The 56,312-nt window shown below is 64.5% G+C and carries 56 protein-coding genes (2 of these 56 only partly in view); 40 read left to right on the top strand and 16 right to left on the bottom strand.

Annotated features, from left to right (window positions below; genetic code table 11):
• Window positions 1-343: the beginning of a 2-methylaconitate cis-trans isomerase PrpF gene (gene prpF / locus AWB70_RS10215; protein ID WP_053571826.1), read on the bottom strand. It extends 824 nt beyond the left edge of the window; the window shows 343 of its 1,167 coding nt (coding positions 1-343); the start codon lies at window positions 341-343; the stop codon falls past the left edge of the window.
• Between the two features lie 27 nt (window positions 344-370).
• Window positions 371-1,021, bottom strand: coding sequence for a TetR/AcrR family transcriptional regulator (locus tag AWB70_RS10210; protein WP_014253016.1), 651 nt, complete (start codon window positions 1,019-1,021; stop codon window positions 371-373).
• 213 nt (window positions 1,022-1,234) lie between these two features.
• On the opposite strand from AWB70_RS10210, the gene AWB70_RS10205 reads away from it, so the two are divergent.
• The 4 genes from AWB70_RS10205 to AWB70_RS10190 all read left to right on the top strand — a co-directional run bounded on the left by AWB70_RS10205 (window position 1,235) and on the right by AWB70_RS10190 (window position 5,205).
• Window positions 1,235-1,489 carry a hypothetical protein gene (locus AWB70_RS10205; RefSeq protein WP_014253017.1) on the top strand — a complete coding sequence of 85 codons (255 nt, stop codon included), beginning with the start codon at window positions 1,235-1,237 and terminating at the stop codon, window positions 1,487-1,489.
• A gap of 338 nt (window positions 1,490-1,827) precedes the next feature.
• Window positions 1,828-3,198: an MFS transporter gene (locus AWB70_RS10200; RefSeq protein WP_053571827.1), complete on the top strand. Its 1,371-nt coding sequence runs from the start codon at window positions 1,828-1,830 to the stop codon at window positions 3,196-3,198.
• Between the two features lie 46 nt (window positions 3,199-3,244).
• A complete protein-coding gene (locus AWB70_RS10195) occupies window positions 3,245-4,447 on the top strand; it encodes a cytochrome P450 (RefSeq protein ID WP_053572135.1) in 1,203 nt (400 codons plus the stop codon).
• A gap of 11 nt (window positions 4,448-4,458) precedes the next feature.
• On the top strand, window positions 4,459-5,205 hold the full coding sequence (locus AWB70_RS10190; RefSeq protein WP_053572136.1) for a glucose 1-dehydrogenase: 747 nt from the start codon (window positions 4,459-4,461) through the stop codon (window positions 5,203-5,205).
• Window positions 5,206-5,230: 25 nt separating this feature from the next.
• On the opposite strand, the gene AWB70_RS10185 is transcribed toward AWB70_RS10190, so the two are convergent.
• Genes AWB70_RS10185 through AWB70_RS10170 form a run of 4 tightly spaced genes read right to left on the bottom strand, consistent with a single transcriptional unit; the run spans window position 5,231 to window position 10,123 of the window.
• Window positions 5,231-6,703 (bottom strand): MmgE/PrpD family protein, encoded by a 1,473-nt coding sequence (locus AWB70_RS10185; RefSeq protein WP_053571828.1) that lies wholly within the window; start codon window positions 6,701-6,703, stop codon window positions 5,231-5,233.
• A 37-nt stretch (window positions 6,704-6,740) separates the two neighbouring features.
• Window positions 6,741-7,670 (bottom strand): electron transfer flavoprotein subunit alpha/FixB family protein, encoded by a 930-nt coding sequence (locus AWB70_RS10180; protein WP_053571829.1) that lies wholly within the window; start codon window positions 7,668-7,670, stop codon window positions 6,741-6,743.
• Window positions 7,670-8,425, bottom strand: a complete 756-nt coding sequence (locus tag AWB70_RS10175) for an electron transfer flavoprotein subunit beta/FixA family protein (protein WP_053571830.1) — start codon at window positions 8,423-8,425, stop codon at window positions 7,670-7,672. The genes AWB70_RS10180 and AWB70_RS10175 overlap by 1 nt, the downstream gene beginning before the upstream one ends.
• A gap of 42 nt (window positions 8,426-8,467) precedes the next feature.
• Entirely contained in the window at window positions 8,468-10,123 is a 1,656-nt protein-coding gene (locus tag AWB70_RS10170) for an MFS transporter (protein ID WP_053571831.1), read from the bottom strand.
• Window positions 10,124-10,557: 434 nt separating this feature from the next.
• On the opposite strand from AWB70_RS10170, the gene AWB70_RS10165 reads away from it, so the two are divergent.
• The 16 genes from AWB70_RS10165 (at window position 10,558) to AWB70_RS10090 (ending at window position 27,882) form a co-directional block, all read left to right on the top strand.
• On the top strand, window positions 10,558-12,237 hold the full coding sequence (locus AWB70_RS10165; protein ID WP_053571832.1) for an FAD-dependent oxidoreductase: 1,680 nt from the start codon (window positions 10,558-10,560) through the stop codon (window positions 12,235-12,237).
• Window positions 12,234-13,139: a fumarylacetoacetate hydrolase family protein gene (locus tag AWB70_RS10160; RefSeq protein ID WP_053571833.1), complete on the top strand. Its 906-nt coding sequence runs from the start codon at window positions 12,234-12,236 to the stop codon at window positions 13,137-13,139. Before AWB70_RS10165 ends, AWB70_RS10160 begins: the two co-directional genes overlap by 4 nt.
• A 42-nt stretch (window positions 13,140-13,181) precedes the next feature.
• On the top strand, window positions 13,182-14,120 hold the full coding sequence (locus AWB70_RS10155; RefSeq protein ID WP_053571834.1) for a cupin domain-containing protein: 939 nt from the start codon (window positions 13,182-13,184) through the stop codon (window positions 14,118-14,120).
• A 24-nt stretch (window positions 14,121-14,144) separates the two neighbouring features.
• Window positions 14,145-15,287, top strand: coding sequence for an acyl-CoA dehydrogenase family protein (locus AWB70_RS10150; RefSeq protein ID WP_053571835.1), 1,143 nt, complete (start codon window positions 14,145-14,147; stop codon window positions 15,285-15,287).
• Window positions 15,288-15,323: 36 nt separating this feature from the next.
• Window positions 15,324-16,823: an aldehyde dehydrogenase family protein gene (locus AWB70_RS10145; RefSeq protein WP_053571836.1), complete on the top strand. Its 1,500-nt coding sequence runs from the start codon at window positions 15,324-15,326 to the stop codon at window positions 16,821-16,823.
• A 29-nt stretch (window positions 16,824-16,852) separates the two neighbouring features.
• Window positions 16,853-17,719, top strand: a complete 867-nt coding sequence (locus tag AWB70_RS10140; RefSeq protein WP_053571837.1) for an enoyl-CoA hydratase-related protein — start codon at window positions 16,853-16,855, stop codon at window positions 17,717-17,719.
• Window positions 17,716-18,879, top strand: a complete 1,164-nt coding sequence (locus tag AWB70_RS10135; protein ID WP_053571838.1) for a CaiB/BaiF CoA transferase family protein — start codon at window positions 17,716-17,718, stop codon at window positions 18,877-18,879. The genes AWB70_RS10140 and AWB70_RS10135 overlap by 4 nt, the downstream gene beginning before the upstream one ends.
• A gap of 30 nt (window positions 18,880-18,909) precedes the next feature.
• Window positions 18,910-20,148, top strand: coding sequence for an NAD(P)/FAD-dependent oxidoreductase (locus tag AWB70_RS10130; RefSeq protein WP_374730231.1), 1,239 nt, complete (start codon window positions 18,910-18,912; stop codon window positions 20,146-20,148).
• 22 nt (window positions 20,149-20,170) lie between these two features.
• Window positions 20,171-20,482 (top strand): 2Fe-2S iron-sulfur cluster-binding protein, encoded by a 312-nt coding sequence (locus AWB70_RS10125; protein ID WP_045459565.1) that lies wholly within the window; start codon window positions 20,171-20,173, stop codon window positions 20,480-20,482.
• Between the two features lie 12 nt (window positions 20,483-20,494).
• Window positions 20,495-21,355, top strand: coding sequence for an acyl-CoA thioesterase (locus AWB70_RS10120; RefSeq protein ID WP_235024196.1), 861 nt, complete (start codon window positions 20,495-20,497; stop codon window positions 21,353-21,355).
• The gene (locus AWB70_RS10115) at window positions 21,352-23,052 is read left to right on the top strand and encodes an ATP-dependent acyl-CoA ligase (protein ID WP_235024195.1); all 1,701 of its coding nucleotides are present in this window, start codon (window positions 21,352-21,354) and stop codon (window positions 23,050-23,052) included. Before AWB70_RS10120 ends, AWB70_RS10115 begins: the two co-directional genes overlap by 4 nt.
• Before the next feature lie 166 nt (window positions 23,053-23,218).
• Complete coding sequence (locus AWB70_RS10110) at window positions 23,219-23,914, top strand: SDR family NAD(P)-dependent oxidoreductase (RefSeq protein WP_053571842.1); 696 nt, start codon at window positions 23,219-23,221, stop codon at window positions 23,912-23,914.
• Window positions 23,915-24,001: 87 nt separating this feature from the next.
• Entirely contained in the window at window positions 24,002-25,177 is a 1,176-nt protein-coding gene (locus AWB70_RS10105) for a cytochrome P450 (protein ID WP_235024194.1), read from the top strand.
• 44 nt (window positions 25,178-25,221) lie between these two features.
• Entirely contained in the window at window positions 25,222-25,473 is a 252-nt protein-coding gene (locus AWB70_RS10100; protein ID WP_045459573.1) for a ferredoxin, read from the top strand.
• Window positions 25,470-26,717 carry an NAD(P)/FAD-dependent oxidoreductase gene (locus AWB70_RS10095; RefSeq protein WP_053571844.1) on the top strand — a complete coding sequence of 416 codons (1,248 nt, stop codon included), beginning with the start codon at window positions 25,470-25,472 and terminating at the stop codon, window positions 26,715-26,717. Before AWB70_RS10100 ends, AWB70_RS10095 begins: the two co-directional genes overlap by 4 nt.
• A gap of 1 nt (window position 26,718) precedes the next feature.
• Window positions 26,719-27,882, top strand: coding sequence for a CaiB/BaiF CoA transferase family protein (locus AWB70_RS10090; protein ID WP_053571845.1), 1,164 nt, complete (start codon window positions 26,719-26,721; stop codon window positions 27,880-27,882).
• On the opposite strand, the gene AWB70_RS10085 is transcribed toward AWB70_RS10090, so the two are convergent.
• Genes AWB70_RS10085 through AWB70_RS10080 form a run of 3 tightly spaced genes read right to left on the bottom strand, consistent with a single transcriptional unit; the run spans window position 27,879 to window position 29,863 of the window.
• A complete protein-coding gene (locus AWB70_RS10085) occupies window positions 27,879-28,838 on the bottom strand; it encodes a LysR substrate-binding domain-containing protein (RefSeq protein WP_045459578.1) in 960 nt (319 codons plus the stop codon). The genes AWB70_RS10090 and AWB70_RS10085 overlap by 4 nt on opposite strands.
• A gap of 1 nt (window position 28,839) precedes the next feature.
• Window positions 28,840-29,046, bottom strand: a complete 207-nt coding sequence (locus AWB70_RS38225; RefSeq protein ID WP_053571846.1) for a hypothetical protein — start codon at window positions 29,044-29,046, stop codon at window positions 28,840-28,842.
• 19 nt (window positions 29,047-29,065) lie between these two features.
• Window positions 29,066-29,863: an SDR family NAD(P)-dependent oxidoreductase gene (locus AWB70_RS10080; RefSeq protein ID WP_053571847.1), complete on the bottom strand. Its 798-nt coding sequence runs from the start codon at window positions 29,861-29,863 to the stop codon at window positions 29,066-29,068.
• A gap of 106 nt (window positions 29,864-29,969) precedes the next feature.
• Between AWB70_RS10080 and AWB70_RS10075 the strand changes: the two genes are divergently transcribed.
• The 9 genes from AWB70_RS10075 (at window position 29,970) to AWB70_RS10035 (ending at window position 39,153) form a co-directional block, all read left to right on the top strand.
• Entirely contained in the window at window positions 29,970-30,902 is a 933-nt protein-coding gene (locus tag AWB70_RS10075) for an AraC family transcriptional regulator (RefSeq protein ID WP_063786754.1), read from the top strand.
• Window positions 30,903-31,063: 161 nt separating this feature from the next.
• Window positions 31,064-32,071, top strand: coding sequence for a ketopantoate reductase family protein (locus AWB70_RS10070; RefSeq protein ID WP_053571848.1), 1,008 nt, complete (start codon window positions 31,064-31,066; stop codon window positions 32,069-32,071).
• Window positions 32,068-33,216: a CaiB/BaiF CoA transferase family protein gene (locus AWB70_RS10065; protein ID WP_053571849.1), complete on the top strand. Its 1,149-nt coding sequence runs from the start codon at window positions 32,068-32,070 to the stop codon at window positions 33,214-33,216. Before AWB70_RS10070 ends, AWB70_RS10065 begins: the two co-directional genes overlap by 4 nt.
• A gap of 40 nt (window positions 33,217-33,256) precedes the next feature.
• Window positions 33,257-33,733 carry a hotdog family protein gene (locus AWB70_RS10060; protein WP_053571850.1) on the top strand — a complete coding sequence of 159 codons (477 nt, stop codon included), beginning with the start codon at window positions 33,257-33,259 and terminating at the stop codon, window positions 33,731-33,733.
• An 85-nt stretch (window positions 33,734-33,818) separates the two neighbouring features.
• A complete protein-coding gene (locus tag AWB70_RS10055) occupies window positions 33,819-35,036 on the top strand; it encodes a porin (protein WP_050878638.1) in 1,218 nt (405 codons plus the stop codon).
• A 31-nt stretch (window positions 35,037-35,067) separates the two neighbouring features.
• On the top strand, window positions 35,068-36,309 hold the full coding sequence (locus AWB70_RS10050; protein ID WP_053571851.1) for a cytochrome P450: 1,242 nt from the start codon (window positions 35,068-35,070) through the stop codon (window positions 36,307-36,309).
• Between the two features lie 116 nt (window positions 36,310-36,425).
• On the top strand, window positions 36,426-37,184 hold the full coding sequence (locus AWB70_RS10045) for a glucose 1-dehydrogenase (RefSeq protein WP_053571852.1): 759 nt from the start codon (window positions 36,426-36,428) through the stop codon (window positions 37,182-37,184).
• 36 nt (window positions 37,185-37,220) lie between these two features.
• The gene (locus AWB70_RS10040; RefSeq protein WP_053571853.1) at window positions 37,221-38,462 is read left to right on the top strand and encodes a cytochrome P450; all 1,242 of its coding nucleotides are present in this window, start codon (window positions 37,221-37,223) and stop codon (window positions 38,460-38,462) included.
• A 19-nt stretch (window positions 38,463-38,481) separates the two neighbouring features.
• The gene (locus AWB70_RS10035) at window positions 38,482-39,153 is read left to right on the top strand and encodes a DUF4286 family protein (RefSeq protein WP_053571854.1); all 672 of its coding nucleotides are present in this window, start codon (window positions 38,482-38,484) and stop codon (window positions 39,151-39,153) included.
• A gap of 48 nt (window positions 39,154-39,201) precedes the next feature.
• Here AWB70_RS10035 and AWB70_RS10030 read toward each other — a convergent pair whose 3' ends face one another.
• The 4 genes from AWB70_RS10030 to fae form a co-directional block, all read right to left on the bottom strand.
• Window positions 39,202-40,572 carry an MFS transporter gene (locus AWB70_RS10030; protein WP_053572138.1) on the bottom strand — a complete coding sequence of 457 codons (1,371 nt, stop codon included), beginning with the start codon at window positions 40,570-40,572 and terminating at the stop codon, window positions 39,202-39,204.
• A 108-nt stretch (window positions 40,573-40,680) separates the two neighbouring features.
• Window positions 40,681-42,120, bottom strand: coding sequence for an NAD-dependent succinate-semialdehyde dehydrogenase (locus tag AWB70_RS10025; protein ID WP_053571855.1), 1,440 nt, complete (start codon window positions 42,118-42,120; stop codon window positions 40,681-40,683).
• Complete coding sequence (locus AWB70_RS10020) at window positions 42,117-43,154, bottom strand: aldo/keto reductase (protein WP_053571856.1); 1,038 nt, start codon at window positions 43,152-43,154, stop codon at window positions 42,117-42,119. Before AWB70_RS10020 ends, AWB70_RS10025 begins: the two co-directional genes overlap by 4 nt.
• A gap of 12 nt (window positions 43,155-43,166) precedes the next feature.
• Window positions 43,167-43,676: a formaldehyde-activating enzyme gene (gene fae / locus AWB70_RS10015; protein WP_045459597.1), complete on the bottom strand. Its 510-nt coding sequence runs from the start codon at window positions 43,674-43,676 to the stop codon at window positions 43,167-43,169.
• A 275-nt stretch (window positions 43,677-43,951) separates the two neighbouring features.
• On the opposite strand from fae, the gene AWB70_RS10010 reads away from it, so the two are divergent.
• The 3 genes from AWB70_RS10010 to AWB70_RS10000 are packed head-to-tail and all read left to right on the top strand — an operon-like array spanning window position 43,952 to window position 45,832.
• Window positions 43,952-44,644 carry a 4'-phosphopantetheinyl transferase family protein gene (locus AWB70_RS10010; protein ID WP_235024193.1) on the top strand — a complete coding sequence of 231 codons (693 nt, stop codon included), beginning with the start codon at window positions 43,952-43,954 and terminating at the stop codon, window positions 44,642-44,644.
• Between the two features lie 39 nt (window positions 44,645-44,683).
• Entirely contained in the window at window positions 44,684-45,448 is a 765-nt protein-coding gene (locus AWB70_RS10005; RefSeq protein WP_053571858.1) for a phosphatase PAP2 family protein, read from the top strand.
• 60 nt (window positions 45,449-45,508) lie between these two features.
• Entirely contained in the window at window positions 45,509-45,832 is a 324-nt protein-coding gene (locus tag AWB70_RS10000; RefSeq protein ID WP_041733594.1) for an outer membrane protein assembly factor BamE, read from the top strand.
• A gap of 62 nt (window positions 45,833-45,894) precedes the next feature.
• On the opposite strand, the gene AWB70_RS09995 is transcribed toward AWB70_RS10000, so the two are convergent.
• From AWB70_RS09995 to AWB70_RS09985, 3 genes are read right to left on the bottom strand one after another with little or no spacing between them, the layout of a single operon-like run.
• Window positions 45,895-46,755: an ABC transporter permease gene (locus AWB70_RS09995; protein ID WP_045459602.1), complete on the bottom strand. Its 861-nt coding sequence runs from the start codon at window positions 46,753-46,755 to the stop codon at window positions 45,895-45,897.
• A gap of 24 nt (window positions 46,756-46,779) precedes the next feature.
• Entirely contained in the window at window positions 46,780-47,568 is a 789-nt protein-coding gene (locus AWB70_RS09990) for an ABC transporter ATP-binding protein (RefSeq protein WP_014253059.1), read from the bottom strand.
• 10 nt (window positions 47,569-47,578) lie between these two features.
• Window positions 47,579-48,595 carry an ABC transporter substrate-binding protein gene (locus AWB70_RS09985; protein WP_053571859.1) on the bottom strand — a complete coding sequence of 339 codons (1,017 nt, stop codon included), beginning with the start codon at window positions 48,593-48,595 and terminating at the stop codon, window positions 47,579-47,581.
• 168 nt (window positions 48,596-48,763) lie between these two features.
• Between AWB70_RS09985 and AWB70_RS09980 the strand changes: the two genes are divergently transcribed.
• From AWB70_RS09980 to AWB70_RS09945, 8 genes are all read left to right on the top strand, one after another.
• The gene (locus AWB70_RS09980) at window positions 48,764-49,441 is read left to right on the top strand and encodes a response regulator transcription factor (protein ID WP_045459606.1); all 678 of its coding nucleotides are present in this window, start codon (window positions 48,764-48,766) and stop codon (window positions 49,439-49,441) included.
• The gene (locus AWB70_RS09975) at window positions 49,442-50,827 is read left to right on the top strand and encodes a sensor histidine kinase (protein ID WP_053571860.1); all 1,386 of its coding nucleotides are present in this window, start codon (window positions 49,442-49,444) and stop codon (window positions 50,825-50,827) included.
• A 71-nt stretch (window positions 50,828-50,898) separates the two neighbouring features.
• On the top strand, window positions 50,899-51,618 hold the full coding sequence (locus AWB70_RS09970) for a M12 family metallopeptidase (RefSeq protein WP_235024192.1): 720 nt from the start codon (window positions 50,899-50,901) through the stop codon (window positions 51,616-51,618).
• A 128-nt stretch (window positions 51,619-51,746) separates the two neighbouring features.
• Window positions 51,747-53,057, top strand: a complete 1,311-nt coding sequence (locus tag AWB70_RS09965) for an MFS transporter (protein WP_053571861.1) — start codon at window positions 51,747-51,749, stop codon at window positions 53,055-53,057.
• Window positions 53,054-54,310: an NAD(P)/FAD-dependent oxidoreductase gene (locus AWB70_RS09960; protein ID WP_082378207.1), complete on the top strand. Its 1,257-nt coding sequence runs from the start codon at window positions 53,054-53,056 to the stop codon at window positions 54,308-54,310. Before AWB70_RS09965 ends, AWB70_RS09960 begins: the two co-directional genes overlap by 4 nt.
• A 10-nt stretch (window positions 54,311-54,320) precedes the next feature.
• Entirely contained in the window at window positions 54,321-55,223 is a 903-nt protein-coding gene (locus AWB70_RS09955) for a dihydrodipicolinate synthase family protein (RefSeq protein ID WP_053571862.1), read from the top strand.
• On the top strand, window positions 55,220-56,218 hold the full coding sequence (locus AWB70_RS09950) for a 4-hydroxyproline epimerase (RefSeq protein WP_053571863.1): 999 nt from the start codon (window positions 55,220-55,222) through the stop codon (window positions 56,216-56,218). The genes AWB70_RS09955 and AWB70_RS09950 overlap by 4 nt, the downstream gene beginning before the upstream one ends.
• A 15-nt stretch (window positions 56,219-56,233) precedes the next feature.
• Window positions 56,234-56,312, top strand: partial view of a metal-dependent hydrolase family protein gene (locus tag AWB70_RS09945; RefSeq protein ID WP_053571864.1) — the beginning only. The gene runs 1,157 nt beyond the window's last position; 79 of the gene's 1,236 nt are visible here — the first part of the coding sequence; the start codon lies at window positions 56,234-56,236; its stop codon lies beyond the right edge, outside the window.

The raw sequence follows: 56,312 nt of genomic DNA, 5'->3' as shown, positions 1-56,312 counted from the left end.
CGACGAGCCCTTGCGCGATGGCGAACGGTCCAACAGCCGCCGTCAGATTGCCGCAGTTGCCGGACCAGTCGACCACGGGCTTGTCGATGGCGACCTGCCCGAAGCGATAGTCCACATCGCAATCCTCACGCGACGAAGGCCCGACGATCACCACCTTGCTCGTGCTCGACGTCGCGCCGCCCATGCCGTCGATCTGCTGGCCGTACGGATCGGGACTGCCAATCACGCGCATCAGAATGCGATCGCGCACGGCGGAATCGGCGGGCAGCCAGTCATCGCGAAAGAACACGCCTTTGCTGGTGCCGCCGCGCATATAGACGGCCTGAATTTTCGATTGACTCACACGACTCTCCGATGATGTCCCGATTCACTACGACGTTTTGCCGAGCGCCGTCCACAAGACGACTGTCGCCTTGCGAAACGCGGCGAGGTCGGGCGCGTTCCTTCCCGAGCGCCGCAGAAATACGATCAGCCCCTGCCAATGCGAATAAATCAGCGCGCCCCTGATGCGGCATTCGTCCGCAGCCAGATGCGGATTGATTTGCGCGACGAGTCCGCTGAATAGCGTCTGATATTTCGCGCTCACTTCTTCCATCACTTCGCGCACCGAAGGGTGATGTTCGGCCAGGCACCAGCATTCGAGCGCGAACGGACTGATGAGATTGCCTGGCTGAGTCAGCGTGTTGAAAGTCTCATCGAGCACGGCGTGAAGGCGCGATTCAGGTGTCAGACGGGCATCGTCTCCCAGTTCATGAAAGCGGCGCAGATAGCGTTGCGCCAGTTCCTCGATGGTCGCCTTGAGAAGTGAATCGCGGGTTCCGAAATAGTGCTGAAGCGTGGCGAGCCTGATATTCGCCGCCGCCGCGACGCCTCGCTGCGTGAATCCGCCGTTTCCCTCGGCCGCGAACACGCTGATTGCCGCCTCGAGAATTTCCGGCACGCGCGTTTCGCGTCGCCCGCGTAGCGATGCCTTTTTCTCCGTGGTCGCCACGTCGGAAAGTGCGATCGTCAGATTTTTCATGGCTCGGTCTCGTAACGTCGCCCGCTGTCTTACCGTGCACGCGACCTAGATAATTTAGTCATATGACCAATTCAATCGAATCTTATACCGTGTCGGCTCCATACGTGAAGGTTCTAATGGTAAACGCCTAAAAGAAATGCCCTTGTTTATTGGTCAACTGACCACTAGTATTTGGTCATGGGACCAATAAACAGCCGGTCCGGGAGTCGCGAAATGAACGATAGGTCGATGACGTTACGTGAGCTGGTCGAGAAATGGCTGGCGCCCTACCTTGCGGCTCCTGCGCGCGTTGCGCGGCTCGCGCGTGACGAAGCCGGTTCGCATCGCTGCGTGCGCGTGGAGGTCAGTCGCGCGTCGCGCAATCTGTCGATGCTTTTCTTTCGCCATGACGATGGCTCCTGGCAGGTCTATCCCCCGCAAAAGGCGCGTCCCTTCATCAACGCGTGGGGCGCTGCGGCGGCCCTTTGACCGTCGCTAGATTTTTCGTCTCAATGGATCGGAAAAACGTATTGGTCGCCTCATGCGTCGGCGCATAAGCTACCGGCAGACAAACGTATCCGGACAGACCGACCAGCGCGGCGCGCGCCAAGCGTCGTGCATGACCTTCAGCGAGCCAATCTGAACGCAGGGACCACGAACGTTGTTTCGTGGCCCCGGGGCTTCGTCGTCTTCGCGATCCGCGCGAAACCGGCAAGACCTCGTCTCGCGCCGCGCTGTCGAGCCCGTCCGACGTTTGCACCATGCCGCCACGAAGAAGCGGTAAAGACAGTCGATAGTGCCCGATCACTCTCATTGGTGAGGAGACGATGCAAATCAATCCAGTCGCGCAAGGCGCCGAACGGTCCGACAGACACGCCGCCATCGAGCGGAAGATCTTCCTGAAGGTGACGCTGCGGATCATTCCGATCCTCATACTGTGTTTCTTCATCAACTATATCGATCGCGCCAATCTCGGCGTGCTGTTCTCGCCTATCTCCAAGGAACTCCATCTCACGGCATCCGCGTTCGGTTTCGCGGCAGGCGTCTTCTTTCTCGGTTACCTCGTGTTCGAAGTGCCCTCGAACATGGCCATCGTGCGTTTCGGCGCACGACGCTGGATCGCGCGGATCATGATCAGTTGGGGCATCGTGACATGCCTTCTCGCGGCAACGCACAGTGTTCCCATGCTCTACACGCTGCGCTTCTTGTTGGGCGTCGCGGAGGCGGGCTTCTTTCCCGGCGTGCTGTTCTATCTGACGTTCTGGTATCCGCGGCATCTGCTCGGTCAGGCCTATCTGACGCTCGAACTAAGCGTGCCGATATCGCTCGCGCTCGGCTCGGTCGTCACGGCCGCGCTGTTGTTGATGGACGGCGTAGCAGGCATCGCGGGATGGCGCTGGGCCTTTGCGCTCGAAGGCATTCCGGCCGTTCTGATGGGTATCCTCGTGCTGTTCATTCTTCCCGATGGCCCGAGGGAGGCGCGGTGGCTCACAGACGAAGAGCGCGACTATCTGCTTGCCAAGACCACATCGGGTCATGGACATTCGAAGGCGGATCTGAGCGAGCTCAAGGCCGTCGTGTGCGATTCGCTGACCTGGCTCTATATCGGTCTCGAGTTCTGCATCATCATCGGCTTCTGGGCGGTCACGTACTTTCTGCCGAAGATCGTGCAGGAACGCTTTCACGTCGATGCCGTCGCAGCGGGCCTGATCTCTTCGATTCCATGGCTCGCGGCGGTCTTCGGCATCGCGCTCGTCGCATGGACGTCGCGCAAGACCGGCGACCGGAAATGGCATCTGCTGATCGTCCTGCTGCTATCCGCGATCGGCCTGTGCATCACGGCGCGCGTCGAATCGCCCGTCATCGGCCTGATTGGTCTGTGCATCAGCGCAGCGGGCGTGCAGGCTGCCGTGCCGCTCTTCTGGACCATCCCCGCGATGTCGTTCAGCGGCGCGCGGGCGGCGATCGCGATTGCCTTCATCAACTCGGTCGCGAGCACCGCGGGACTTGTCGGGCCGTGGATTCTCGGCATATCGCATGATCTGACGGGAACGAGCCGCACAGGACTCTACGTGATGTCCGGCTTCTTCCTTGTATCGGCGTTTCTCGCCTTTCATGTCAGCCAGTCGCGCTCGAAGGCGGATGCCGGCCGCAGCACGCTCGACGTGCCGGCGACGGGCAATGTCGGCCTGGAATGAAGGCTCGAATCGAGGAGAACTACGCGTGCAAAACGATGCAGACGTGATGGCTCACGAGCCCGCATTCCCCTTCGGCCGTCCGGACGCGCCGCTCAGTCCGCCAGCCGAATATGCGTGCCTGCGCGCGAATCAGCCGCTCAGCAAGGTCCGGCTGTGGGATGGCTCCACGGCCTGGATCGCCACGCGCTGGGAGGACGTGCGCGCCATCCTCGGCAGTCCGTTCTTCAGCGTCGATCCGTTTCGGCCGGGCTATCCGTCCGTTTCGCCCGCACGGGCCGTGCAGGCGCGCTCGCGTCAGGCGTTCATCAACATGGACGACCCGGATCATGCGCGTTTTCGGCGGATGCTCACGAAAGACTTCATGCAGAAGCGCATGAGCGACTTGCGCCCGATGGTCCGGCAGTTCGTCGATGAACTCATCGACAGGATGATCGAGCACGGACCGCCGCTCGACTTCGTCGAGCACTTTTCGCAGCCGCTGCCGTCGATGGTCATTTCCGCGCTGCTCGGCGTGCCCTACGAGGACCACGCGCGACTCGGCGAATGGAGCACGACGCGTAACGATCACACCGCTGCGCCCGAGGTCGTGCAGGACGCCGTGCGCAAGATGGAGGCGCATCTCGGCCGCATCGTCGCGCAAAAGGAAGCCGATCCCGGCGATGGCCGCGACATGCTGAGCCGTCTCGTCATCGAACAGATTCAGCAGGGACACGTGACGCGCGAGGAAGTGGTGCGGATCGCTTCGCTGCTGTACTCGGCGGGACATGGCACGACCGGCAGCCAGATCGGTCTCGGCACCCTGTCGCTGCTGATGAACCCCGCCCAGCGCGCGGAACTCGACGCCGACCCTTCACTGCTCGCGGGCGCGGTCGAAGAGATGCTGCGCTTTCATACCATCGCGCATTTCAATTCGGCGCGCGTGGCGACGGCGGACGTGACGATCGGCGGACAGCTCATTCACGCCGGAGAAGGCGTCTATCCGCTGATCTTCGCGGCCAATCGCGATCCCGACGTGTTCCCGCAACCGGATACGTTCGACATCCATCGCAATCCGCAAGAGCATGTCGCGTTCGCCTACGGCATTCATCAGTGCCTCGGGCAACCGCTCGCGCGTCTCGAACTCCATACCGTGTTCAGCATGCTCTTCAAGCGCCTGCCGGGATTGCGGCTCGCGGTGCCGGTCGAGTCGCTCGCGTTCAACAGCACATCGCAGGTTTATCGGCTGGAAGCGTTGCCCGTCACATGGTGAACGTCCCCGCCATGCCGTCTTTCTCCGGCAAGGTCGCGTTGATCACCGGCGGCGCGTCGGGCATCGGCCGGGCGACGTCGGCGTGGTTCGCGCGTGAGGGCGCGCGTGTCGTGATCGCGGACCAGAGCCGCGAGGAGGGCGATGCGCTCGCATCACGTCTGCGTCGCGAGCACGGCGATGCCCTGTTCATCGAGACCGATGTCACTCGTCCGGACTCCATCGAAACGATGATCGCGCGCACGCTGCGCGAATACGGCCGCATCGATTGCGCCGTCAACAACGCAGGCTTGTCCGAGACGCCGATCGATCTGACCGACGCCACGCCCGAACACTGGACGCGTCTCATGTCGGTCAACCTGCGCGGCGTATTTCTGTCGATGCAGCATGAGATCCGGGCCATGCTGGGAAGCGGCGGTGCGATCGTCAACGTGTCGTCGCGCACCGGGCTGGTCGGCAAGCCCCGGCACGCGATCTACACGGCGGGCAAGCACGGTGTGCTCGGACTGACGCGTTCGGCTGCGGTCGATTACGCGCGGCACGGCATACGCATCAACGCCGTGTGTCCGGGGCTCGTGCGCACGCCGTTCGTCGAACGCAAATTCGGCGATGGTCTGCCCGCGCTGGCAGCGACGATGAATCCGCTGGGACGCATCGGCGAGCCCGAGGAGATCGCCGAATGCATCGCGTGGCTGTGTTCGGACGCGGCGAGCTTCGTCACGGGCGTCGCCTTGCCGGTGGATGGCGGCGCGGTGGCATGAGCGCACCGCGCCGGCCGTTCATCGCTCACTGCGTTGGCGCGCGCATCGACCGGCACAGCTCGCCGAGACTCGCGGTGAGCCGTTCGACGGGCAACGCATCGAGCGCCATCACCACGTCCGTCATCTCGCGCACCGCGCGCTGAAGTGCTTCCGGGCCTCCGCCTGCCGGATCGAGCCCGGCCATCACGCCGAACTTGCTGCGGATCTGCGCATCGGAAAAGCGTGTCGAGTCGGTCCACGGGTCGCCCGTCGCGTGATCGGCCGTCGCGCTGAAGACGGTGCCGCGCGCATGAATATCGACACCGCCGGGCACGCCGCGCCACTGTCCGCCCGTCATCCATTCGGCGATGTTCGACGAGGACGGCTCGGCGGTCACCGTCACGCGTTCGCGGAACGCCGCGATGCGCGGGTCGTTCATGGTTGCCGCGTCGTACCAGCGCGGACCCGGCGGAACGGCATGGGCGAGGGCGGCGAGCGCGTGCGCATGGCTGAACTCGGCGCTCAGCAGATCGCGCGGCTGCTGTTCACGGAAGATGGGCGTGAGCGCGAACGGATTCGCTCGCACCACGACCCGCGTGATGTCATCGGGCCGCAGCGCGTGCCGATCCAGCAGTTGCGCAAACGCGGTCAGCGGATGATGAATCCAGCGGCAGCAAGGCCAGGGCTTGTAGGTGGTATTCAGAATCTGCCAGTCTTGCCCGAGGCCGGCGAGCAGCGCGTGATCGTCGTGGCCGGGCGAGCCGTAGAACTTCCAGAAGGCATGCTCGCCGTCGAGTATGTCCTTGAAGCCGGTGCTGCCGAGCCGCGCAAGCAACGCGGACGATACGCCGATCTCCGCGCACCAGCCGGCATCGGCGTATTTGTACATCGGCTGCTCGACGGATTCCGCCCATTTGCGCAGCGTAGGCTGCGGCGAGTTGCTTGCGCCGATGCCGAACGCGTGATTGGCCTGCCCGCCATCGAGACGCGCGATGTTCGCCGACGCGCCGATGGCCGCCCAGGCGATGGTCGCGGCCGGTCCGCCGAGTTCGTTCCAGCCGATCACCTTGCCGTTCTCGATCTGCATCGGCGCGCCCATCCAGCTTCCGATGCGTGCGCCGACATCGAAGCCCACCGCGATCGCGCCGAGCAGATCGCGGCCGTTGCGCCCGTCGAGCTCGGCGAGCGCCAGCGCGGAAAACACCGTGGCGTTGCCGAAGTGCGTCGATGTGGGGAAGGTGTCGTCGGCGTCGAGCACGTTGGCGAGCCGCGCGTTGGCATACGCGGCCGCCGTCGCGGAGCTGCGCCGTGCCGCGCCGACGACGCTCGCATGCGGCGCGCCGCCGAGCATATCGACATAGTCGAGCGCGATTTTTCCGCTTGGCGTATCGACCGCGCCGAGCGCGCAGCCGATCGTGTCCAGCAGCAGGCGTTTCGTTTCATGCACGACGGGCGCGGGAAGATCGTCGAAGCGCGTCTCCACGGTGAAATCGGCCAATGTCTGCGTGAGCGAGGTCATGCGGCGAACTCCTGAATGGGCATTGAATGAGCGCGCGTCATAGCGCGTCCTGCAGTTGCGGCAGCGCTTCGAAGAGATCGCCGACGAGGCCGTAGTCCGCTACCTGGAAGATCGGCGCATCGGCATCCTTGTTGATCGCGACGATCACCTTCGAGTCCTTCATGCCTGCGAGATGCTGGATCGCGCCCGAGATGCCGACGGCGACATACAGTTGCGGCGCGACGATCTTGCCGGTCTGTCCGACCTGCAGATCGTTCGGCGCGAAGCCGGCATCGACGGCGGCGCGCGACGCGCCCACCGCGGCGCCGAGCCTGTCGGCGAGCGGGTAGAGCAGCTCGAACTGCTCCGCGCTTCGCATGCCGCGTCCGCCGCTTACGACAATTTGCGCCGCGCCGAGGTCCGGGCGGTCGGAGCGCGCCATCTTTTCGCCGACGAACACGGACGTGCCGCTTTCCGCCGCGCTCGCGACGGGCACCATGCCGGCGCATCCGCCGTCCGCATCGACAGGCGCGAACGCGGTCGCGCGCACGGTTGCGCACTTGATCGCCGCGCCCGAGCGCACTGTCGCGATCGCGTTGCCCGCATAAATGGGGCGCTTGAACGTGTCGGCGGAAAGGACCGCGATGACGTCGGATACGGGGTCCGTGTCGAGCAGCGCGGCAATGCGCGGCAGCACGTTCTTGCCGTGCGAACTCGCAGCGCACAGGATGTGGCTAAAGTCCGCCGCCAGCGACACGACGAGCGACGCGAGATTTTCGGGCAACGGGTGCGCATACTCGGCGTGATCGGCGACCAGCACCGTCTTCACGTGCGCAATGCAACGGGCTTGCGCCGCCACGTCCTGCACATGCTGCCCGGCCACGAGCAGCGCGATATCGCCGCCGATCGCCCGGGCCGCCGTGACGGTGTTCAACGTGGCCGCGCCGAGCGCGCCGTTCGAATGTTCCGCGATGACGAGAATGGCCATCAGATCACCTTTGCTTCGTTCTTGAGCTTGTCGACGAGTTGCGTGACGGACGTCACCTTCACGCCGCCCTTGCGCTCGGCGGGCGGTTCGACACGCAGTGTTTCGAGGGAAGTCTCGACGGCGACGCCCAACGCGCTTGCCGCGAGCGATTCGAGCGGCTTCTTCTTCGCCTTCATGATGCTGGGCAGCGTCGTGTAGCGCGGCTCGTTCAGACGCAAATCGGCCGTGACGACGGCGGGCAGCCGCAGCGATACGGTCTGCAGGCCGCCGTCCACTTCGCGGGTTACGGTCACCCGTTGCGCCGCGACATCGACGTCGGCGCCGGAAGCGAACGTGCCTTGCGGCCAGTTCAACAGCGCGGCGAGCATCTGGCCGGTCTGGTTGTTGTCGCTGTCGATCGCCTGCTTGCCGAGCAGGACGAGTTGCGGCGCTTCCCGTTCGACGACGGCCTTCAACAGCTTGGCGACCGCGAGCGCGCCGGGCGTCTGCGCCGTCTCGACCAGAATCGCGCGGTCCGCGCCAATCGCGAGCGCCGTGCGCAACTGCTCCTGCGCGGCAGCGGCCCCCACCGACACCGCGACGATTTCCGTCGCGATGCCTTTTTCCTTCAGACGCACGGCCTCCTCGACGGCGATTTCGCAGAACGGATTGATCGACATCTTCACGTTGTCGAGTTCCACGCCGCTGTGATCCGATTTGACGCGCACCTTCACGTTGTGATCGACGACGCGTTTGACCGTAACCAGTACCTTCATGCTGACGACCTCATTGCCTGACTCCTGTTTGAAAAATCGCCGCTAGTGCGTGAGTTGCGGGCTATTGACTTCCACGTAGCCTTCGTCGCGCGTTTCGGCGTTGAAGCGTTCGAGTTCGGCATGCGCGGCCGCTTCGCCCTGCAACAGCGAACGGCTCGCGAACAGCAGCGCACCGATCGACACGGGCAGCACGCCGATGGCGAGAAGGATCGCGAGCCGCAGATCGCCGGATGCATCGCTGACGATGCCGACGAAGTACGGCCCGAGCCCCAGACCGAAGATGTTCGGCCCGAGCGAAAACGCGGCGAACGCCGTGCCGCGCAGACGCGGAATGACGAGATCCTGCGTGGTGGCCTGAAGCGGCCCGAACCACATCGGCACGAAGAACGTCGCGACCGCATACGCGCAATAGAACACCGTGACGTCTTGCGTGAGGTATTGCACGACGCTTGCCGCGCTGAACGCCGTCGCGGTCACGCAGACGAAATAGAGACGGCCGAATGCGTGCTTGCGCTTGGCCCAGTCGCACAGGTAGCCGCTCACGCTGATGCCCGCGCCGCCCGCAATGATCGCGATGATGCCCAGATGCAGACCGGCGCTCGCGGTCAGGCCGAGCGTGCGGCTCGCGTAGACGAAGACGAAAGCGTTGACGGCGTTCATCGCAAACGCGAGGAATGCGCCCGCGACGGTGACGGCGGCGAAGGTCCGCGATCCCGTGATGAGACGGTGCGCGTAGGCATCGCCGAGCCGCGTCGCCTGATACCAGTTGGAGCACACGTAGAACGCGACCGCGATGGCGATCCACTGCACGAGGTTGCTCGTGATGTCGACGCCGCCGACCGTCGCGATCACGGCCTTGCGGCCCGCCGAGAGCACCTGGTTCGTGCCCCACGTGGCCACGATCACGAGCGCGACGGACACGAGCAGATAGACGAAGTTGCGTGCGTACTCGCGGCGCGGCGCGCCGAGCGCCTGCAGCCGCAGCCAGCTCCACGGCGGCACCATCGAGCCGAGATCGCGCAGCGCGCTCGCGAACGGATGCGGGTCCTTTTTCGCGGGCACGGTGTCGAGCCGGCCGCGCACCGGCTCGCGCACCGTGAGGATCACGATCAGCGCGAACAGCATGCCCGGCACGCCGACGCCGATGAACGACGCCTGCCAGCCCGTCAGTCCGAGCGGCGCGTTGCCGTTCGCGAAGGTGCGTTCCCATGCCGACACGATCGAGCCGCCGATCGCAAGCGATGCACCCGCGCCGACATACACGCCGACGGAATAGAGCGCGAGCACCGTGCCGCGCCGCGCGCGCTCGAAGTAGTCGCCGAGCAGCGAGACGGCGGCGGGCGTCGCGCTCGCCTCGCCGATGCCCACGCCGATGCGCGCCGTGCCCAGTTGCACGAAGTTGCGCGACAAGCCGGAGAGCGCGGTCATCAGCGACCAGAACGACAGCCCGAGCGCGAGCGTGCGCACGCGGCTCCATCCATCGGCGAGACGCGCGAGCGGAATGCCGAACACGCAGTAGAACAGCGCGAAGGACGTGCCGTAGAGCAGGCCGAGCTGCGCGTCGGACACGCCCAGATCCTTCTTCAGATACGGCGCGAGGATGGTCACGATTTGCCGGTCGACGTAACTGAAGGCGTAGATCAGCGTCAGGATGAACAGCACATACCAGCGATACCAGGGACGTTCATGGGTGGTCATGGTGAACCTTCGGAAGGCGGCGCCGCGAAAACCGAACAAATGCGGCGCGGAAGCGAATCGATGGCCGTGCGAGAGGACTCGCCGGTCTGATGGAAGGGCGGCTGCGCGGCGAAATCAACCGCTGCGGATCGTGGGCATGGCGTCGTGTCTCCTGATCTTGTCTTTTGTCGGCTGCCGGGGCGTATCGGCCCGTCGGCTGTTTCACAGGATAGCCATGCCTGTCGGCCTGAAACCAATACGTTTTTCCGATCCATTGAGAGGAAGAAACTTGCGTGCGTATCAGAGGGAAATCCTCTGAATTCCTCTGCAAACAGTATTGGTCGAGGCGCGGGGGTGCTTGCTAGAGTGGCTTCACATCGAGGTGCCGCCGTCGCAAGGCCGGGCGGTGCGACGTAGGTTCTAACGACACGTGGAGCATGATGGAGCATTCAGCTATGGCGCAAATCGAAGCGAGCGGGCACGCCCCGGTCGTCATTATCGGAGCGGGGCCGGTCGGCCTTTCCCTTGCGGGCGATCTCGGCTGGCGAGGCATACCCTGCGTGCTCGTCGAGCGCGGCGACGGCATGGTATTCCAGCCCAAGATGGACATGGTCGGCATTCGAACGATGGAGTTCTGCCGCCGCTGGGGCATCGTCGACGATGTCGAAAACGCGGGTTACAACCGCGACTATCCGCAGGATTACGCCTGGGTCTCGCAACTGGCCGGCGGCTACGAATTCGGCCGTGAGCGCTTTCCGAGCGTGCGCGATGAAGCGCGCCCCGAGCAGAGCCCGCAAAAGCGCGAACGCTGCCCGCAGAATTTTTTCGACCCCGTGCTGACGCGCTTCGCGAAAAAGACAGGCAAGGTGCAGATCCGCTACAGCACCGAGTACGTGTCGCATGAAGAGCGTGACGACGGGGTTTCGGTTACCGTGCGCGATCTCGCATCGGGCAGGGAAGAGACGATCGAGTGCCAGTATCTCGTCGGTTGCGATGGCGGCGCGAGCCGCGTGAAGGAGACGCTCGGCATCCGCATGACGGGCACGCCCGCGCTGACCTATACGACCAACGCGATCATCGAGTGCAAGGGACTCGAAGCGCTGCACGACAAGAAGCCGGGCTATCGCTATATCTTCATCGGGCCGGAAGGGACATGGAGCACGGTGGTTGCGATCAACGGCCGCGACTGGTGGCGCTTTTCCATCGTCGGCGACGGCGAGATGCGCACGCTCTCCGAAGACGATGTGGCCGCGGCGTTCAAGCGCGCGGTGGGCCGCGACGATGTCGAGTTCAGGATCATCTCCGTGATGCCGTGGATTCGCCGCCAGCTCGTCGCCGACGACTACGGCACAGCGCGCGTGAAGATCGCGGGCGACGCCGCGCATCTGACTTCGCCGACGGGCGGCTTCGGCATGAACATGGGCATTCAGGACGCCGTCGATCTCGGCTGGAAACTGCAGGCGATGGTCGAGGGCTGGGGCGGCGCGCATCTGCTCGACACGTACGAGTTCGAGCGCCGGCCCGTGGCGATCCGCAACGTGAACGAGGCGACCAGCAATCTCAAGCTGATGCTCACGCCGCGCAAGAACCTGAGCGCCGCCGTGTTCGAGCCGGGCGAAGCGGGCGACGAAGCGCGCCGCGTGTTCGGCGACGCCTACACCGCGATGATGAAGCGCGAGTGGTACACGATCGGCATCCATCTGGGCTTCCGCTACGAAGGGTCGTCGATCGTGGTTCCCGATGGCACACCCGAGCCCGAGGACACGGTCAGCACCTATGTGCAGACTTCGCGTCCCGGCCATCGCGCGCCGCATGTGTGGCTCGCGCCGGGCCGCTCCACGCTCGATCTGTTCGGCCGGGACTTCGTGCTGCTGCGCTTCGACGCATCGCTCGACGTGGACCCGCTGCGCGACGCGGCGCAACGCGCGGGCGTGCCCTTCGCGGTCGTCGATATCGGCAATGACGCGGCACGCGCCGCGTACGAGCGCGCACTCGTGCTCGTGCGTCCGGATGGCCACGTGGCATGGCGCGCCGACGCGGCGCCCGAAGAGTCGCAGGCATTGATCGACGTGATTCGCGGCGTGTATCCCGTCAGGCCGGAAGCGGTCGTGACCGAAGAGGTGGCCACGCGATGAAACTCGTCACATTCGATCGAGGCCGTATCGGGATGGTGGATGGCGAGCGCGTCATCGATATCACCGATCTCGCGGGCGCGCAGCCGGGCGCATGGCCGCCCGTCGGCATGGTGCGTCTGATCGCGGACTGGCAGGCGCGCGGTCCCGCGCTGCGCGATGCGCTGATACGGCTCGACAGCAGGCCGCTCGCCGACGTGCGCCTCGAAGCGCCCGTGCAATGGCCGAACAAGATCGTCGCGTTTCCGGCGAACTATCACGCGCATATCGACGAGATGAAGCACGGCGCAGGCAGCGGCGTGATTTCGACGTACAAGGCGAGCGGTCAGGGCTTCTTCCTGAAGGCGAATTCGAGCCTGAGCGGACCGGCGGACGACATCGTTCTGCCGCCGCTCGCGGGCCGCGAGATTCATCACGAATGCGAGCTCGGCATGGTGATCGGCAAGCGAGGGCGCGGCGTGACGCGGGCCGATGCGCGCGACTACGTGTTCGGCTTCACGTGCCTGCTCGACATGGTCGTGCGCGGCAAGGAAGAGCGCGTGATGCGCAAGTCCTTCGATACGTTCTGCCCGACCGGGCCGTGGATCACGACCGCCGATGAAATCGCCGATTTCGACAACATCGAGATGCGTCTCTTCGTGAACGGCGAGGAGCGTCAGTCGGCATCGACGCGCAATCTGATCGTCGATATTCCCGAGATGATCGCGATGTCCTCGGCTGTGATGACGCTCGAACCGGGCGACATCATCGCGAGCGGCACGCCGGCGGGCGTCGGTCCCGTCGAGGACGGCGACGTGCTGGAGATCGTGATCGACGGCGTCGGCGCGATGACGCTCCAGGTGCGTCAGGGCGAACTCGGCGCGCACGCCGTGTGGGACGAGGCGAAAGCCGGTCTCGCGGTGTAACGCGTGCCGCTTCGCATGCAGACAAACGAACAGGAAACCGCGATGTCGCACACCGTCACGCAGGCGCCCACCGCGCCCGAAGGTTACTTCGATGACTTGCAGGCCCGCGCGCTCTCGCCGGGCTGGGCGAAGAAAGCGCCGCAGATGTGGCCGGCGCCGCGCCCGCGCTTCGTGCCCGCCGTGTGGCGCTATGCCGACGCCCGCGCCGCGCTCGATGCCGCGTGCGCGTTCGTCTCGCCGGAGCAGGCCGAGCGGCGCAATCTGATCATGGTCGATCCGATCGCGGACAACATCTACCCGACCTGCCGCAATCTGGTGGCCGCATATCAGCTCGTGCTGCCCGGCGAGACCGCGCGTTCGCACCGGCATTCGCCCAACGCGCTGCGCCTGATTCTCGATGCGGGCGAGCGCACGTTCACGATCGTCAACGGCGTGCAGATAGACGTCGCGCCCGGCGATGTGGTGTTCACGCCGTCGTGGCACTGGCACGGCCACAGCAACTTCGGCGACGAGCCCGCGTTCTGGATCGACTTTCTCGATGTGCCGCTCGTGCAGAACCTCGAATGCATGTTCTTCGAGGATCATCCGCAGCGCAACGAACCGGTGACATCGCACGAACCGGATTCGCCGATGCGTCACAAGCGCGCCGATCTGGAGCGCGGCGCGCGCGAGCACGGCACGTTCGATCTCGCCGCCGAGTGTCTGAAGACCATCGGCGTGCAGTCGATCGGCCTCGCGCACGGCGAACGGCGCGAAGCGCGTCCGCGCATCGACAACAACCTCTACACGGTGATGAGCGGCCACGTGCGGTTCACGGTCGAGCCGCTCGGCGCCGTCGAGCTTACGCGCGGCGATGTCATCGCCATTCCTTGCTGGCATGCCTTCGCGATCGAGAGCCTGTCGGAACAGGCGCAACTGATTCGCGTGAGCGACGAGCCCGCGATGCGCGCGCTCGGCTTTCGCGACGTGACGCTGCCCTGACGCGGCGCATACGAGGAGAACACGGTGAAATTCAGCGAAGAACAGGAGATGCTGCGCGACATGGTGCGCAGGGTTGCGGACGAACAAGTGCGCCCGCTCGTCGCGGCCATGGAGGAGACGCGTGATTTTCCGGATGCGCTCGTCGAAGTGTTCGGCGATCTCGGCCTCTTGCAGATGTGGGTGCCGGAGGAATACGGCGGACCGGGCGGCGATCTGACGTCGGTGTGCATCGCGAAGGAGGAGATCGGCCGAGTGTCGCTGGCTGCGTCGACGCTGTGCGCGAACAACTCGATCGGCCTCATTCTGCCGCTGCTGCACTTCGGCACGGACGCGCAAAAGGCGCGCTATCTGCCGGAAGCCGCGAAGGGCCGCACGATCTCGTCGGTTGCGATCACGGAGCCGGAAGCCGGTTCCGACGTTTCCGCGATCCGCACGACCGCTCGCCGCGACGGCGATTCGTACGTAATCGACGGACAAAAGAGCTGGATCACATGGGCCGCGCAAGCGCACTTCATGCTGGTGTTCGCGCGCACGTCCGAAGGGCGCGGGCACGAGGGCATCAGCGTGTTTCTCGTCGATACGAAGACCCCCGGCCTCAAGGTCGGCCGCAAGGAAACGAAGATGGGCCGTCACGGCTCGCCGACGTATCAGGTGTTCTTCGAGAACATGCGCGTCGATGCCGATTGCCTGCTCGGCGAGGAAGGCCAGGGCTTCAAGGCCTGCATGCGGATTCTCGATCTCAACCGGCCTTCGGTCGCGGCGTCCTCGCTCGGGCTTGCGCAGGCCGCGCTCGATGAATCCGTGCAGTACGCGAAGGACCGCCGCCAGTTCGGCAAACGGATCGGCGATTTTCAGGCGATCCAGTTCAAGCTCGCCGACATGGCGATGAAGATCGAGGCCGCGCGCACGCTGCTCTACACCAGTACGCAGGAAATCGACGAGGGCGACACGAGCCGCCTCACGCTGCTTTCGTCGATGGCGAAGTGCTATGTCACCGACGTCGCGATGGAAGCCGCGCTCGAAGCGGTGCAGGTGCACGGCTCGTACGGCTACTCGACCGAATATCCCGTCGAGCGCTTCATGCGCGACGCGAAGCTGAACCAGATTCTCGAAGGCACCAACGAGATTCATCGGCTGATCATCGCGCGGCAACTGCTCGGCAAGTGATGCGGGACAACGACATTGACCACGAAGGACACTGACATGACGACGAGTTTTCATCCGGCGCTGGGTGAGGCGGCCCGCGACTTCCTTTCGCGCGAGCACGGACTGCTGATCGACGGCCGCATGATGCCATCCGAGGGCGGCAAGCGCACCGACATCCTCGATCCCGCGACGGGCGACGTGATCGCGACGGTCGCCGAAGCGACGGCCACCGATGTCGATCGCGCCGTGGAAGCCGCACGCCGCGCGCTGGAAGGACCGTGGCGCAAGGTCACGCCGTCGGAACGCACGCGCATGATGCTGCGCTTCGCCGATCTGATCGAAGCGCACGGTGACGAGCTCGCGCAACTCGAATGCGTCAACAGCGGCAAGCCGCTGCCGTTCTGCCGCAACGGCGACGTGCCGGGCATCGTCGAGATGCTGCGCTACATGGCCGGCTGGACGACGAAGATGGGCGGCGAAACGCCGAACGTGTCGCTCGCGGGCGAATGGCACGCCTACACGCTGCGCGAGCCGGTGGGCGTGGTCGGGCAGATCATCCCGTGGAATTTCCCGCTCAACATGGCGATGTGGAAGATCGCGCCCGCGCTCGCGGCGGGTTGCGCGGTCGTCATGAAGCCCTCGGAGCAGACGCCGCTCACGGCGCTCAGGCTCGGCGAACTCGCGCTGGAAGCGGGCATTCCGCCCGGCGTGCTGAACATCGTGACGGGCTTCGGCAATCCTGTCGGCTCGGCCATCGCCGCGCATCCGGGCATCGACAAGGTCGCGTTCACCGGCTCCGGCGAAACGGGGCGGCGCATCCTGCAGGCGGCGAGCGGCAACCTCAAGCGCGTCTCGCTGGAACTGGGCGGCAAGTCGCCCGTGATCGTCTTTCCCGACGCGAACCTCGAAGCCGCGGCCGCGGGCGTGTGCTCGTCGATCTTCTTTCATGCCGGGCAGATTTGCGCGGCGGGCTCGCGCCTCTATGTCCACGAACGCGCGTTCGAGCCGATGCTCGAACTCATCGCGAAGCGCGCGAACGGCATGAAGATGGGCCACGGCCTCGACGCCGGCACGGATATGGGTCCCGTCATTTCGCGCCGCCAGCTCGATCGCGTCGCGGGCTACATCCACAGCGGACAGGAAGAGGGCGCGACGCTCTACGCGGGCGGCGGCTCGTCGGGCGAGCGCGGCTACTTCGTGCAACCGACCGTGCTGACGGGCGTGAAACCCGGCATGAAAGTCCACGACGAAGAAATCTTCGGGCCGGTGCTCTGCGCGATGTCCTTCGCCGACGACGACCTCGACCGCATCGCCGCGACCGCGAATGCATCGACCTACGGGCTCGCGGCCAGCATCTGGACGAAGGACCTCGGCCGTGCGCACAAGATGGCGCGCCGCATGCAGGCGGGCATCGTCAACGTGAATGCGCTGTCGTCGCCCGACGCGACGCTGCCTTACGGCGGCTACAAGCAGTCGGGCTGGGGCCGGGAGCGCGGCTTCGAGGCGATCGAGCTCTACACCGAAGTCAAGGCGGTCGCGATCAATCTGAACAACTGACGCACGCGCGTCAGGACAGGAGAACACGCATGACAGGCAGCATCGATTACGTCGCGAAGGATGGCCGGGCTTACATCACGATCAACCGCCCGGAGAAGAAGAACGCGATGACGAGCGCCATGCTCGATCAACTCATGGACGGCTATGACCGCGCCGAAGCCGACGACGACGTGCGCGTGGTCGTGCTGCAAGGCGCGGGCGACGACTTCACGACCGGCCACGATCTGGCCGAAGTCGGCACGGAATACGGCGAGACCACGTTCGACGACAAGGGTCGTCCGCGCAAGCCGAGCCAGCGCGCGCGGCTGTTGCACGACAAGCGGTATATCGAACGCTTCGAGCGGATCTTCAAGTTTCTCAAGCCGACGCTGTCGCTCGTGAAGGGCTATTGCCTCGGCGGCGGCTTGTATCTGGCCGAAGCGTCGGATCTCGTCATCGCGGCGGACACCGCGAAGATGGGGCATCCGGAGCAGAAGCTCGGGTTGTCGGGCGCGGCCTACTTCGCCGCCTGGGAAATGATGACGCTCGGCCCGCGCAAGGCGCGCGAACTGCTGCTGATGGCAGACGTCTGGGACGCCCAGACCTGTCTCGCGAACGGGCTCGTCAACAAGGTCGTGCCGCGCGCGTCGCTTGCCGAGGCGGGCGAAGAATGGGCGGAGCGCATCGTGCGTTTGCCGCGCGACGGCATCGTGATGGGCAAGGCCGCGACGAATCTGGCGATGAACGCGCTCGGCATCGACGCGCAATTCTCGTACGGACACGTTCTGCACGCGCTCGCCACCAACGTGCGCTACGAGTCCGACGAGTACAACTTCATGAAGCAGCGCCGCGACAAGGGCGTGCGCGCATCGAACCATGAACGCGAAGCGTTCTATACCGAAAAGGACAAGGCATGAAGACGGCGCTGCAGGGCTTGAAGGTGCTCGACTTCACGCAGATGATGACCGGCCCGTTCGCGACGATGATGCTCGGCGATTGCGGCGCGGACGTGATCAAGGTCGAGCAGCCGGAAGGCGATCCGTTCCGCCGCTCGGGCGAGACGACGCTCAACGGCGACGGCGCGTTCTTTCTCGGCGTGAACCGCAACAAGCGCGGCATCGTGCTCGATCTGAAAACGGAAGCAGGACAGGCTGCCGCGCGCGCGCTCGCCGCCGAGGCCGACGTGCTCGTCGAGAACTTCAGGCCGGGTTTCACGGAGCGTGTCGGGATCGGTTATGAAGCGCTGCGAGAACTGAATCCGCGTCTTGTCTATTGCTCGATCTCCGGATTCGATCGAAACGGTCCCGACCGCAATCGCCCGGCGCTCGACATGATCATTCAGGCGATCTCGGGCGTGATGCAGGTCACGGGCACGGAAGAATCCGGACCGCTCAAGACGGGCTTTCCGTTCTCGGATCTCGTCACGGCGCTGCTCGCGGCGATCGGCATGCTGACCGCCTTGCAGGCGCGCGAGCGCACGGGCGAAGGGCAGCGCGTCGATCTGTCGATGCTCGATGCGAGCATCTTCAGCCAGGTGCCGCGCGACGTGTATTTCGATCTGACTGCGAAGACGCCCTTGCGCATGGGCAACCAGCACTGGGACATCGTGCCGAACAACACGTACGCGACGTCCGATGGCCGCGACATCATGATCATCACGATCAACGACAAGTTCTGGCAGGTGCTGTGCGATGCACTCGATGCGCCCGAACTGAAAACCGACGAGCGTTTCGCGACGAAAGCCGCGCGCCTGGCGAACCGCGATCTCGTGAACGAACGGCTGGCCGCGATCTTCGCGACCCGCGATCTCGACGCATGGGAAGCGCGCCTCTCGGCGGCGGGCGCGATCTACGGCGCGGTGCGCACGTGGCCCGAAGTGTTCAGCGATCGGCATGTCGTCGACAAGCTGTTGAAGACGCTGCCGCATCCGAAGGGCGGCGAATTCAGGATCGTCAATAACCCGCTGACCTTCTCCGCGACGCCGACGCGCATCGACCGGTCACCGCCGATGCTCGGCGAGCACAACGACGAAGTGCTGACGCGGCAGGGCGGCACGTGGCCCGCCCCGACGCAATGAGAAGGCAATGAGAAGGCAAGGAGAGATATCGTGGAGCGGACCTGCATCATCGTCGGCGCGAGCCATGCGGCGGCGCAACTCGCGCCCATCCTTCGACAGGAAGGCTGGGAAGGCCGCATCGTCGTGATCGGCGACGAGCCGCATTTGCCGTATCACCGGCCGCCTTTGTCGAAGGCGTATCTGCTCGGCGAGAAGACAAGCGACGACCTGCACATCCGCACGGCCGATGCCTACGGGAAGTTCGGCATCGAGTTTCGTCTCGGCGAGCGGGTGGTCGCGATCGATCGCGCGCGCAAGTCGGTGACATTGAGCGATGGTGCATCGCTCGCCTACGACAAGCTCGCGCTGTGCACCGGCACGCGCGTGCGGACCGTCGCGCTGCCGGGCGCACAACTGGAAGGCGTGCACTATCTGCGCGGCATCGGCGACATCGACCGCATCAGGCGGCATGTGCAGCCGGGCGCGCACGCGGCAATCGTCGGCGGCGGTTACATCGGCCTCGAAACGGCGGCCGTGCTCAATCGGCTCGGCATGCAGGTGAGCGTGCTCGAAATGGCGCCGCGTGTGCTCGCGCGCGTCACCGCGCCGGAGGTGTCGGCGTTCTTCGAGCGCGTGCATCGGGAAGAGGGCGTCGATATCCGTACCGGCATCACGGTGAATCGTTTCGAAGGCGGCGCGCGTGTCGAGCGGATCGTGCTCGGCGACGGCACTGCGTTGCCCGCGAGTCTCGTCGTGATCGGCGTGGGCGTGGTGCCGAATGTCGAACTGGCGCAATCGGCCGGGCTCGATGTCGAGAACGGCATCGTCGTGGATGCATGCGCGCGGACCTCGGACCCGGACATCGTCGCGGCCGGCGACTGCGCGATGCATCCGTCGCCGTACTACGGGCGCATCCGGCTCGAATCCGTGCCTAATGCGACGGAGCAGGCGAAGGCTGCGGCCGCGGCGCTCTGCGGCAAGGACAAGCCCTATCGCGCGCTGCCGTGGTTCTGGTCCGATCAATATGACATCAAGCTGCAGATCGCGGGCCTCAACGCAGGTTACGACCAGGTGATTGTGCGCGGCGCGCGCGACACGGGCCGCAGTTTCAGCGCGTTCTATCTGAAGGGCGGGCGCCTCGTCGCGGCGGACTGCGTGAACCGCGCGCAGGAATTCATGCTCAGCAAGCGGCTGATCGCGGAAGGCATCGCGCTCGATGCAACGCGTCTGGCCGACGAAACGTTTTCATTGAAGTCGTTGTTCGAAACGGCGCAACAGCAGTCCGATTGATTCAGCCAGAGAGAGGTGTGCAATGCCAGTCGTCAAATATGTGCAGGTGAGCGGCGAGACCACGGAAGTCGACGTGCCGCTCGGCAGTTCCGTGATGCAGGGCGCCGTGGACAACATGATCGCGGGCATCGTCGCGGAATGCGGCGGCGCGTGCAGTTGCGCGACCTGCGAAGTCTATGTCGATGATGCGTGGATGGGCGCGGTCGGCGAAGCGTGCGATATCGAGCGCGACATGCTCGAAGGCCTCGGCGAGCCACGCAGCAACAGCCGCCTGAGCTGCCAGATCGAGATCACGCCGGAACTGGACGGCCTCGTCGTCGCGATTCCCGGCTGATGGTAAGCGATGGTGAGTGATCTGCTGGCGATCCTGCGCGTGCGCGAGACGAGCCGTCACGTTTTCACGGGCGAATCGCTCGTCGATGGCGTGCGGCGCATCTACGGCGGGCAACTGCTCGCCCAGTCGATCATGGCGATGGGGCGGACCGTGCGCGAGTCGCACGGTCTGCATTCGATGCACGGCTATTTCGTGCATCCCGGCGATGTGTCGAAGCGCATTCGCTTCGACGTGCAGCCGGTGCGCGATGGCCGCAGCTTCAGCACGCGCCGGGTGACCGTCACGCAGGACGAGCGCGTGGTGTTCATCGGCGCGGCCTCGTTTCAGGCGGCGGAGGGTGATCACGAGCGTCTCGCGCCGATGCCCGATGTGCCATCGCCCGAACACATGCCCGCCGAAGCGGATTTCTACGCGGGCGAAGCGCATCTGCTTGAGCGACGCCGTTCGCACGTCGCGACGATCATGCGGCTCTTCGAGCGGCGCAGCGAGATATGGCGGCCCTGGCTCGATCCGGGCGTGACGGCGCCCGCGAGCGGGCTGTGGTGCCGATTGCGCGAGCCGTGCGGCGACGATCCGCTGCTCTGTCACGCGGTGCTTGCCTATGCGTGCGATCTCGACCTGATGACCACCGCGATGCGTCCGCGCGGCTACGGCACGATGGATCGCCGCACGCGCTCGGCGAGCCTCGATCACGCGATGTGGTTCCATGCGCCCGTGCGTCCCGATGCATGGTTCTACTACGACATGAACGGGCCGTGCGCGACGAACAATCGCGGGCTGGGCGCGGGCGCGCTGTATCAGGACGGGCGGCGGATCGGCACGGCGATGCAGGAAGGTCTGATGCGCGTCATCGAGGATGAGCGCCTTGCGTGACGTCGTCGGGCAGGCTATGGGTGAATCATGGTGAGGACACGATGGGTCAGTGGGACGACAAGTTCGAACGCGCCGCGCGCCGATGGTCCGAATGGACGATGCACGACTATGCGCAGACGGAGCGCGTGATCGGACATATCGTCGAGGACAAGGCGCGGCGATATCCGCATCACGAAGTGTTCCGGTTTCGCGAGCGAACCATCACGTTCGAGGAGTTGAACGCATCTTCGAATCGCGCGGCGAACGGCTTTCGCGCGCTGGGAATCGGGTCGGCCGACAAGGTCGCGCTGATGCTCTCGAACCGCGTCGAATTCCTGTTCGCGTGGTTCGGGCTGAACAAGATCGGCGCGGTGTGCGTGCCGATCAACGTCGCGCTGAAAGGCGAGGGCCTCGCGTATCAGATCGATCATGCCGATTGCGTGGCGCTCGTCACCGAGCCTGCGTACGCCGGGGCGCTTGGCGCGATCGCCGACCGGCTGCCGAAGCTCAATCACACGATCGTCGTGGATGGCCGCGGGCAGCCGCATCCCGCAGACTGGCCCGGACGCGAAACCCTGCATTTCGACGAACTGATGGCCCGCGCGGAGACCGCGCCGGGCGTTGCGGTGGACTTCAGGCAGCTATCGACGATCTCGTACACATCGGGCACGACAGGGCGCTCGAAGGGCGTGACGATCAGCCATCACTACTGGTACGAAATCTGGTCGCAGGCGGTGAAATACTCGCGCTACACCGACGAAGACGTGCTCTACACCGGCCTGCCGTTCTTTCACACGAGCGCGCACGGCACGACGGGACCCGCGATTCTGGCCGGTGCGCAGGCGGTGTTCGTCGATCGCTTCTCGGCGAGCCGCATGCTCGACGATTGCCGCCGGTGGAACTGCACGTCGGCGAAGTTCATCGGCGGGATGCTGTCGATATTGATGAAGCAGGCGCCATCGCCGCTCGACGCCGACAATCCGCTTCGCCTGATGGTGGGCGCCGCCGCGCCTCCGCATCTCTGGCATGCGTTCGAGGCGCGCTTCAACACGCGCCTGCTCGAACTGTACGGTATGACCGAATGCAGCAGCTGTCTCGTGAATCCGTACGATGACCGGCGCGCGGGCGCGTGCGGCAAAGCGATCACGGGCTACGAGGCGCGCATCGTCGATGATACGGATAACGAAATGAAACGCGGCGCGACGGGCGAATTGATCGTGAGGCCGCAACGCCCGTTTCTCGGCACGAGCGGCTATTACAAAGATCCCGACGCGACGCTCGACCTGTTTCGCAACCTCTGGATCCACACGGGCGATCTCGCGCGGCAGGACGACGACGGCTATTTTCACTTCGTCGACAGAAAGAAGCAGGCGCTGCGAAGGCGCGGCGAGAACATTTCGTCATTCGAGGTGGAGGCGGTCATCGGCGCGCATCCGGCGGTGCTCGAATCGTGCGTGGTGGGCGTGCCTTCCGATCTGGGCGAAGACGACGTGAAGGCCGTCATCGTGCTCAAGAACGGCGAAACGCTCACGGAAGCCGAGCTGATCCGCTGGTGCGAGCCGCACCTCGCCTACTTCGCCGTTCCGCGCTACATCGCGTTTCGGGACAGCCTGCCGAAGACGCCGAGCGAGCGCGTCGAGAAGTATCGGCTGCGCGCCGAGGGCGTCACGGCCGACTGCTGGGATCGCGAACGCGCGGGCATCGTCGTTCAGCGCTGATGCGCGCCGTCACGAAGCGGCAACGATAGGAATTCGGTCTCACTCCCTCGCAAAACAGTATTGGACCCGCCGCGCCTGACGGGCGAATCTTGAGCCTGAGCCGCTCGATGCAGAGCGTGCATGAAGATGATCCGGTTCAAGACCATATCGTGAGAAGAGGTGACACATGACTACAAACGTTGCAGTCGTTACGGGCTCGAACGGCCTGACGGGACAAGCCATTTGCAAGAACCTGAGAGAGCGCGGCTATAAGGTGGTCGGCTTGGACGTCGCCGAGTGGGGCAAGGGCGAGTACGCCTACCGCAAGTGCGACGTCACCGATATCGAGCAGATTCGCGCGGCCGTCGAAGCCATCGACGCGGAGCACGGCACGATCCGCGTGCTGATCAACAACGCGGGCGTCTGGCACGGCAAGACGTTCTTCGACATCTCGCCGAACGATTACGACTTCACCTACGGCGTCAACGCGCGCGCACCGTTCTTCCTGAGCCAGGAAGTGGCGAAGCGTCTCGTGAAGGCGGGCGGCGGCGGCGTGATCGTGAACCTCGCATCGATCGTGGCGACGGCGGGCAGTGGCGTGACGGACTACGGCGGCTCGAAGGCGGCCGTCATCAATCTGACGAAGAGTCTGGCGAAGCCGCTCGGCCCGCACGGCATTCGTGTCGCGGCCGTGTCGCCGGGAACGATCAACACGGCAATGGGCGAGAAGGTGCCCAAGGAGATCCGCGACAAGCTCATCGCGGGCTCGGGCCTGCAGCGCGCCGCTGAACCCGAAGAGATCGCGTCGGCCATCGGCTTTCTCGTCAGCGACGACGCGCGCTATGTCACGGGCGCGACGCTCGACGTCAATGGCGGTCTGTAAGCGGCGTCCCCACATGAACTCAAGCATTCAATCGATCTGACGGGAGGCGCGATGTCTGGATGTCCTTTCAGCAAGCCGGCGTTCCCGATGCCTCGGCAATGTCCTTTCGTTCCGCCCGCGGAGTATCGCGATTTTCAGCAGCAGCCGGGACCGGTGAAAGTGCAGATGTGGGACGGCAAGGACGCATGGCTCTTCACGCGTTACGACGACGTGCGCGCCGTGCTCGGTGACAACCGGTTCAGCGGCGATCCGCACATCGACGGCTTTCCGAGCCTCTCGCCCGCGCGCAATGCCGTGCTCGATCTGGAGCCCGCGTTCATCCGCATGGACCCGCCGCAGCACGGTCACTTTCGGCGCATGCTCACCAAGGAGTTCATGATCAAGCGCGTGAGCGAGATGCGCCCGCGCATCGACTCGATCTTCAACCGGCTCGTCGACGAACTGCTGGAGAAGGGGCCGCCCGCGAATCTGGTCGAAGACCTCTTCTTGCCGCTGACCTCCGAAGTGATCGCGGGCCTGCTCGACGTGCCCGCATGCGATCACGGCTTCTTTCAGGAGCAAAGCCGCCTCAAGGTGCTGCTCGATGTCGATCCGTCGATTCCGAAGGCGGCGTCCGACCGCATCCTCTCGTACCTCGACCGGCTCATCACCGAGCGCGCGAAAGACGCCGACAACCGCACGGACCTGCTGAGCCGGCTAATCGTCGAGCAGGTCCGGCCGGGGCATCTGACGCATCGCGAACTGGTGATCATGGCCGAGCTCCTGCTGATGGCCGGCCACGAAACGACCGCGAACCAGATGGCGCTCGGCGTGTTCAGCTTCCTCACCAACCCGGACCAGTTGCGACTGCTGCGCGAGACGCCATCGCTTTTGCGCAATGCGGTCGAGGAAATGCTGCGCTTTCATACCATCGTTCACTACAACGCGTTCCGGGTCGCAACGGAAGACGTCGACGTGGCGGGGCAGACGATCCGCAAGGGCGAAGGCGTGATCGCGCTGATTTCCGGCGCGAATCACGACGCCACGGCGTTCGAGCAGCCGGATCGCTTCGACATCACGCGCAAGGCCGATCATCACGTCGCGTTCAGCTACGGGATTCATCAGTGCCTGGGCCAGCCGCTCGCGCGCGTCGAGTTGCAGGTCGTGTTTGCAACGCTCTTCGAACGCATGCCGGACTTGCGCTTTGCCGTGCCGCTCGAAGAGATCAAGGGCAAGGGCGATCATTTCGTGCAGGGCCTCGAAGCCTTGCCGGTCACCTGGTAATCAACTGGAAGCGCGCTCATCGTAGCGATGAAGGAGAGCATGGCATGGCAAACGGAAACTTCAAACTGCGCGTCGCGGTGGATCAGGACGTGTGTGTCGGCGCGGGACTGTGCGTGCTGTCGACAGCCGATGTGTTCGACCAGCGCGACGAGGACGGCGTCGTGAAGCTGTTGCAGACGGAACCGGACGAGGCGCTCTATGAGAAGGTGCTCGGCGCGGCGCGAAAATGCCCGTCGAAGGCGATCAAGGTCGAGAAGCTGACCGGCGATGAAGCCGCAGAGGAGAGCGGGCAGTGAACGCGCGGCCCGAATCGGTGACGATCGTCGGCGCGGGGCAGGCCGGGCTGCAGGTCGCGGCTTCCTTGCGCGACGAAGGCTACGAAGGCGCGATCACGCTCGTCGGCGACGAAGCGGCGCTGCCGTATCAACGGCCGCCGCTGTCGAAAAGCTTCCTGACCGGCGATGTCGCGGCGGACGATCTCAGCCTTGAAGAAGCGCACTGGTTCGACGATGCGCGCATCGAGCGGCTGGCCGGCGAGCGCGTCGGCGCGATCGATCGCCAGCGCCGGCGTCTTGCGCTGTTGTCGGGGCGCATCGTGCCGTACGATCATCTCGTCCTCGCGACGGGATCGCGCAACCGCTCGCTGCCGTTCGCGACGCAGCCGGCGCACGGCGTCGTGTCGCTGCGCTCGGTGGGCGATGCGCATCGGCTCAAGGCGGCACTCGGCAATGCGAAGCGCATCGTGGTGATCGGCGCGGGCTTTCTTGGCCTGGAAGTCGCGAGCATCGCGGCCGCGCGGGGCTGCGATGTGCATGTCGTCGAATCGGTGGACCGCGTGATGAAGCGTGCGATTTCCGCGGAGACGTCGGCGGCGTTCACCGCGCATCATCAGGCGTCGGGCGTGCGTTTTTCCTTCGATGCGCGCGTCGAGCGCATTCTCGGCCGCGGCGATCATGTGTGCGCCGTCGAGCTGGCGGACGGCACACGGCTCGACGCCGATCTCGTGCTCGTGGCCGCCGGCGTCGTGCCGAACGGCGAACTCGCCACGGCGTGCGGTCTGTCCGCGTTCAACGGAATCATCGTCGACGAGCGTCTGCGCACATCGGACCCGGCGATCTCCGCCATCGGCGATTGCGCGGCGTTTCCGTACGCGTTCGACGGCGGCGATCTGCTGCGTCTCGAATCCGTGCAGAACGCGGTCGATCAGGCGCGGCATGTGGCGCGCGCGCTGCTCGGCGACGTGACGCCCTATGATCAAACACCCGTCTTCTGGAGCGATCAGGGCGGCGCGCGGCTGCAGATCGCGGGCGTCGCACGAAGGCTCGACAGCAGCGTCGTGCGCGGCGATCCCGCATCCGGCGCGTTCTCGGTGTTCCGCTACCGGCATCATCGGCTGACGGGCGTCGAATCGTGCAACCGGCCCGCCGAACATATGGCCGCGCGTCGCTTGCTGCACAGGCGCATCAGTCCGACGCGCGAGCAGGCCGCCGATCCTTCGTTCGACCTCAAGCTGTTGCTGACGCTCGAGGAGGCAGTCTGACATGGCGGCACCGCCCATTCTCGACGGCATCCGCATTCTCGACATGACGTCGGTGATCTTCGGCCCGTATTGCACGGCGACGCTCGCCGAAATGGGCGCCGATGTCATCAAGATCGAGCCGCTCGGCGGCGACGAGATCAGGCGCGTCGGGCGGCCCGCGAAAACGCGCGGCATGGGACCGGCGCACATGACGCTCAATCGCGGCAAGCGCTCTGTCGTATGGGATTTGAAGACGCCGCGCGGCAAGGCCTCGCTGTTGCGTCTGCTTGCGAGCTGCGATGTGTTCATCCACAACCTGCGGCGCGACGCGATCGAACGGCTGGGCCTCGGATACGACACGATCCGCGCGCTGCATCCGCGCCTGGTCTACGTGCACTGCACGGGTTTCGGCGAAGGCGGTCCGTATTCGGGCAGGCCCGCGTACGACGACATCATCCAGGCCGCATCGGGCGCGGCGAGCCTGCTGCCGCGCGCCGACGGCAACCCCGCGCCGCGCTATCTGCCGATGGCGATGGCCGATAAAGTCGCCGGCCTGCACGCGACGTACGCCGTGCTCGGCGCGTTGCTGCACCGGGAACGGACCGGGCAGGGGCAGGCCGTCGAGGTGCCGATGTTCGAGAGCTTCACGCATTTCCTGTTGCAGGAGCATCTCTATGGCCGTGCGTTCATTCCGCCGACGGATGCGGCCGGTTATCCGCGCCAGCTCGATCCGCTGCGCCAGCCGCTGAAGTGTCTCGATGGTTACATCGCGGTCGCGCCGTACACGGACGAACGCTGGGTCCGCTTCTTCGACGTGACGGGGCATGCGGACTTTCTCGAAAAGCACAAGCTCGGCACCGCGCGCGAACGCTTCCACGCGCTCGACCGGATGCACGCGGAAATGGCCCGCATCGTGGCGAACAAGCCGTTGCGTTACTGGCTCATGCTTTTCGCCGAATGCGATATCCCCGCGTCGGAAGTGCGGGATCTCGATGGTGTGCTCGCGGACCCGCATCTGAGCGCGGTGGGCTTCTTCGAGCAGGGCACGCATCCGTCGGAAGGCGGCACGCTTCAGATGCGCCTGCCGGTGAAGTTTCACGGCACGCGGCCCGCCGACATGCGCGCGGCGCCGCATCTGGGCGAGCACAGCGAAGAGATCGATGCGTGGCTGTGTGGAGCGCCTTAAGCCGCGGCGGCTTCGACGAGACGTGGCGATGAGGTATCGATGAAGTATTGCGGATGACGCGCGATCAGTTGCGCCGCGTTCGCGCGCGCGGCCTCGCGCCACGCGTTGAGCAGCGGCGGCACGCGGTCCTTGTGCCAGGCGAGCGACAGCGAGACACCCGCGGTTTCGACGGCAAGCGGCCGGTAGGCGACGCCGTGCGGCTGCATCAGTTGCATGATGGCCGGCACCACCGCGACGCCCACGCCCGCCGCGACGAGACATGCGGACGTATGCATGTCGTAGGCCTCTTTCGCGACGTTAGGCTTGAGGTTCGCGTCCTCGAAGATGTCGAGAATCTTGTCGCCGTAGCCGCGCTCCGTCGCCGTGCCGCGCGCGACCGCGATGAGCGGCCACTTCGCGAGATCGCGCAGGTCGACGGGTCCCGGAACGTCGTACTCGCTTCCGGCGGGCACGGCCACCACGAGCAGCTCGCGATACAGCAGCTCGGTCACGATGTTGTGATCGAAAACATGGCCGCGCACGAGTCCGACTTCGATCAGGCCTTCCTTGAGCCCCGCGATCTGCTGGGAGATCGTCATTTCCTGCAGGCTCACGTCCGAGTTCGGCGCGAGCGTATTGAAGATCCGCAGCGTATTCGGCAGAAAGCAGTAAATCGCCGTGTAGATCGAACCGACGATGAGATGCGCCTGCGCCCCGCGCCCCGACGCGCGCACCGCAGCAATGGCCGCCGACGCCGTGTTGAGCACGCGCTGCGCGTGCTCGACGAGAATTTCCCCGGCAGGCGTGAGCAACACCTTGCGTTTCTCGCGCGTGAAAAGCGGTGTGCCCAGTTCGTCTTCCAGCGCGATGATTTGCGCACTCAATGCGGGCTGCGCGATGTTCACGCGTTCCGAGGCGCGCGTGAAGTTGAGCTCGGCGGCCACGGCGAGAAAATACTGGAGTTGGCGCATGTTCATGTCAGCGTTCCTTCCTTGCTGGTCGCGTGCGGCTGGTCGCGACGACCGCCTCACGCAGATTCGATTCCGGCTCGCCGACATAGGCGGCAACGAGCCGTTCGTCGGCCATCTGACGAATCGGGTCGCTCATATACAGCGCGAGAGACAACGTGCGAGCCAGGCGGCATGCCAGCATCGATTTCGCGCCGCGCGTGTGGGTCGCTCGCATCGCGTCACCGTGCTTGCGGTCAGTGGACGCCGCGCCACGCGAGCGTGCCGGCGTCGATGCTGAAGGTGCTGCCCGTCGAGAACGACGCTTCGTCGGACGCGAGGAAGCACACGAGCTTCGCGACTTCTTCGGGCCGTCCCAGACGTTTGAGCAGATGCGTGCCCCACAGGCGCGCGCGGGCCTTCTCGCGGTCCTGCGCGTGCTCGACGCTGTGGCCGAGCATCGGCGTGTCGATCGCGCCGGGCGCGTAGGCGTTGCAGCGGATGCCCGCATCGGCGAGATCGAGCGCGATCGCCTTGGTCAGCATCACGACGCCGCCCTTGCTCGCCGCATACGCGGGCAAACCCGGATACGCGACGCTGCCCGCCACCGACGCGCCATTGACGATGGCCGGACTCTTCGTGGATTTCCGCAGCCACGGCGCGGCAAACTTGCACGCGAGCCACATCGCCTTGAGATTCACGTTCATGACCGTGTCCCATACGGCTTCTGGCAGGTCTTCGATCGTCGGGGCGCGGCCGGTCAGGCCGTCGTCGGTGACGCCGGCGTTATTGACGAGCACGTCGATGCCGCCCGCGAGGCGCGCGGTTTCGTCGATCATGTGGCGGATCGCGTCCGTGTCCGACAAGTCCGTGCGGATGAAGCAGGCTTTCGCGCCGGCTTCTTCGACCTCGTGAGCGGCCGTCGCGCCGCGGTCCGCTTGCAGGTCCGCGAGCGTGACCCATGCGGCGCCCTGGCGCGCTGCCTCGATCGCGATGGCGCGGCCCATGCCCTGCGCCGCGCCCGTGACCACGACGACCCGGTCCTTCAGCTTCATTGCGTGTCTCCGTTCTGTTTTTTCTGCTTGATGAGAGACAAGGTAAAGCAACGAAGTGAGTTAATCTATAAGAGGCTGTCTCTGAAAGTTTATCGATCGTCTCAACATGGACATCCTCACCGACATCATCCGGCTCATGCGGCCGCAGGCGATCAGTTGGCGAACGGTCGACGCCCAGGGCCGATGGGGCATGAGCGTGCCGTGCCGGGACATACCCGTGTTCTGCCTCGTCGTCACGGGGCAATGCTGGTACGTGCCGCGCCACGGCCAGCCGCTCCTGCTGCGGCAGGGCGACTATCTGCTGATGCGCGCGACGGCCCGCTACTGCCTCGTGAGCGATCCCGACGCCATCGGCACGCTGCATGCGATGGAAGCGCACGTCGCGAGCGATCAATACGTGCGCTGGGACGAAGGGCTCGGCGGCGAGAAGGTGCGGCTCGTCGGCGGCTACTTCGAGATCGGACCCGAGCATACGGCGCTGTTCTCGGGCATGCTGCCGGACTTTCTGCACATCCGTTCGTCGGATGAAGAAGCGGGACGGCTCTCGCGTCTTATCGCGCTGATCGGGGACGAGTCCGGCTGGGACCTGCCGGGTCATGACCTCGTGATGAGCCGGCTCGTCGAGATCATGCTGGTCGAAGTGTGGCGCCGTCCGCTGACGAAGATCGACGCGCGCGAAGCGGGCTGGTTCAGCGGCATGGCGGATCCCAACATTCACCTCGCGCTGCAGCGGATGCACGCGGACGTGGCGCGTCACTGGACCGTCGACAGTCTCGCGAAGGAAGTCGGTATGTCGCGTGCCGCCTTCGCGCGGCGTTTCGCGGAGCGTGTCGGCGTTGCGCCCGCGACGTATCTGTCGAACTGGCGCATCGCGCTCGCCAAGGATGCGCTCATCAACAGCGAGCGCCCGATCATCGATATCGCGCTGTCCATTGGCTATTACTCGGACAGCGCCTTCAGCACGGCATTCAGCCGTAGCGTGGGCGTCGCGCCCGCGGCTTTCAGGCGCGCGAGACGAAGCGAACAGCCCGCGCAATAGCGGGGGTTCGCAGCTATACGCCGATCTGCTTGAATCATCGTTTTTTAGTATTTCCCCTTTGGCAGGGCTCGCCCGTATCTTGTGCTCATCGCGGCGTCAACAGTCGCTTCTTCCGGAAGCGATGCAAGGCGCGGTTCATCGAATTCGCAAGAGAGCGCACCATGCTGAGGGTATGCATTTTCGGAGGCGGGGCAATCGGCGGCTATCTGGCGGCGCATCTCGCACGAGCCGGACGCTGCGAAGTGAGTGTCGTCGCGCGAGGCAGGACGCTCGACGCCATCCGCCGCCACGGGCTGCGCGTCACGACCGCGAACGAGACGTTCACGGTGCCCGTGCGCGCCACGTCCGACACACGCGAACTGGGCGTGCAGGACTACGTGTTCATCACGCTCAAGGCGCATCAGGTCGATGAAGCGCTCGAGCAGATCGCGCCGCTGATCGGCCCGCGCACCACGGTGCTGCCGCCGACCACAGGCATTCCGTACTACTTCTTTCACGCGTTTCCCGGACCTTTCGACGGGCGGCAACTGCCCGCGCTCGATCGCGACGGGCGTCAATGGCGCGCGATTCCGCCGGCGCAGGTGCTGGGCTGTGTCTACTGGATCGGTGCGCATGCGAGCGCGCCGGGCGTCATCGTGCAGGACGGCGCGAAGGCGGGCTGTCCGGTCGGCGAACTCGACGGCAGCGACTCGCCTCGCGTGCGAGCACTGAGTGAGCTGCTCTGCGCGAGCGGCATCGAATCGAAGGTGAACAAGGACATTCGCTCCGCGATCTGGGTGAAGTTCGTCAACAGTCTCGCGTTCAATCCCGTTGCGCTGCTCACGCAAGGCACATTGGGGGAAATGGCGGAGGCGGGCGGCGTGCTGAACATCGTCCGCGCGGCGATGACCGAAGCCGATGCCATTGCCGCGCAACTGGGGCTGGCCATCGGTCCGGCGCCCGACAAGCGCATCGCGCTGACCATCGGTGCATCGAATCACAAGATGTCGATGCTGCAGGACCTGGAGGCGGGCCGTCCGCTCGAACTCGAACCGCTGAGCCGCTCGATTCGCGCGCTGCGCGATCTCAAAGACGTGGATACCCCCGTTCTCGACGCCGTGCTCGCGATGGCGCAACTGCGCGCCGTCACGGCGGCGCACGCACTCAAAACACAGGAGCAACACGCATGACACACGCATCCACGACAGCCGCGACGCAAGACGACCACGACTTCCGGCGCCCGCTCGCCGGCGTGAAGATCGTCGAGGCATGCAGCTATATCTCGGGTCCGTTCTGCGCGCAGATGCTGTCCGATCTCGGCGCCGACGTCATCAAGGTCGAACCGCCCACGGGCGATCCGTATCGCAATTTCGGTCACGGATGGAAGGGTGTGGGCACGGTGTGGACCAATGCGAATCGCGGCAAGCGCAGTGTCACGCTCGATCTCAAGTCCGCGGACGATCTCGCGAGATTCAAGACGCTCCTGCGCGACGCGGACCTGTATATCGAGAACTGGCGTCCGCATGTGTCGGCGTCGCTCGGGTTGAGCTTCGAGGCGGTGAGCGCGCTGAATCCGCGCATCGTTCAGCTTTCGATCACAGGGTACGGCGCGGACGGCGAACTCGCCGCCGAGCCGGCCTTCGACGCGCTGATTCAGGGCCGCACCGGCCTGCTCAGCTACGAAGCCGCGGGCGGCACGCCGCGCGCGACGAACACCTTCGTCGCCGACAAGGTCGCCGCGATTTTCGCCGCGCAGATGGCGCTCTCGGGACTGATCGCGCGCGATCGTGCCCAGAAGGCGATTCATCTCGAGACGTCGATGCTCGACATGCTGTCCTACTACAACTTTCCGGACATGTTCCACAACCGCGCTTTCATCGACGACGCATCGCCCGAAACGCTCGCGCCGCAGCCGGTGCTGGCGACGAGCGACGGGTATCTCGTGATTTCGCCCGTGTCGGGCAAGCAGTTGAGCCGCACGCTCGAAGCCGTCGGGCATCCCGAATGGAAAGACGAGTTGAAGAAGATCACCAGCAAGCGCGATATGACGCACGCGTTCTTCGAGCGCATCGCGGCACCGCTCAGAAAACAGACGACCGCGCACTGGCTCGCGCGTTTTCGCGAGCTGGATGTGCCGGCCGGCCCCGTGAATGCGCCGGATGCGCATCTGAACGATCCGCAGGTGCGGCATAACCAGTTGTATTCGCAACTGGAAACGCCCGCGGGTGCAGTTCGGGCGATACGTTACCCGGCACGCTTCAACGGGCACCTGTTCAAACCTCGCCAGGCCGCGCCCGCGCTCGGCGAAGGCAATGCCGAACTGTTCGGCTCGTGACAAGAACCAACGGCCGAACATCGCCGATACGGAGAAACCAGTGCCCATCATCCTGAGTGGCGTCGACGGCATTCGTGCCTGTCTGGGCATCCATCTGGGTCACAGCGACTGGTTCGAGGTCGATCAGGCCGTGCTCGATCGCTTCGACGCGTGGACCGATGACCGGCCGACGGGACATATAGACGGCGCGAATCAGGCGTTCGTGCCGGGCAGCGTCTTGCTCGCCTTGCTGATTCCGATGCTTCAGCAGATCTACATGCTGGAGGACACGCTGAATGTCGCGCTTCACAGGATCGAGCAAGTGCAGTTCGTCGCGCCCGTTCCGACAGGCTCGGGTCTGCGCGTCGGCGCAACGGTCAGGTCGGTTCAGCCGGCGGGCGATCACTGGCATCTGCATCTCGAATGCGCAATGGAATGCGACGTCCTAAGCGGGCCGGTCATGCGCGCGAACGTGCTGTACCGGTTCCGGTCGGCGGTTGTTGCAGGCGTACCGAACCTGTCGTTGTGCGCGCGGTGAACCGGTTACATGACATCAGCGAAATCAGGATTTTAATGTAGTACTACAAATCAAAGTCTCGAAGATATGAGACATGGAGACAGCAATGAAATATTGGAGATGGCCGTCAGCCGCCGCGGTTTTGTTTGTATCAGCGCAGGCGTCGGCGCAAAGCAACGTGATGATTTACGGCATCATCGATTACGGTCTGAACTTCGTGAACAATGCGCAGACCGCGACGCCCGGCGGACGCACGGGCAGTCATCAATACGCGATGAGCAGCAGCATCATGCAGGGCAACCGTCTCGGGTTTCGCGGCACCGAAGATCTCGGCGGCGGTTATCAGGCGATCTTCGTGTTGGAGAACGGCTTCGATATCGGCACGGGCGCGCTCGGTCAGGGCGGCAACATATTCGGCCGACAAGCGTATGTCGGTCTCGCGTCGCCCTACGGCACCGTGACGATCGGCCGTCAGTACGACTCGGCTGTCGATTACATCGGGCCGATCACCGGCGCGGTGGGCAACGGCACGTATGCGCTGCACGGCAACGACATCAATAACTTCGGCAACACGTACCGGGTGAACAACGCCGTCAAATTCACCAGCAATACCTATAGCGGATTCAAGTTTGGCGGGTTGTACAGTTTCGGCGGGGTGGCGGGTTCGTTCGGCACGAACAGCATCTATTCCGCGGGCGCTTCCTATTCGAATGGCTCGTTCACGGGCGCCGTGGCTTATCTGCGCGCTCGCGATCCGAACCGGTCATTCTTCGGGAACAACCCGAATAGCTCGGCCACCGCGAATAACCTCGGCGCGACGAGCGGCGTTCAAACTAACCCGGTGTATGGCGCCTTTGCGTCGGCAGCGTATTACCAGGTTATGGGCGCCGCGGTCCAATACGCGCTACAGAGCGTCACGGTCGGCTTCGACTATTCGCACATCACGTTCGGCGATCTGAACTCGCCTTCGTCGGGCAATCTCGCGCTGACCAATCCACGCGGTTATACGGGCAACGCCGCATTCAACAGCTACAACGTGTTTGCGCGTTATGCCATCACGCCGTTCCTCTGGCTGAACGGCTCATACGACTATCTCGTGGGCGGCGCGATCGACGGTAAGGACAGTGCGAAGTACCACATGTTCAATGCCTCGGTCGATTACTTTCTTTCGAAGCGAACCGACGTTTATTTCATGGCGAACTACCAGATCGCATCCGGCGTGGATTCGACCGGCCAATCCGCCGTGGCGTCTTATCTGACGATCACGCCATCCAATACGCCGCATCAGGTCGTGCTGCGTGTGGGTATGCGGCACCGGTTCTAGACCGCGATCTCCAACACATTGCGAGGAACGAATGAACATGCTCGAGACTACTGCTACATGCCCATTCGCCACGGAGCGCTTTCCGTGGCCGCGAGACGGCGCCGCGCCGCTGGCGCCGCCGAGCCAATACGCGACGTTGCGCGAGCAGGCTCCCGTCGTTCAGGTCAGTCTGTGGGACGGCAGTCTCGCGTGGCTCGTCACCGACATGGAGCACTTCCGCGAGGTCATGACGAGCCCGCATTTCAGCGCCTCGCCGCTGACGCCAGGCTTTCCGTTCGTCTCGCCGTCGCGGGCCGCGCAGTCGAAGTCGTACCAGACTTTCATCACGATGGATCCGCCCGAGCACGGCCATTATCGCCGGACGCTCACGAAGGAATTCATGGCAAAGCGCATGCAGGCTTTGCGCCCGCTGGTTCAGCGTTCGCTCGATGAGCTCCTCGACGACATGGAGCGCCACGGCGCACCCGCCGACTTCATCGAGGCTGTCGCGTTGCCGCTGCCGTCACTCGTCATTTCGATCATGCTCGGCGTGCCTTATGAGGATCACGACAAGCTGCAGAAATGGAGTGGCAACCGGATGGATCTGTCGATCGCACCCGAAGAATTGACGCGGTCGGCGCAACATATGAATCAATACATCGACGCGCTCTTGCTGGAAAAGGAGCGCGATCCTGGCGACGGCAGCGACCTGTTGAGCCGGATGGCGATCGAATGGATCAATCCCGGCAAGGTATCGCACGCGGACGCCGTGCAGATGGCCACGCTGCTCTATCTCGCCGGACACGAGACGACCGCGAATCAGATCGGCCTCGGGCTGCTGAGCCTCTTTCAGCATCCCGAGCAACGCGCTGCATTGATGGCCGACGCGTCGCTCGTCAAGGGCGCCGTCGAGGAAATGCTGCGCTTTCATTCGATCACGCACATGAATTCGAACCGGGTTGCGACGGAAGACGTCGTGATCGGTGGTCAGTTGATCCGCAAGGGCGAGGGCGTGCTGGCGCTGCTCCACGGGGCGAATCACGATCCGCTTGCGTTTCCCGAACCCGAAAGCTTCGACATACGCCGCGATACGAAAGACCAATCGCATGTCGCATTCTCGTTCGGCATTCACCAATGCCTTGGTCAGCCGCTTGCGAGGCTCGAACTTCAGGTGGTGTTCGAAACGATCTTCAAACGCTTTCCGCATCTCGAACTGGCTGTACCCGAGGATGCGCTGCGTTACAAGGACACGTCCTTCGTCTACGGATTGAAGGCGCTGCCTGTCCGCTGGTAGAGGGAGACCGCGATGAACAAGCAACCGTACAGAAAGGTCTGGCATGCGACGTTCGACGCGCTGATCGCGCTGTTTGCCAGTCTGGCGATAGCGGCATAACGAAGGAGGGGAAGGCAATGAGTCGGAACCTGGCTGGAAAGGTGGCACTGGTCACGGGCGGCGGGTCGGGCATCGGCCGGGCCACAGCGATTGCATTTGCCCGGCGCGGTGCGGCCGTCGTCGTGGCGGACGCCGATGCTGCGGCTGGCGTCGAGGTCGTCAAGCTAATCGAAACGCAAGTCGACGCGCGAGCGATGTTCATCCAGGTCGATGTCACCGATGCCGAGTCCGTCACGGCCATGATGCGATCGGCTGTCGAGCGCTTCGGCGCGATCGACATGGCGTTCAACAATGCGGGCGTGCCGGATCGCGCTGCAAGCCTGCATGTCTCCACGCAGGAGAACTGGGACCGCGTGATGTCCGTGAACCTGGAAGGCGTGTGGCATTGCATGAAGGCCGAGCTCGATCACATGCTGATCGCGGGGAAGGGCGCGATCGTCAACAATGCGTCGCGCTCGGGTCTCGTTGGCGTGCCTTCCGATGGCGTCTACGGTGCGGCGAAACACGGTGTCGTCGGGCTGACGAAGGCGGCGGCGATCGAGTTCGCGGCGCGAGGCATTCGCATCAACGCGGTGTGTCCGGGGCTGGTCGAAACGGCGCTGACGCGCGCACGCTTCGGCGACGAACTGCTCGCGCGTGCGCAGACGGCCAATCCGCTCGGACGTATGGCGCAACCGGAGGAAATCGCGGATGCCGTCGTGTGGCTGTGCTCCGATGCTGCATCTTTCGTGGTCGGCGTGGCGCTGCCCATCGACGGCGGCGCGACCGCGCGCTGAATGACTGCAACGGTTCAGACAAAAAGGGCTTTTCCGATGGCAAACGATACTTCCACGCAATCCTGTCCGTTCGACAACGACACCTTCCCGTGGCCCCGTGCCGCGGAATGCCCGCTGCATCCGCCGCCGCGCTATGCGGTCGTTCGTGAGAGTGATCCCATCAAGCGCGTGAAAGCGTGGGACGGCAGCGACGTATGGGTCGTGACGAAGATGAAAGACTTCCGCGACGTACTGACGAGCCCTCACTTCAGCGCATCGCCGGAGACACACGGCTATCCTTCCGTGTCGCCCGCACGCGCGGCGCAGTCGAAGTCCTATCAGACCTTCATCACGATGGACCCGCCTGAGCATGGTCAGTATCGGCGCACGCTGACCAAGGAGTTCATGATGAAGCGCATCGATGAACTGCGGCCGTTCGTGCAAGAGACGCTCGATGCGCTGCTCGAACAGATAATCGGGAAAGGCGCGCCTGCCGATTTCATTCAGGACGTTGCGCTGCCGCTGCCGTCGATGGTCATCTCCATCATGCTCGGCGTACCGTATCAAGATCACGCGCGGTTGCAGCAGTTGAGCAGCAATCGCATGAATCTCGACATCAGTCCGGAATTGCTCAGGCAGTCTGCTCAGGAAATGGAGCAATACATCGACTGTCTCCTGCGCGAGAAGGAGCGCGATCCTGGCGAGGGCAAGGACCTGTTGAGCCGTCTCGCGATCGAGTGGATCAATCCGGGGAAGCTGTCGCATGCAGACGCGGTGCAGATGGGCGTCCTGCTTTATCTGGCAGGACATGAAACGACCGCCAATCAGATTGGTCTCGGCCTGTTGAGCTTGCTGGAGGATCCGGGGCAAGTGAAGGCGCTCATCGCGGACCCTTCGCTCGTGAAGGGCGCGGTGGAGGAGATGCTGCGCTTTCACTCGATCACGCATATGAATTCCGCTCGTGTGGCGACCGCCGACGTCATGATCGGCGGCCAGCTCATTCGCAAGGGGGAAGGCGTGTTCGCGCCGGTGCAGGCGGCCAATCACGATCCCGAGGCATTCCCGGAGCCCGACCGTTTCGATATTCGTCGTGATGGCAAGGGCGCCTCTCATGTCGCGTTCTCGTTCGGTGTACACCAGTGCCTGGGCCAACCGCTTGCGCGCCTCGAACTACAGGTCCTGTTCGAAACGTTGTTCAAACGGTTACCGACGCTGCGTCTCGCGGTGCCGTTCGATGCGCTCGAGTTCAAGCGCAATGGCAATGTCTTCGGACTCGTTTCATTGCCGGTCGAGTGGTAGCTTCGTTCGAGGGAAAAAGATGACGCAATCCGACCGAGCCATTCTCTGTGCGACGCTGACCGTACGCGAAAGCGACGAAGAGAACTTCGTCGCCTGGCATACGCGCGAGCATTTGCCGGAGCGCCTTGCCATTCCCGGATTTCTGCGTGGCCGGCGCTTCGAATGTACGGATGCCAAGCGGTGCTATCTGATTCTCTACGATGTCGACAGTCTTTCCGTGCTGTCCCGGCCGGACTATCTCGAACGCCTGAACAACCCGACTGCCTGGACGCGTGCCACGCTTCCGGCCTTCCAGGATGGCCGTCGCTCTGCATACCGGTTGATGGCGAAAGCCGGAAATGCCGAAGGGGCGTTTGTCATGATGGTCAGTGCGCGGCCTTCCGATCCGCTCAGATTAAACGAAGCGATCACGCCCGAGTTGCTTGACGGCTGGTGCAAACGGCGGGGCATCGCGCGGATTGTTCTTGCACAACCTGACGAGACCGCTTCAACGCATGTGACGGAAGAGAGTCGTCGAAGCGGCAATCGCTTTGCCGAAGAGTGGGTTTTCTTGGTGGAAGGGATTTCCGAAGCGCATCTTCGGGATTTTGCTCGCGATGAGTTCACTGCTTCGCGCTGCGATCTTTGGGGCGTAGTCGAAGATGCATGCTGGAAGATCTACGGTTTGCAGGTGAGTGTCGGTGATCTCTGATCGCGGTTGCGCGGCGAGGAAGCGAAGGCCGCGCAACCGTAAGGGCGTTTAACCGCCGCTCGCCTGATTCAACGTCAAATGCTTCGTTTCAGGCGCCCACGCAATCGATACGATCATGCCGACGAACAACACTGCGGCAAGCGCCATCATCGTCATCTGAACGCCGGCCTGCGCGATGCCGATTGGCAGCAGGAACGTGCCCACCGCCGATCCCAGGCGGCTGCACGCGATCGACAAGCCGACGCCGCACGCCCGCGCCTCGGTCGGAAAGCATTCCGGCGGAAACACGCCGACGAGATTCGAGAACGCCGACATCGTTAATGTAAAGATGCCGAACGCCACGATCATGCCGAGATTCGCCGACGAAGGCAGCACGCTCAGCGCAAACAGCGACAGACAACACACCGCGAACGAGCCGATCAGAAACGAGCGGCGCGACAGCCGGATCGTGAGCCAGATGCCGAGCAGCGCGCCTAGCACGAGAAACGCGTTGAGCAGCAGATCGGCGCCGGAACCTTCGGGCAGACGGATCGCAGTGAGAATGCTCGGCAGAAACGTATAGATCGCGAAGTAGGGGATCACGAGGCACACGAAGAACGCGCAATTGAACACGGTGCGCCGGATCAGGTCCGGCTCGAACAGCCGCGCGAAACCACCTTTGCCGGCGAAGTGCTCGCCCGTATCGCCACCGAGCGTCACGTTCGGGCCGAAGTGCTTGCGCACGATGCGCATCGCTTCGTCCTTGCGGCCTTTGCCGAGCAGCCAGCGCGGCGATTCCGGCGTGCCCACGCGCAGAATCAGCACGATGAAAGCCGGCACGCCGGCGGACGCGAGCAGCCATCGCCACGCATCGGGCGATGCATCCGCGTAATGCATGCCGAGCACGTTCGCGATCACGTAGCCGATGGTCCAGATCACGCTGAACGACCCGAGCAGCGTGCCGCGATGCTTGCGCGGCGAAAATTCGGCGAGGATCGCATGCCCGACCGCGAAATCGCCGCCCATGCCGAAGCCGATCAGCACGCGCAAACCGACGAGCATCGCGGGCGTGGTCGCGTAGAACTGCGCGAACGCGGCCGCGGTGATGATGATGAAGCTCAGGAGGAAGATCTTCTGCCGCCCGAGTCTGTCGGAGAGCCAGCCGAACACGAGACTGCCGAGAAAAATGCCGATCAGCGCCGATGAACCGAGCAGGCCCATCCAGAACGCATCGAGCGGAATCTGTTTGTTCAGCGACGACAACGCGTAGCCGATCGTGCCGAGCGCATAACCTTCGGTGAAGTGCGCGCCGAAAGTCAGGCCCGCGATTTTGACGTGAAAGCGGTTCAGCGGCACGTCGTCGAGCGCGATGCGCCCGTGCGCGGCATCGATGGGCGCGGCGGCGCGCGGGGCGAGCGGTTGCGCGCCCAGGCTTTGCATATCCAAGATTATCTCCTCCACTTCCGAGTGGCGCGGCGCATCGTACGCCGCCTGAAAACCGCGCACGCGATGGCTTTATCGTTCGTGCGTGCGCGGCGAACCGGTGAATCAGCGGCCGAGGCCCGCCATCATCATGTACTTGAGCTCCATGTATTCATCGAGCCCGTACTTCGATCCTTCACGGCCTAGCCCCGACTGCTTCACGCCGCCGAAGGGCGCGACTTCGGTCGAGATGATGCCTTCGTTGATGCCGACCATGCCGCTCTCTAGCGCTTCCGCGACGCGCCACGCGCGCCCGAGATCGCGCGTGTAGAAATACGCGGAGAGGCCATAGGGCGAGTCGTTCGCCGCGGCGATGACATCCGCTTCCGTCTCGAAGCGGAAGCACGCGGCCACCGGGCCGAAGGTTTCTTCATCGGCGATCAGCATGGAAGGCGCGGCATCCGCGAGCACGGTCGGCTCGTAGAACGTGCCGCCGAGCGCGTGCGGCTTGCCGCCCGTCAGCACCTTCGCGCCCTTGCTCACGGCATCGGCGACATGCGTGCGCACCTTCTTGAGCGCGGCATCGTTGATGAGCGGTCCCTGATCGAACTCGCCTTCGAGGCCGTTGCCGACGCGTAGCGTGTGCACCGCGCGCGTCAACGCCTGCGTGAACGCGTCGTAGACGCCGTCCTGCACGTAGAAGCGATTCACACACACGCATGTCTGCCCGGTGTTGCGGAACTTCGACGCGATCGCGCCCTGCACGGCGGCGTCGATGTCGGCATCGTCGAACACGATGAACGGCGCATTGCCGCCCAGCTCCAGCGACAGCTTCTTGAGCGTATCGGCCGATTGCTTCGCGAGCAGCTTGCCGACGCGCGTCGAACCGGTGAACGACAGCTTGCGCACGTCCGGCGATTCCGTCAGCACCGCGCCGATGGCCGCGGCATCGCCGGACACGACGTTGAATACGCCCGCCGGAATGCCCGCTTCCTCGGCCAGCACGGCGAGCGCGAAAGCCGAGAGCGGCGTCTCTTCCGATGGCTTCAGCACCATCGTGCAGCCCGCGGCGAGCGCGGGGCCCGCCTTGCGCGTGATCATCGCGAGCGGGAAATTCCACGGCGTGATGGCCGCGACCACGCCCACCGGCTCGCGCGTCACGATGATCTTCGAGTTGGGCTTCGGACTCGGAATCACGTCGCCGTAACTGCGCTTCGCTTCTTCCGCGAACCATTCGAAGAAGCTCGCCGCATACGCGACTTCGCCGAGCGCTTCGGCCAGGGGCTTGCCCTGTTCGCGCGTGAGCAACTCCGCGAGCGTGTTGCGGTTCGCGAGCATCAGCTCACCCCAGCGCTTCACGCGCGCGCCGCGTTCCTTGGCCGTCAGCGCGCGCCATGCGGGAAATGCGCGCTTCGCCGCGTCGATCGCCTGGCGCGTTTCCGCGCTCCCGCCGCGCGCGACGTTCGCGATCACGTCGCCGGTCGCGGGATTGCACACCGGATACGTGCTCGCGCTTTCGCGCCATTTGCCGTCGATGTAATGATTCGATTGCAGGAGGTTCGTCATGCTGCGCGCTCCAGTGCGTTTTCGAAGACGCCTTGCGCGGCACGCGCCTCGCGCGCGATGCGCCGGCCCGCCGTGTAATCGTTGATGAGATCGCACGGCGTGTAGTTGCGGTCGAGCTCGTACAGTTCTTCGTCGTCGAGCTTCGTGTCGAGCGCGGCGAGCGCGCTGTCGAATTGCGCCGCCGAATCCGCGCCGACGAGCATCGACGAAATGCCCGGACGGCTCAGCACCCACGCCTGCGCGATCTGCGCCGCCGACACGCCGCGCCGCGCCGCCACGCGCGCCACCGACGCCGCGATCTCCTGCGACACGCGATCGCCGTACATTTGCGCGGTGAAGAAATCGGTCTGATTGCGCGTGGATTTCGCATCCGATGTCAGCAGGCCGCGCGCGAGCGGGCTGAACACCGAGACGCCCACGCCCTGATCGATGCAATACGGCACCATCTCGCGCTCTTCCTCGCGGTACGCCACGTTCAACTGCAACTGCATGTTGATGGGCTTGTGCCAGCCGTGCTTCTCGCACGCCTGCATGATCTTCGCGAACTGCCACGTGTACATCGTCGAAACGCCGATGTAGCGCGCCTTGCCCGCGCGCACGATGTCGTCGAGCGCCTGCATCGTCTCTTCGACGGGCGTGTTCACGTCGAAGTAATGCAGCATGTAGACATCGACGTAATCCATGCCGAGACGCCTGAGCGACCCGTCGATGCCGTCCATGATGTGCTTGCGCGAATGGCCGCCCGCGTTCGGATAGCTCGCCATGTCGTAGCCGACCTTCGTCGTGACGACGACTTCCTCGCGCTTCGCAAGCCGCTTCAGAATGCGGCCGACGACTTCCTCGCCGACGCCCGTCGAATAGAAATCGGCCAGATCGATGAAGTTCACGCCGCGATCGAGCGCGTGCTTCACGATCGGCTCGCTTTGCGCTTCGTCGAAAATCCACGGCTTCCATTGCGGCGTGCCCATGTTCATCGTGCCGAGGCACAGGCGCGAAACCTTCAGGCCGGATTGGCCGAGACGCACGTATTCCATATGTTCGTCTCCTTACTTCTTCGGCGTGTAGAACGGGTTGGACACGTCGCGCGCGGCCTTGAACACGGCTTCCTTGCGCGGCAGGCCTTCCATCGCGGCGATGATCGCGTTCTTGCACGCGCGATAGTTGTTCTCGAAGACGGCGTCGAGATCGTCGGTTTTCGGGTTGACCCAGTTCGCCGACACGACGACCCAGTCGTTTTCTGCCTCGGGCGGCAGCGTGCCGTTTTCGAGCGATTCGGCCACCGCCTTCGCGATGCCCGCCTGCGATGCGCCCCACGTCGCGTTGCCGTGGAAATCGCCGTCGATCTGCGCCTTGTTGACGTAGAGCGTGAGCGGCTTGGTCGGCACGCCCGGCTGCGCGATCACGACGAACGGCGCGTGCCCGGCCGACGGCGTCGCGAGCGCGGTCGCGAATGCCTGACCAGCGGGGCCGTTGCGCGGCCCGACCAGCACGTTGATGTGGGCGAGGTTCACGCCCGGCCCTTCGAAGCCTTCGCCGATGAAAAGATTCTTGTCCATCTGTCTCGTTCCTTGTGTCCGGTTACGCCACCGATGCGGTGGATGCAGGGCATTCTGCGGCGGGCTTCGCGCGGGGAGGAACCGACGATTTTTGAGGGCGGCGTTGAGGAAAGCTCAACTCGGGGTTGACCCGTAGGCTGGATTGTTGCGGTTTGCGCGCGGTTTTCGTCCTCTTAAGCGGTTCATAAGGTTCGCGTCCTGAAAATGTTGGTTTGTTCCTGAATGCGGAGCGTTCCGGCGCGAGTGTGCCGCCACCGCCGCCTCCGCAGACGCGCATGCCCGCCACCGACTCCATTCCCCCGCCGCAGGCCGCCGACGCCCCGTGGCGCTATTTCGATCTCGCCAAGGCGCGCGTGCAGATCCACGAACCGCCCGCGCCCGGCGAGGTCTATCTCTGGCTGGTGCCGACGGAATTCCGCTTCGCATCGGCGTCGAACATCGGCAACTGGCTCAGCGCCGCCGAACGCCGGCGCGCGAAACTGCATCCGAACTCGGCGCTCGGCCGGCGCTTCAGTGTCGCGCGCGCCACCTTGCGTCTCGTGCTCTCGTACATGCTCGGCTGCGCGCCGCAAGACGTGACCATGGACGACGAACCCGACGAACGCATCGTCGTCGCTCATGCGCCCGGCGAGCGCGCGGTTCACGTCGATGTCGCGTATTCGGGCGTGTGGATCGTGATTGCGGTGGCATCGGCGAAAATAGGGCTCGGGCTGACCGTCGAGACGGCCGGCGCGCACGATGCCGCCGCCCGACAAGCCGTGCGGGACGAGGCGGCGCACATCGGCAGAACGCGCGCGGAATGTGGCGGCGCGCGCGAGGACGCGCCCGCGCCCGACTGGCACAGCCTTACACTGCCGATGCCGGGCGGCATCTGCGGCGTGCTCGTCATGGACGCGCCCGTGGCGCGCGTGCAGGCGTTCGGCTGGGAGCGGCCGGTCGAAGCGGAGGGCAGCGCGACAGCGTCCTGAGCCCGCGCGCGGCGGGCAATAACGGAGAAACAGGACATCATGGATTACACGGCGCTCGCGCAACGCCATGCGGTTGCGATCATCGCGATCGCGCTTTTCGTCGTACCGTCGATCGCGGCTTTGGCCTGGCGTCTCGCCGCGCGCCGACGCCGCGCATCCGGCGCGACGATCATCGCGGCGGCGCTGGCGGCGGCCGTGCTCGGCGCGGCCGTGTTCATCGGCATCGCGACGCGCATCGCGCACGGCACGGCGTTTTCATCGGCGGATCAGCGTCTCGTCGACGCCGTGCGCGACGGCACGCCCGCCGTGCTCGCGCGAGGCTTCGCCGTGCTCACGCATCTCGGCGATCCGTGGCTCCTCACGACACTGTGCGCGCTCATGTGCGTCGCGCTCCTCGTCACGCGCCGCTTCGGTCTCGCCGTCTACCTCGCCGCGGTGACGGGCGTGGGCGGCCTGCTCAATCAGGCGCTCAAGGCGATGATGCGCCGCGACCGTCCCACCGGCTCGACGGTTCCGCTGCCCGAGAGCTTCGCGTTTCCGAGCGGGCACACGTTCGGCTCGATGGTCTGCTACGGCATGTGCGCCTATGTGCTGCTGCGCCTTGCGCCGACGCGCCGCGATCCGCTCATCGTCGCCCTGGCGTGTTTCATCGTGCTCGCGATCGGCACGAGCCGCGTCGTGCTCGGCGTGCATTTTCCGGGCGATGTGCTCGGCGGTTTCGCGTCGGGCGGCGCGTGGCTCGCGGCGTGCATCGGCGCGGCGGAATGGGTGCGCCAGCGACGCGCCCGCGCACTTTCGGACTAGGTCGATTGAACCGCGCGGCGGATGCCGATAGCTTCGGACCTTTTGCAAAGGCTGAAGCGAATGATCCAATCGAAAGCATGTCTGGCATGGGCGCTCGTTTGCGTCGTGCTCGGTCTGAACGGCTGTGCGGCCTTCATCCCGGACCCGAATCCGACCGAATTCATGAGCCGCGTGAAGATCGGCATGACGCGCGCGGATGTCGAGGACAGGCTCGGCCCGCCCGATGGCAACTGGGGACCGTGGCACTCGCAGTGCACGGAATACGGCTTCGGCAAGCATGGCGCCGACCGCTACGCTGTCTACTACAACAACCAGAGCCGCGTGGTGTTCACGGAGCACGCAAACTGCAACGTCGAGCGAGCGAAGGAAGTTGGCCTTCGCTGAGCGTCGAAACGAAAAACCCACGCAAACGCGTGGGTTTTATGTCGAGCGAACGATTCAGCGCATCAATTCGCCGCGGGCCGCCACTTCAGCAAACGATGCTCGACCGCGGTGAGCAGATAATCCGCCGCGAGCGCGACCACGGCCAGCACGATCATCGCCGCGAACACGCCGCTCGCGTTGAACGCGCCTTGCGCCGTCGAGATCAGAAGGCCGATGCCCTGCTTCGAGCCGAGAAATTCGCCGACCACCGCGCCGACGAGCGCGAAGCCGAAGCTCACGTGCAGGCTCGCGAGAATCCACGACAGCGCCGACGGAATCACGACCGACGTCGTCACCTGCCGCCGCGACGCGCCCAGAATCTGCGCGTTCGCGATCATGTAGCGGTCCGCCTCGCGCACGCCCTGAAACGCATTCGCGAACACCACGAAGAACACCATCACGACCGCGAGCGCCACTTTCGACGCCATGCCGAGACCGAGCGCGATCACGAACACCGAGCCGAGCACGACGCGCGGAATCGAATTGGCGATCTTGATGTAGAGGCTGAACACGTCCGAGAGCAGCTTGTTGCGGCCGAGCACGATGCCGCAGACAATGCCGCCGGCCGAGCCGATCAGAAAGCCGAGAATCGTCTCCTCCAGCGTCACCCAGACCTGCGTGAGCAGCGGCCCTTGCGACGTGCCCTCGACGAACCATTCGACGATCTGCTCGAAGATCGCGGACGGCATCGAGAAGAAGAACGGATCGATCCAGTGCAGGCGTGCCGAGAGCTCCCAGCCGCCGAGCACGAACACGAGCACCGCGATACGCAGTCCGATCACGAGCGCATGGCGCTGCTTGATGCGCTTTTGCGCTTCGCGTTCGACTTGCGCGAGCGCGGCCGGGTCGATGCCCGCGGGCATCGCTTGTTGAGGCGTGGACATATTTGATGTTCCTTTCGGACAGGTTCAACCGATCTGCACTTCTTCGCGCAGGTCGTGCCAGATATCGCGCGAAATCTCGATGAAGTGCGGGTGATAGCGGATTTCCGACGTGATGCGCGGACGCGGCAGGTCGATCTCGTAGACCTTCTTGAGCGTGGCGGGCCGCGCGCTCAGCACGAACACGCGGTCGGCCAGCGCGATCGCTTCTTCGAGATCGTGCGTGACGAACACCACCGAGCCCGCATTGCCCGACCACAACTGCAGCAGTTCGTCCTGCATCAGCGTGCGCGTCTGCATGTCGAGCGCGGAGAAAGGCTCGTCCATCAGCAGGATTTCGGGCTTGTTGATGAACGTCTGCGCGAGCGCGACGCGCTTTCGCATGCCGCCCGACAACTGATGCGGATAGTGCTTGCCGAACTTGTCGAGGCCGACGCGGCGCAGCCATTCGTTGGCTTCGTCGTAGGCCGCGGACTTCGAGCGGCCGCGATAGAGCGGGCCCGCCGCGACGTTGTCGAGCACCGAACGCCACGGGAACACCGCGTCGGCCTGGAACACGAAGCCGATGCGCGGATCGATGCCATCGACGGGCTGGCCCATGACGCGCACTTCGCCGGTCGTCGGCTTGAGCAGGCCGGTGATCATGCTGAGCGTCGTGGACTTGCCGCAGCCCGTCGGGCCGACGATCGCGACGAACTCGCCCTTCGCCACCGACATGCTGAAATCGCGCAATGCGACGGTGGCCTTGCCGTCCGGCGAGATGAAGCGGCACGAGACGTGGCGCAGCTCGATTGCAGGTTGAGCGGATTGAGTCATCGTGAAAGCCTCACTTCGACGCCGTCGCCGTGCCCGCCACGTATTCGTTCGAATACGTGCGCGCGAGATCGATATGCTTGCCCTTCACCGAAGGATTGAAGGCCGAGAGCACCTTCAGCACGGTGTCGGGGCCATCGGCGGGCATCTTGCCGTCCTTCGTGAACATCGGCAGCGAGGCCTTCAGCGCGGCCACGTACAGGTCCTTGTTCTTCGCGTAATAGTCCTTCGGCATCTTCGCGGTGATGTCTTCGGCGCTGTGCGTCGCGATGAAGTTGAGCGTCTTCGCGAACGCGCGCGAGAGCTTCGTGGCGTCGGCCTTGTGCGATTCGGCCCACGCGCGCTGCACGTAGAAGCTCGATGCCGGATACGTGCCGCCGAGCGCGGCGCGCGTGCCTTCGAGCGTGCGCATATCGACGAGCACTTTCGCTTCGCCGGTCTTGAGCAGTTGCGAGACGGTCGGCTCGGTGGTCATGCCCGCATCGATGCGCTCCTGCTTGATCGCCGCGATGAAGCTCGCGTCCGCGCCCACCGGCAGCAGCGTGTATTCCTTCGAGCTCACGCCCGCGCGCTGCGCGAGATATTGCGTGAGAAAGCTCGTCGATGAACCGAGGCCCGTGACGCCGAGCGTCTTGCCTTTGACATCGGCCATGCTCTTGATCTTGTCGGCCTGCTTCGTCGAGACCATTTCGACCTCGCCCGGCACCTGGCCGAAGATCACGAGCGCCTGCACTTCCTTGCCCTTGCTTTGCAGGTCGATGGTGTGATCGTAGAAGCCGACGACGCCTTGCACCGCGCCCGCGAGCAGCTCGTTTTCGGCATCCACGCCGGCGGGCTGCGAGAGAATTTCGACGTCGAGCCCTTCGTCCTTGAAGTAGCCGAGTTGCTCGGTCAGCTTGGCGGGCAGATAGATGATCTTGGTCGCGCCGCCGACCATGATCGAAATCTTTTCAGCGTGCGCGGATACGGACGTCGCCGCGAGTGCGAAAGCAATACCGGACACAGCAGCGATCTGGCGCAGAGTACGCATCAGAAGTCTCCTTGAGGTGGGGCCGCGTTGGAAGATGGGCCCGCTTTTCGAATGTGTGCGGCGATTATAGGAACGGGAAACCTTCTGTCAGCTTTCTATGCCGAAGGCAAAGCATGGGTGTTAACCCGATGCGATGCCCGGCGCCGTAGCCCCTACAATCGCGCCACCATGAAGCTGCTTCTCATCGAAGACAATCCGACGCTCTCGCTCTGGCTCGCGAAGATGCTGGAACAGGAGTCATTCGCGCTCGAAGCCGTGCAGGATGGCGAGTCCGCGGATCAGCGCCTGCGCACGAATCAGTACGATGTCGTGCTGCTCGATCTCAACCTTCCGCGCTTGTCCGGCAAGAACGTACTGCGAAGAATGCGCCAGCGCGGCGATGCGACGCCGGTGATGATCCTGACCGCGAGCGGTTCCATCGACGAAAAGGTGGAGTTGCTCGGCGCGGGCGCGGACGACTATCTCGTCAAGCCATTCGAAGTGCGCGAACTGGTTGCGCGCGTGAAGGTGATGATCCGGCGGCGCTCGGCATCGACGGCCAATGAAGTCGCGTGCGGCGATCTCGTCTTCGATATCGACACGCGCCAGTTCACGCTAAAGGGCGCGGCGCTCAATGTGACGCCGCGCGAGCGCAGCGTGCTCGAAGCGCTCATTCTGCGGCTGGGCAAGACGGTCTCGAAGGCGTCGCTTCTGGATACCATCTTCACGCACGAAGACAGTCCGAGCGAGGACGCGCTCGAAATCTACGTCTCGCGGCTGCGCAAGAAGCTCGATGGCAGTTCGGCCGCGATCGTCACGCTGCGCGGGCTGGGCTATCTGCTGCGCAAGAAGGACGATGACCAGTAGATGACCAATAGCCTGCGCGTGCGTCTTTTGTGGTGGCTGCTCGTGCCGCTCGCGATCTACGTGTTCGTGACCGGCAAGGCCGCGTACGACAATGCGCGCCACACCGCCGATCTGGTGCAGGAGAACACGCTGCTCGCGTCCGCGCGGATGATCGCGGGCGAAGTGGAATGGTCCGATGGCCGCCTGCTCGTCGATATTCCGCCTGCCGCGCTGGAGGTGTTCGCGTCGCCGCAGGGCGATCAGGTGTTCTACAACGTGAGCGTCGACGATGGCCGTCTGCTCGCGGGCGCGCCCGACTTTCCTACGCGTGCGAGCGCGGGCCACGACGCGCCGGTCTACTACGACGCCGATCTGCACGGCAAGCCGATTCGCGCGGTCGGCATCGTGCGCCAGATGTACGACAACGGCGCGATCCGGCGCGTGCTCGTTTCCGTCGGCAAGACGCAGGCGTCGCGCGATGCGATGCTGCGCGAGCTCTGGCGTCCGCAACTCGTGCGGCAGATCGAGATGGTGCTGCTGGCCGTGGCGCTGGCGTGCATCGGCCTGACCTTCGAATTGCGGCCGCTCCTGAAGGTGAAGGAAGAGGTCATCGACCGCGATCCGATGCAGCTCGAACCCTTGCGCGTCGAGCGACTGCATACGGAATTGCGGCCGATCGTCGAGGCGATCAATCAGTGCATCGCGAGGCTCGGGCTTCAGGTGGCGGCGCAGCGGCGTTTTATCGCGGATGCGGCACATCAGTTGCGCACGCCGCTCACGTTGCTGGAGACGCAGTTGCAGTTCGCGCGGCAGCATCGCGAGATGGAGCCGTCTTTGAACGAAGCGCTCGCGGCGATGCAGCGAAGCAACCGGTCGATGGTGGGGCTCACCAACAAGTTGTTGCTGCTCGCGCAGGCGGAAGCTGCGGACTACGCGCAACTGGCGAAGCAAAAAGTCGATCTTGCGGCAATCGCGCAGGATGTGATCGAAGATCTCGCGATGTTCGCGCAGAAACGGGACATCGATCTCGGCGCGGAGCTGGTGGAATCGGCGCCGATGATCGGGCATGAGGGATTGCTGTCGGCGCTGGTCTATAACATCGTCGAGAACGCGATTCGCTACACGCAGCCGGGCGGGCACGTGACTGTCGCGGTGGCGTGCGATGCGGCGCGCGTGACGCTGACCGTCACCGACGATGGCCCTGGCATTCCCGCCGAGGCGCGCAGCCGCGTGTTCGAGCCGTTTTATCGTGCTTCCGCGGATACGGAAGGCACGGGGTTGGGGCTTGCGATCGCAAAGGAGATCGTGCAGGCGCATCGGGGGGAGATTGGGCTGGGACATCGCGAGCATCCGGCGCGCGGGGTCATCGTCACGGCGAGCTTCGCGATTTTCGACAGTCTTATGTAATGACCATTCGATTCCCGTCACCCGTTTCAAAATATACTTCTCGCTGCGAGGCATAGCCGCGGAGAAGAACGATGACGCGATTCAGAACGGGGATATTTGCATTATTGTTAGGAATGCTGCTGAGCGCGTGCGGCGGAAGCGACGGCGATATCGGCGCTCAGGACAAAGCCACGAGCAAGGGCTATGCATTATCGACTGTCGTGTGGAAGCGGATGCCCATCGGCGTGTGCTGGGACATGAGCAATGCCGATTTCGCGCTTTACGCCACGCAACGCGACTGGAGCCGTCTGGCCGTCGAGGCGAGCTGGTCGGCGCACTCAGGCGCCTCGTTCACGGGCTGGCAGCAATGCACGAACGATCCGAACTACTACGGCATACGGATTTCGATCGAGGATAACGCCACCAACGGGCCGCACACGCAAGGCCTCGGAACGATGCTGAACAACGTCGTCGGCGGCATGGTGCTCAACTTCACCTTCCGGAACTGGAGCACGAGTTGCGTGGGCCGCGAAGCGTATTGCATCCGCAACGTAGCCGCGCACGAATTCGGTCACGCGCTCGGCTTCGCGCACGAGCAGAATCGGCCGGATACGCCTTCGACATGCAGCGAGCCCGCGCAAGGCACCTACGGCGACATGATGATCGGCGCGTGGGATCTCGCATCGATCATGAATTACTGCAATCCGGACTGGAACGGTAACGGTCAGCTGAGCGCAACGGATGTGGTGATGGCGCAGATGTTCTATGGGCCGCCGCCGAGCGTCCAGGCGGTGACGCAAACAGCACCGTAAAGAGCAGAAGCGATCGCGAAACACGCGAACGCACGGTTTATTATTTTGGATCCAAAATCCTTGATTCAATTTTGAGATAGGCGCACAATCGCCCGGTCAGCGTCCCATCTCACCTGAGGGAGCCACTCATGTCCGACCGCGCCAACGCCGTTGCGAACCCCTACGCCGCCGGCGACAGCCCACGCGTTTCGTCCAAATCCCGCCGCGCCGTCACAGCCGCGGTCGTCGGAAACATTCTCGAATGGTTCGATTTCGGCACCTACGCGTTCCTCGCGACCGTCATCGCCAAAGTGATGTTCCCCGCCGGCGACGATTTCGCCGCCATGCTCGGCACCTTCGGCGCATTCGGCTTAGGCTTCGCGGCGCGACCGCTCGGCGCGATCATCTTCGGCTGGCTCGGCGACAAGAAGGGCCGCAAGTGGACGCTCACCTTCGTCATGCCGTTGATGGCCGCCGCCACGCTATTCATGGCGCTGCTGCCGTCGTATGCGTCGATCGGCATCATGGCGCCGATCCTGCTCGTCGCCGCGCGCATGCTGCAGGGCATCTCCGTCGGCGGCGAACTGGGCAACGCGGTCGCGTTTCTCGTGGAATGGGCGCCGCCGAACAAGCGCGGCTTCTACGGCAGTTTCCAGCAATGCAGCACGCTCGGCGGCATGCTGTTAGGCTCCGGCGCGGCCGCGCTCATGACGACGATGCTCAGTCAGGAAGCGCTGCTCGACTGGGGCTGGCGCGTGCCGTTCATCGTCGGGGCGATCGTGATCGGGCCGATCGGCTGGATCATTCGCAAGCGCAGCGAAGAGACGCCGGTCTATCAAAGCGCATCCGACGAAGCGCCGAAAACCAAGGGCCGCTCACCCGCGCTGCTCGGCTTGCAGGCCTGCGGACTCGTCATCGTGTGGACGGTTTCGCTCTACGTGCTGCTCAACTATCTGCCGGCCTTCACGACGAAGTACGTCGGCATTCATGCGTCCACGGCGCTGTGGCTCAACACGGCGGGCCTGATCGTGATGACGGTGTCGATTCCGTTCTGGGGCGCCGCCTCCGACCGCTTCGGACGCAAGCCGATCTACACCATCGGCTGCATCGCGTTTCTGGTGCTGCCGTATCCGATTTTCCATCTGATGCTCGAATACAAGTCGGCGGCGATGGTCGGCGCGGTGCAGGTGCTGGGCGGCGTGGTCATCGGCATCTTCTCGGGCGTCGGTCCCGCCGTGCTCTCCGAACTCTTTCCGACGAAAATCCGCACGACGTGGATGTCGATCGGCTACGGCATCGCCAACGCGGTGTTCGGCGGTTTTGCGCCGATGATCGCCATCGCGCTCATCAAGGCGACCGGCTCGCCGCTTTCGCCCGCGTATTTCGTGATGCTGGCCGCGCTGCTTTCGACGATCACGGTCTTCACGATCAAGGAGACGGCGCACGCGCCGCTGCAATGACGAGCGAAGCCATGCCGGATGTGGTGGTGGTCGGCGCGGGCATCGTCGGGCTCGCGTGCGCGTGGGCCGCGTTGCGCGAGGGCGCGCGCGTGACCGTGATCGACCGCGATTTCGAGGGCGACCGCGCATCGCACGGCAATGCGGGCGGCATCGCGGTGACGGAGAGCACGCCGATTGCCGTGCACGGCATGTTCACGAAAGCCGCGAAATGGCTGATGGACCCGCTCGGCCCGCTCGCGCTCGACTGGAAGCATGTGCCGAAGGCGCTGCCGTGGTTCATGGCGTTTCGCCGCGCGAGCGAGCCCGCGCGCTTCCACGCGATCTCGCACGCGCTCGCGCGCCTGAACAACCGCGTCTACGACGACATCCTGCCGATGTTCGACGATATCGGCGCGAGCGCGATGCACTATCGTCGCGGCGCGCTCACCGTCTACGAAACCGACGAAGCCTTCGCCGCCGATCAGCCCGAATGGACGCTCAAGCGCGAACTCGGCGCGCGCTGGCATGCGCTCAACGCGCAAGAGGTGCGCGAATGCGAGCCGTCGCTGGCCCCCGTCTTCAGGCACGGCGTGTTTCTCGACGACTGGTCGCATATCGGCGATCCGCGCCGCATCGTCGCGCTGCTGCGCGAGCGCGTGCGTGCGCTCGGCGCGCGCTTCGTGACGGGCGTCGCGCGCGCGATCGAACCGGCGGATACGGTCCTGCTCGCCAACGATGAGCGTGTGCAGGGACGACGCATCGTGATCGCGGCGGGCGCGTGGTCGGCGGCGCTTGCGACATCGCTCGGCGACACCGTCTTGCTCGAAAGCGAGCGCGGCTACAACGCGACGCTGCCGAAGCACGGCGTCGCACTGACGCGCGAAGTGATCTTCGCGGAGCGCAAGTTCGTCGCGACGCCGCTCGACGTGGGTTTGCGCATCGGCGGCGCGGCGGAGTTCGCGGGGCTCGATGCGCCGCCGAACTATCGCCGCAGCGACGCCTTGCTGGCGCTGGGCAAGCGCTTCATTCCCGGCATCGACGATACGGACGCCGCAAAGTGGATGGGTCATCGCCCCGCGACGCCCGATTCCTTGCCGGTGATCGGCGCATCGCCGCGCGCGCCGTCCGTCGTCTACGCATTCGGCCATGGCCATCTCGGCCTGACGCAATCCGCGACGACCGCCGCGCTCGTCGCCGACGTGCTCGCGGGCCGCACGCCGCGCGTGCCGCTCGCGCATTACTCGATTGCACGCTTCGATAACCGAACCTCTTGAAGGAGCAACCATGCAAGTGAACTGGAAAGGCGTGTTTCCCGCAGTCACGACGAAACTGAAAGCGGACGGCTCGCTGGATCGCGATGCCATTGTGAGCGGGCTGAATCGCCTGATCGAAAACGGCGTCGGCGGCGTCGTGATGATGGGCATGGTCGGCGAGAACGCGCAACTCACGCCCGAAGAAAAGCGCACGGTGCTGAAGATCGCGGTCGAAACGGTGAACGGGCGCGTGCCCGTGATCTCCGGTCTCGCTGAGCTGAACACGGCGAACGCGATGCAATTTGCACAGGATGCCGAAACAATTGGCGTGCAGGGACTGATGGTGTTTCCGGGTCTCACGTATCGCTCGGACGATCGCGAAACCGTCGAATACTATCGGTCGATTGCGCGTTCGACGAAGCTCGGCCTCATGATCTACAACAATCCGCGCGGCTATGGCGTCGACATGCGTCCCGATCTGCTGGCGCAACTCGCCGATGAACCGAACGTCGTTGCGATCAAGGAGGAGACTTACGACACGACGCGCGTTACCGACCTCTACGCGCGCTTCGGCGAGCGCTTTGTCGTGTTCTGCGGCGTCGACGATCTGATCGTGGAATCCGTCGCGCTCGGCGTGAAGGGCTGGGTCTCGGGCATGGCGAACGCGATGCCGAAGGAATCCGTCGATTTGCTGAATTACGCGGTGAACGGCGAGTACGACCGCGCCCGCGCGCTGTATCGCGCGCTGATCGATCTCTTTCATCTCGACACGCACGTCAAGCTCGTGCAGTACATCAAGCTTGCGGAGAACATCACGGCGGGTTATCCGGAATACGTGAAGGCGCCGCGCCTGATGCTCGAAGGCGAGGAGCGGCAGCGGACCATCGCGATCGTGGAAAAGGCGATCGCGAATGTGAGGGCGCTCGCGCAATGAAGTCCACGTTCTTCTGCATCGACGGACACACGTGCGGCAATCCGGTGCGTGTCGTCGCGGGCGGCGCGCCGCCGCTCGAAGGCCGCGACATGATCGAACGGCGCGCGCATTTTCTGCGCGAATTCGACTGGATTCGCACCGCCCTGATGTTCGAGCCGCGCGGGCACGAAGTGATGTCCGGCAGCATCCTCTATCCGCCGACGCGCGCGGACTGCGATCTGGCGATTCTCTTCATCGAAGTGAGCGGCTGTTTGCCGATGTGCGGGCACGGCACCATCGGCACGGTCACGACCGCGATCGAGCACGGACTCGTGCGGCCTCGCGAGCCTGGCGTGCTGCGGCTCGATACGCCCGCGGGTCTCGTCCTCGCGCGGTATCGGATGAATGGCGAACATGTGGATTCGGTGCAGCTTGTCAACGTGCCTTCGTTTCTGCATTCGCGTGAGTTGTCCGTCGAAGTGGAAGGCATCGGCGAGATTCGTTTCGATGTCGCTTATGGCGGCAACTTCTATGCGATCGTCGAGTCGCAGCCCAACTACGAAGGCCTGCATGCGCTGAAGCCTTCGGACATACAACGGCTGAGCCCGGTGCTGAGGCAAAAGGCCAACGAGAAGTACGCATTCGTGCATCCGGAAAACGATGCGATACGCGGACTCAGTCACGTCATGTGGACGGGCGAGCCGACCGTCGAGGGCGCGAGCGCGCGCAACGCGGTGTTCTATGGCGACAAGGCCATCGACCGTTCGCCGTGCGGCACGGGCACGTCGGCGCGCATGGCGCAGCGCGTCGCGAAGGGCGAATTGAAGATCGGCGAGCGCTTCGTGCATGAAAGCATCATCGGCACGCTGTTCGAAGGCGTGCCGATGGAAGCCGCGCGCGTCGGCGACTACGACGCCATCATTCCGTCGATAGAAGGATGGGCGCGCGTGACCGGCCACAACACGATCTTCGTCGACGACCGCGATCCGCTCGCGCACGGATTCCTGCTGAAATAAAGGGAGATTCACGTCATGCTGATACTGAAGAACGCCCGCGTGCTCGACGCCGATCACGAGCGCGACGACGGCCGCTATTCGGTCGTGATCGAAG

This window comes from Caballeronia cordobensis (assembly GCF_001544575.2).
In the GTDB taxonomy this organism is placed as follows: Bacteria; Pseudomonadota; Gammaproteobacteria; order Burkholderiales; family Burkholderiaceae; genus Caballeronia; species Caballeronia cordobensis.
This window is presented reverse-complemented; position numbering and strand designations above follow the sequence as displayed.

Excerpts from the sequence above, each read along its gene's own strand:
- AWB70_RS10210 (WP_014253016.1), bottom strand. The coding sequence starts at position 1,021 with ATGAAAAATCTGACGATCGCACTTTCCGACGTGGCGACCACGGAGAAA.
- AWB70_RS10205 (WP_014253017.1), top strand. The coding sequence starts at position 1,235 with ATGAACGATAGGTCGATGACGTTACGTGAGCTGGTCGAGAAATGGCTG.
- AWB70_RS10200 (WP_053571827.1), top strand. The coding sequence starts at position 1,828 with ATGCAAATCAATCCAGTCGCGCAAGGCGCCGAACGGTCCGACAGACAC.
- AWB70_RS10195 (WP_053572135.1), top strand. The coding sequence starts at position 3,245 with ATGGCTCACGAGCCCGCATTCCCCTTCGGCCGTCCGGACGCGCCGCTC.
- AWB70_RS10190 (WP_053572136.1), top strand. The coding sequence starts at position 4,459 with ATGCCGTCTTTCTCCGGCAAGGTCGCGTTGATCACCGGCGGCGCGTCG.
- AWB70_RS10185 (WP_053571828.1), bottom strand. The coding sequence starts at position 6,703 with ATGACCTCGCTCACGCAGACATTGGCCGATTTCACCGTGGAGACGCGC.
- AWB70_RS10180 (WP_053571829.1), bottom strand. The coding sequence starts at position 7,670 with ATGGCCATTCTCGTCATCGCGGAACATTCGAACGGCGCGCTCGGCGCG.
- AWB70_RS10175 (WP_053571830.1), bottom strand. The coding sequence starts at position 8,425 with ATGAAGGTACTGGTTACGGTCAAACGCGTCGTCGATCACAACGTGAAG.
- AWB70_RS10170 (WP_053571831.1), bottom strand. The coding sequence starts at position 10,123 with ATGACCACCCATGAACGTCCCTGGTATCGCTGGTATGTGCTGTTCATC.
- AWB70_RS10165 (WP_053571832.1), top strand. The coding sequence starts at position 10,558 with ATGGCGCAAATCGAAGCGAGCGGGCACGCCCCGGTCGTCATTATCGGA.
- AWB70_RS10160 (WP_053571833.1), top strand. The coding sequence starts at position 12,234 with ATGAAACTCGTCACATTCGATCGAGGCCGTATCGGGATGGTGGATGGC.
- AWB70_RS10155 (WP_053571834.1), top strand. The coding sequence starts at position 13,182 with ATGTCGCACACCGTCACGCAGGCGCCCACCGCGCCCGAAGGTTACTTC.
- AWB70_RS10145 (WP_053571836.1), top strand. The coding sequence starts at position 15,324 with ATGACGACGAGTTTTCATCCGGCGCTGGGTGAGGCGGCCCGCGACTTC.
- AWB70_RS10140 (WP_053571837.1), top strand. The coding sequence starts at position 16,853 with ATGACAGGCAGCATCGATTACGTCGCGAAGGATGGCCGGGCTTACATC.
- AWB70_RS10135 (WP_053571838.1), top strand. The coding sequence starts at position 17,716 with ATGAAGACGGCGCTGCAGGGCTTGAAGGTGCTCGACTTCACGCAGATG.
- AWB70_RS10125 (WP_045459565.1), top strand. The coding sequence starts at position 20,171 with ATGCCAGTCGTCAAATATGTGCAGGTGAGCGGCGAGACCACGGAAGTC.
- AWB70_RS10110 (WP_053571842.1), top strand. The coding sequence starts at position 23,219 with ATGACTACAAACGTTGCAGTCGTTACGGGCTCGAACGGCCTGACGGGA.
- AWB70_RS10105 (WP_235024194.1), top strand. The coding sequence starts at position 24,002 with ATGCCTCGGCAATGTCCTTTCGTTCCGCCCGCGGAGTATCGCGATTTT.
- AWB70_RS10100 (WP_045459573.1), top strand. The coding sequence starts at position 25,222 with ATGGCAAACGGAAACTTCAAACTGCGCGTCGCGGTGGATCAGGACGTG.
- AWB70_RS10090 (WP_053571845.1), top strand. The coding sequence starts at position 26,719 with ATGGCGGCACCGCCCATTCTCGACGGCATCCGCATTCTCGACATGACG.
- AWB70_RS10085 (WP_045459578.1), bottom strand. The coding sequence starts at position 28,838 with ATGAACATGCGCCAACTCCAGTATTTTCTCGCCGTGGCCGCCGAGCTC.
- AWB70_RS38225 (WP_053571846.1), bottom strand. The coding sequence starts at position 29,046 with ATGCGAGCGACCCACACGCGCGGCGCGAAATCGATGCTGGCATGCCGC.
- AWB70_RS10080 (WP_053571847.1), bottom strand. The coding sequence starts at position 29,863 with ATGAAGCTGAAGGACCGGGTCGTCGTGGTCACGGGCGCGGCGCAGGGC.
- AWB70_RS10075 (WP_063786754.1), top strand. The coding sequence starts at position 29,970 with ATGGACATCCTCACCGACATCATCCGGCTCATGCGGCCGCAGGCGATC.
- AWB70_RS10070 (WP_053571848.1), top strand. The coding sequence starts at position 31,064 with ATGCTGAGGGTATGCATTTTCGGAGGCGGGGCAATCGGCGGCTATCTG.
- AWB70_RS10065 (WP_053571849.1), top strand. The coding sequence starts at position 32,068 with ATGACACACGCATCCACGACAGCCGCGACGCAAGACGACCACGACTTC.
- AWB70_RS10055 (WP_050878638.1), top strand. The coding sequence starts at position 33,819 with ATGAAATATTGGAGATGGCCGTCAGCCGCCGCGGTTTTGTTTGTATCA.
- AWB70_RS10050 (WP_053571851.1), top strand. The coding sequence starts at position 35,068 with ATGAACATGCTCGAGACTACTGCTACATGCCCATTCGCCACGGAGCGC.
- AWB70_RS10045 (WP_053571852.1), top strand. The coding sequence starts at position 36,426 with ATGAGTCGGAACCTGGCTGGAAAGGTGGCACTGGTCACGGGCGGCGGG.
- AWB70_RS10040 (WP_053571853.1), top strand. The coding sequence starts at position 37,221 with ATGGCAAACGATACTTCCACGCAATCCTGTCCGTTCGACAACGACACC.
- AWB70_RS10035 (WP_053571854.1), top strand. The coding sequence starts at position 38,482 with ATGACGCAATCCGACCGAGCCATTCTCTGTGCGACGCTGACCGTACGC.
- AWB70_RS10030 (WP_053572138.1), bottom strand. The coding sequence starts at position 40,572 with ATGCAAAGCCTGGGCGCGCAACCGCTCGCCCCGCGCGCCGCCGCGCCC.
- AWB70_RS10025 (WP_053571855.1), bottom strand. The coding sequence starts at position 42,120 with ATGACGAACCTCCTGCAATCGAATCATTACATCGACGGCAAATGGCGC.
- AWB70_RS10020 (WP_053571856.1), bottom strand. The coding sequence starts at position 43,154 with ATGGAATACGTGCGTCTCGGCCAATCCGGCCTGAAGGTTTCGCGCCTG.
- fae (WP_045459597.1), bottom strand. The coding sequence starts at position 43,676 with ATGGACAAGAATCTTTTCATCGGCGAAGGCTTCGAAGGGCCGGGCGTG.
- AWB70_RS10010 (WP_235024193.1), top strand. The coding sequence starts at position 43,952 with ATGCCCGCCACCGACTCCATTCCCCCGCCGCAGGCCGCCGACGCCCCG.
- AWB70_RS10005 (WP_053571858.1), top strand. The coding sequence starts at position 44,684 with ATGGATTACACGGCGCTCGCGCAACGCCATGCGGTTGCGATCATCGCG.
- AWB70_RS10000 (WP_041733594.1), top strand. The coding sequence starts at position 45,509 with ATGATCCAATCGAAAGCATGTCTGGCATGGGCGCTCGTTTGCGTCGTG.
- AWB70_RS09995 (WP_045459602.1), bottom strand. The coding sequence starts at position 46,755 with ATGTCCACGCCTCAACAAGCGATGCCCGCGGGCATCGACCCGGCCGCG.
- AWB70_RS09990 (WP_014253059.1), bottom strand. The coding sequence starts at position 47,568 with ATGACTCAATCCGCTCAACCTGCAATCGAGCTGCGCCACGTCTCGTGC.
- AWB70_RS09985 (WP_053571859.1), bottom strand. The coding sequence starts at position 48,595 with ATGCGTACTCTGCGCCAGATCGCTGCTGTGTCCGGTATTGCTTTCGCA.
- AWB70_RS09980 (WP_045459606.1), top strand. The coding sequence starts at position 48,764 with ATGAAGCTGCTTCTCATCGAAGACAATCCGACGCTCTCGCTCTGGCTC.
- AWB70_RS09975 (WP_053571860.1), top strand. The coding sequence starts at position 49,442 with ATGACCAATAGCCTGCGCGTGCGTCTTTTGTGGTGGCTGCTCGTGCCG.
- AWB70_RS09970 (WP_235024192.1), top strand. The coding sequence starts at position 50,899 with ATGACGCGATTCAGAACGGGGATATTTGCATTATTGTTAGGAATGCTG.
- AWB70_RS09965 (WP_053571861.1), top strand. The coding sequence starts at position 51,747 with ATGTCCGACCGCGCCAACGCCGTTGCGAACCCCTACGCCGCCGGCGAC.
- AWB70_RS09960 (WP_082378207.1), top strand. The coding sequence starts at position 53,054 with ATGACGAGCGAAGCCATGCCGGATGTGGTGGTGGTCGGCGCGGGCATC.
- AWB70_RS09955 (WP_053571862.1), top strand. The coding sequence starts at position 54,321 with ATGCAAGTGAACTGGAAAGGCGTGTTTCCCGCAGTCACGACGAAACTG.
- AWB70_RS09950 (WP_053571863.1), top strand. The coding sequence starts at position 55,220 with ATGAAGTCCACGTTCTTCTGCATCGACGGACACACGTGCGGCAATCCG.